The sequence below is a fragment of the Mariniflexile sp. genome (genome assembly GCF_041583155.1).
Taxonomy (GTDB): Bacteria; Bacteroidota; Bacteroidia; order Flavobacteriales; family Flavobacteriaceae; genus Mariniflexile.
The window spans coordinates 1-57671 of the sequence record NZ_JBFHGK010000007.1; the positions used below are offsets into that span (position 1 = coordinate 1).

Below are 57671 nucleotides of genomic sequence, written 5' to 3' on the forward strand. Positions count from 1 at the left end.
GGGTATCGAGGGTTCGAATCCCTTCCTCTCTGCTGTTATTTTTATTTTTTTATTGTATTTTTTTTATATCTTTAACACTTTAATTAACTAATAAAATTAAGATTTAGAACATGAAAAGATTATTTTCTATCCTTGCCATTACAGGAATGATGGCTTTTGGAACTGTTAACGCAACTACAAATGCAAACACAAGTACAGTTGCAACAACTGTAGCAAGTATGACTCAAGACGATACTGCGGAACCAGCAGAGGAACTTGGGTTTCATCAAGAATTAAAAAAGAGATTTATTGAAGGGGGTCCTGGATTTATGGGGATTGTATTGTTATGTTTAATTCTTGGTTTAGCAATTGCTATTGAGAGAATTATCTTTTTAAACCTTTCTACTACAAACACTAAAAAATTAACTCAAGCGGTAGAAGATGCTTTATCTTCTGGAGGTGTTGAAGCTGCAAAAGAAGTTTGTAGAAACACAAAAGGCCCTATCGCTTCTATTTATTACCAAGGTTTAGATAGAACTGATGAAGGTTTAGACGCTGTTGAAAAAGCTGTTGTGGCTTACGGTGGTGTTCAAATGGGACAATTAGAGAAAAACGTATCTTGGATTTCATTATTTATCGCATTAGCGCCGATGTTAGGGTTCATGGGAACGGTAATTGGTATGATTCAAGCATTTGATAAAATTGAAGCTGCTGGAGATATGCAACCATCACTTGTTGCAGGTGGTATTAAAGTGGCACTTTTAACAACGGTATTTGGTCTTGTTGTGGCGATGATTTTACAAGTTTTTTATAACTATATTATTGCTAAAATTGATAGTATTGTTAATGATATGGAAGACGCTTCTATTACGTTAATGGACTTATTAATTAGAAATAAAAAATAATTAAAAAAAAACGAATAAATCATGGATTTACATAAAATACTAAAGTATTTTGCATACGCCTGTGGTATTATTGGTGCCGTATTAGCACTTCTAATAATAACAGGTTCAGAGGGCATGATAGATAACATTTTATATGTTACTTATGTTGTGCTTTTCGTAGTACTTGCATTAATACTTATATATGTTGTAAAAGGCATATTTTCAGGAAACATTAAAAAAACTTTAACCACTGTAGGATTGTTTTTAGGAGTCATCTTGATTTCTTACTTTATATCTTCTGGAACAGATTTGGATTTAAAGCAATTTAATGACAAAGGTTTAGGTATTACTGAAGCAGTTTCTAAAAATGTAGGAGCAGGGTTGTATGCTTTCTACTTCCTTTCGGTTACTGCTATTATAGCAACATTCCTTTCGGGTTTAAAAAAATTATTAAATAAATAGATTATGGCAAAAAGAGCAGCACCAGAAGTAAATGCAGGCTCCATGGCCGATATCGCGTTCTTATTATTGATATTTTTCTTAGTAACAACAACAATTGAAACGGATGCAGGTATTAACCGTAAATTACCTCCAATTGAGGACAGTAATGAAAACGTTATTATTAAGCAGAAAAACATATTTACTGTTTTATTAAATGGTAAAGATCAATTGTTGGTAGAAGATGAGATAATGGAGCTTAAAGATTTGAGAAAAGCGGCTATTGAGTTTTTAGATAATGGCGGCGATGGTACTTGTAACTATTGTAATGGAAAAAGAGATGTTGAGTCTTCAGACAATCCAGACAAGGCCATTATTTCTTTAAAGAACGAACGTGAAACTACCTATAAAACGTACATTGCTGTTCAAAATGAATTAGTAGCGGCGTATAACGATTTGAGAAACATAAGAGCTCAATCTTTATATGGGAAATCGTTCTTGGAAATGGAAGCGAATCTTAATGATGTTAACTGGCGAGGGGATAAGACAAGGTTGAAGGAACAAGTTGAGCAAATAAAACTTGAATATCCTCAAAAACTTTCTGAAGTACAATAATTAAAATTTAACACATTATTATGGCTAAATTTAAAAAGAAACAAGGAGGCGAAATGCCAGCGATATCTACTGCATCATTACCCGATATTGTATTTATGTTATTATTCTTTTTTATGGTTGCAACTGTTATGAGACAGAATACCTTAAAGATTGAGAATAATTTACCATATGCTGATCAGGTTGAGAAGTTGGATAAGAAGGATTTGGTTATGTACATTTACGCAGGTAAGCCTAGTGCAAATTATAAGAATTATGGTACTGAAACTAGAATTCAACTTAATGATGACTTTGCCGATGTAAAAGACATAGCTGCATTCATAGCTGCAGAGCGTGCTTCTAAAAGAGAAGAATTAATTCCTTTTTTAACTACTGCTTTAAAAGTGGACAGTGATGCAAATATGGGATTGATTGGTGATATTAAACAAGAATTACGAAAAGTTAATGCACTTAAAATAAGTTACACCACTAAAAAGGGTAGTGTATTTCAAAATAAATAATTTTTATTTTCTTAATTTTATAAGAAAGACGTTTTGTTTAATCAAAACGTCTTTTTTATTTTTAAAAGCTTTCTTGGTAAAATTATAGTTTATTTAAGCATTTGTGATTATATGAAGTCTCTTTATTTTCGTCTTTTAATTCTTTTATGTGGATACTTAGGGTTTCCCCAGCAGGACAGTCTGTCCTCGATTTATACTTCTTATAAGGAGGACCAATTTTATATTGGAACAACCTATAATTTATTAGGTAATAAGCCAGAAGATTTATCGCAAAAGGGTTTTTCTAGTGGCATTCATTTTGGAATAATTAAAGACATTCCGTTAAATAAAGAAGGAAACATTGCATTAGGTATTGGATTGGGGTATTCTTTAAACTCTTTTAATCAAAACTTATTTATCTCGGTTGATGATAATGATGTTGTTAGTTATGAGATTTTGGAGTCTAGTTACACCAAGAATAAATTTTCTACTCAATTAATTGAATTACCATTCGAGTTTAGGTGGCGTACCTCTACAGCCACTGAATATAAGTTTTGGCGTATTTATACTGGTTTTAGAATAGGGTATATGGTAAATAGTATTGCCAAGCACAATGGGGATTTAGGAGTCTTTAAATTCAAGACTATTGAGGACTTTAATAAGTTTCAGTATGGATTAACCTTAAGTGCTGGATACAACACCTGGAATTTACATTTATATTATGGTTTAAACCCAATATTTTCAAGTAATGCTACTTTGGAAGGTGAACCCATTGATAGTAATGTGTTAAAAGTTGGCTTGATGTTCTATATCTTGTAAATTACTATAACCAGTGATTTACTAAAATAAACTGAGGAATAGCACCAACGAAAAAGCCCATAATTAATTCCATGTAATTATGTGCTTTGGTATGTAATCTAGAAGTAGCAACAGCACCCAATATTATACTCATAAGGGCGAGAGTTCCTGTAATGTTAATACTAAAGTGTATGCTTAAGGCTATAAAGAACATAAATAAACCTGAAATAGATATCATATGTATACTTGCTTTAAATTTGAAAATTGCCAAGAACAAACATGCCATTGTAGAAATTAATATACCAACAAAAAAATAGTATAATTCTACAATTTGAGCTTGCGATAAAATTCTAACAATAACGATTAATATTATGATACAATTAATAGCTAAAGGGTAAATGCGCTCGTTAGTGGTTTTTAAATAAATAGTGTCTACCTTTCCCAAGGTTTTTAATAAATAGTACGTTAGAATGGGTAAAACAATGGTTAGTATGCCTATTGATATCAATTTAGCATACATAACTTCTTCAGGGATAAAGCGGGGCGATTTATGAAAATAGAATATCACCCCAAGTATGGGCATTATAATAGGATGAAAAATAAATGAAATACTTCTTAAAATGCGATCCATTATATTTTTTTGCGTAAACGTGCAACAGGAATATCCAGTTGCTCTCGGTACTTTGCAACCGTTCTTCTAGCAATAGGATAACCTTTATCTTTTAAAATGGAAGCCAAGGTGTCATCTGTGAGTGGCTTTCTTTTGTTTTCTTCTTCGATTACAGTTTCTAATATTTTCTTTATTTCTCTTGTGGAAACATCTTCACCTTGATCATTTTTCATAGATTCCGAGAAGTAATCCTTCACTAATTTTGTACCGTAAGGAGTATCAACATACTTACTATTTGCAACTCTTGAAACGGTAGATACATCCATAGAAATTTCATCAGCTATATCTTTTAAAATCATTGGTTTTAAGTTACGCTCATCTCCGGTTAAAAAATATTCAGATTGATAGTGCATAATTGCACTCATTGTAATAAATAAGGTTTGTTGTCGCTGTTTGATGGCTTCTATAAACCATTTGGCAGCATCGAGTTTTTGTTTTATAAAAAGAACGGCATCTTTTTGTGATTTTGATTTGTCTTTAGAATCTTTATAGCCTTTAAGCATATTATTGTATTCTCTAGACACATGAAGCTCTGGGGCATTTCTTCCATTTAATGTTAATTCTAATTCGCCATCAACAATTTTAATAGCAAAATCAGGTACAACATGTTCTACTATTCTATTGTTTCCAGAATAAGAACCACCTGGTTTTGGGTTTAAATGTTCAATTTCGTGAATGGCATCTTTGAGTTGAATTTCTGTAACATCAAATTTTTGAAGTAATTTATCGTAATGTTTTTTTGTAAATTGCTCAAAGGCATCATCAATAATACTAATTGCCAATTCGGTATCAGGTGTTTTTTCTTTTCGGTGTAATTGAATGCTTAAACATTCTTGCAGGTCCCTAGCGCCAACTCCTGCAGGGTCTAAGTTGTGAACAATTTTTAAGACTTTAGCAATTTTTTCTTCAGTTGTATAAATACTTTGGGTAAATGCCAAGTCGTCCATGATATCAGCTAATGAACGACGTATATAACCACTTTCATCAACACTACCTACCAAGAATTCTGCGATGTCCTTTTCTTCATCATCCAATCTATAGGTGTTTAATTGGGCTAATAGATGTTGGGTAAACGAAGTTCCTGCGGCATAAGGCATGGTTTTTTCCTCATCGTCATTACTGTAGTTATTGGCTTGAGTGCGATAATCGGGAATTTCGTCATCGCTTAAATATTCATCAACATTAATATCATCATTTCCTATTGTTTCAGAATCGTCAAAATCATCATTGGTATTATCAAAATCCAAATCAAAGTCACTTTCAAGTTCTTCTTTTCCGCTTTCAAGAGCTGGATTTTCTTCCAATTCTTGCTTTAAGCGCTGCTCGAAAGCCTGCGTTGGCAACTGTATCAATTTCATTAATTGAATCTGCTGCGGCGAAAGCTTTTGCGATAGTTTAAATTGTAAATGTTGCTTGAGCATATTATGATTAGGTTTCTGTAAAAATATAAAACATTTTTTTAAAAAAGACCCCACGGTTTTAAAAACGGGTGAGGTCTTGTATTATTTAAAAATTGAAAATTATATTATTTAAAAGGAATGTTTTATTTAGGTTAAACTAGAATTCTGCATTTTGAGGGGTTCTAGGAAATGGAATAACATCTCTAATATTACTCATGCCCGTAGCAAACATTACCAAACGCTCAAAACCTAAACCAAAACCAGCATGTATAGCGGTTCCGAATTTACGTAAATCTAAGTACCACCATAAATCCTCTTCTGGTATATTGATAGCGGCCATGCGTTGTTTCAGCACTTCTAAGCGTTCTTCACGCTGCGCTCCACCAACAATTTCGCCTATACCTGGGAATAGAATATCCATGGCGCGTACGGTTTTACCGTCATCATTTAAACGCATGTAAAAAGCTTTGATGTTTGCTGGATAATCAAATAAAATAACTGGACATTTAAAGTGTTTTTCAACTAAAAAACGCTCATGTTCACTTTGTAAATCGGTACCCCAATCTTTTATTGGATATTTGAATTTTTTCTTCTTGTTAGGTGTGCTGTCGCGTAAAATATCAATAGCCTCCGTATAACTTACACGTTTAAAATTGTTGTCGGTTACAAAGTTTAATTTTTCTATTAACGTCATTTCGTTACGTTCAGCTTGAGGTTTCGCTTTGTCTTCGTCCTGCAAACGCTTATCTAAAAATTCTAAATCTTCTCTGTTATTTTTTAGAATATATTTTAGAACGAATTTCATAAAATCTTCGGCTAAATCCATATTTCCAGCCAAATCCATGAATGCCACCTCAGGTTCTATCATCCAAAATTCGGCAAGGTGACGAGATGTATTTGAATTCTCTGCTCTAAATGTTGGTCCAAAGGTGTAAACTTTACCTAAAGACATGGCGTAGGTTTCAGCTTCTAATTGGCCCGAAACTGTTAAATTAGTTTCTTTTCCGAAGAAATCTTTAGAATAATCAACATGCCCAGCTTCATTCAAAGGCGGTTTTTGAGCATCTAAATTTGTAACCCTAAACATCTCTCCGGCACCTTCGGCATCACTTCCTGTAATGATAGGTGTGTGAACGTAGTAAAAACCGTTTTCATTAAAATATTTATGAATGGCATACGACAAAGACGAACGCAAACGCATCACAGCACTAAATGTGTTGGTTCTAGTACGTAAATGCGCATTTTCTCTTAAAAACTCGAATGAGTGTTTTTTTGGCTGAATAGGGTAAGTTTCAGGATCGGAATCTCCCAATACTTTTAATTCTTTTACTTGTATCTCAACGCTTTGCCCTTTTCCTTGACTTTCAACCAATTCACCTTTAATGTGTATAGCTGCGCCTGTAGTTATGCGCTTTAAAAGTGTTTCGTCAAAGTTTTCAAAATCAACAACACATTGAATGTTATTAAGTGTAGAACCATCGTTTAAAGCAATAAATCTATTCGCTCTAAAAGTTCTTACCCATCCTTTTATATCAACTTCAGAACTAACAAAATCTTTTGATAGCAAGTCTGAAATAGTACGTTTTTGCATAAGTTTTAAAATTTATAATGTAAATATAAAGGTTTCAATTCTGAAAATTCACATTCCAAATTCCAAAAGTTGATAATAATTGAAATTTAGAATTTATTAAAATTTGGAGTCCTCTTCTTCTATTTCGTCATCCTCGGGAATGATGTTAATAGTAGGTTCTCTTAATACCTCTTTATTAGCAATACTGCGCTCTAACGATAATAATAAAGAAGGAAGTAGCAGTAAGTTTGATAACATGGCGAACAATAAGGTAGCCGAAACTAAAGCACCTAATGCTACTGTTCCACCAAAACTGGAAATGGTAAATACGGAAAACCCGAAGAATAAAACAATGGAAGTATAGAACATACTTACGCCTGTTTCACGAAGTGCCCCATATACCGAGGTTTTTATTTTCCAGTTATTAGCCTGTAATTCTTGGCGGTATTTTGCTAAGAAATGTATGGTATCATCTACTGAAATACCAAATGCGATACTAAACACTAAGATTGTTGAAGGTTTAATAGGAACGCCTAAATACCCCATTAATCCTGCTGTTACCAAGAGTGGGATTAGGTTAGGAATTAGTGATACAACAATCATTCTTGCCGAACGGAACATGTAAGCCATAAATAGTGCTATTAAAAAAATAGCAAGTGAAAGTGAAATAGCTAAATTTTTAACTAAATAGGTGGTGCCTTTTTGAAACACTAAGGCTTTTCCCGTCATGGTAACTTCGTAACGTTCTTTAGGAAAAACTTTGTCTATTTTAGTTTGAATATCTTCTTCAATACGTTCCATTTTATCGGTACCAATATCTTTCATAAAAGTGGTAATACGTGCGTATTGCCCTGTACTGTCTACGAAGTTTTTAAGCAAATCAACATTGGAAGTTGAGTTTTTTGCATACGATAATATAAAGCTATTTTCCTGAGATGTAGGTAATTGATAAAAATTGGTATTGCCATTATAGTAGGCTTGTTTGGAGTATTTCACTAAATCGACTACCGAAATTGGTTTAGATAATTCAGGAATTTCATTAATTAATTCCTGTAATTCATCCATGCGCTTTAAGGTAGCCAGTTTCATAACCCCTTGTTTGCGCTTGGTATCAATCATAAACTCTAAAGGCATGATACCGTTAAATTCTTCTTCAAAGAATCGGATATCATTCACAAATTCAGAGTCTTGGGGCATGTCTTCAATTAAACTTCCCGAAATTTTTATTTGGTAGATACCAATGATACTCACAATTAATAAAACCAATGCTGTAGAGTATATAGCAATGCGTTCATGTTTAACCATACGTTCCATCCAGTTTACAAAACCACCAATCCAACGTCTATTTAAATGTTCTAAATGGCGGTCTTTTGGATAAGGTAAAAAGGTGTAAATAATAGGAATGATTAACAAGCATAAAATGAAAATAGCCAGGATACTTAATGATGCAACAATGCCAAATTCTTTTAAAAGCGTACTTTCTGTTAGGATGAAAGTCGCAAAACCAGATGCCGTAGTAACATTGGTCATTAAAGTTGCATTTCCAATTTTTGTAATAACACGTTGTAAAGATTTTACTTTATTACCATGTAGTTTTACCTCGTGTTGGAATTTGTTAATAAGGAAAATACAGTTGGGAATACCTATAACGATAATTAAAGGAGGAATTAGGGCTGTTAAAACTGTAATTTCATAATTTAAGCTACCAATGATACCTAAAGTCCACATTACACCAATGCACACAACCACCAATGAAATAAAAGTGGCTCTAAACGACCTGAAAAAGAAAAAGAAAATAAGGGAGGTTACAAATAATGCCGCTAGTACAAACCAAACAATTTCATCAACTATTAATTGGGCATTTAGGGTTCTAATGTAAGGCATTCCTGAAGCACGAACATCTAAATTCGTAGCTGCTTCAAAAGCTTCAATTTTTGGAATGAAATCGTTAAGTACAAAATCCTTTCTAGCCGAAGTATTCACAATGGCTTTGTCAAGATAAATAATAGTTCTTATTGTCTTAGTTTCTTTGTTGAATAAGAAATTGTCGTAAAATGGGTATTGGTTAAAGAGTTCATCCTTCAGTTCGTTTATTTGAGGAATGGAAGCAATAGAATCTTTTATGAATGGTTGTAAGGTGAATTTTTGGTGAAGTGTATCCTTTACTAACTTTTGAAGATCCTTAACCGATATAACAGTTTCAACTTCATCGTATTTTTTAAAACTATCAGCTAATTTATTCCAAGCATTCAGTTTTTCAACGGTAAGTAAGGTGCTGTCTTTTACTCCGATGATAATTAGATTGCCTTCTTCGCCAAAAGTATCTAAAAAATTATTGTAAGTTATATTTACTTCGTTATCGTCTGGCAGTAGGTTAGCTTCAGTATTGGAAAAACGCATATTTTTCCATTGTGTACTAAACAAAACTGTTATAATGAGGATACTTACAAGAATTCCAATTTTATTGCGTAAAATTAACCTTGCGATAACGTCCCAAAAATCTTTGGTAAAAAGTTTTAACATGCCTTAAATAAAAGTTGGGCAAAGGTAGAAAAAATGAGGGTAATACCTCATAAAGTCAAGTTAAATGTAAACTTAAAAGCAACATTATCATCAATATCTGGTAAGTGGTAAGCACCGTAGCGGTAGGTAAAGCTTAATCCAAATCCGAAAAGTAGTTTATTGATTTCAAAACCCGATTCTGTATAGCCTTTATCTAAAGAACCAAAGCTTGTATTTTGATGTCGTTCAGGTTCCTTTACATCACCAAGCGCATAACGGGTAATTAAAACGAGTTGCGGCTTGTATTGTTGGGTAATATTAAATGGTTTTAAATAATGTTTTAATTGAACCGTAGCAAACTTATCAGAAAAAAATTCATTAAAAAACATGGTTTCAAAACTGTTAGTACCAGCCACCGAAAACCGCTGCATTATAGTTTCTTTGGTAATATTGTTAGGGTAAGCGTGGTATAAATGCGTTAGCGGAATATCGCCATTCGCCATTCCTGCAACCAAAGTGATTTCTGATATATTACCGTCACTTTGTCTTATTTGATGAATAGTCCTGAAGTCTAGTTTTGAAAAGCTTAAATCTCCTTGAAACACATCTGTAATACTTTTGGTGTATTGTAGGGTGATTTCTGGAAATTCATTTTTTGAGTTTTTTGATGCTGTTTCTGATAATTTTGATGGTTTTAAGGGTTTCCACTGTAAGGCTAGTTTCGCAATACTCAGGTCGAAAATATTTAGCACGCCATTATCGGTAACAAAACCATACCCATAAGTAGGAATGATATCGCTTACAGAGAATTCGGCTACGGTGTTTAGGTTGTTGGCAATTTGGTGTTCGAGGCCAGCTGTTCTGGTAATGTGATGGTGAAATAAATTAATATTAAGTAATCGCGGTTCAAAAAATTGGAAAACTCTTTGGTCTGTTAAAAATTTAGTGCTTCCGGTTTCCTGCAAATCATCTGTATAAGACAGTGTTAACCAAGTGTTTTTTTCTTTATTTAACTTTAAACTACCAGCAATACTGTATTTGAATCGGTCATCCCGAAACCCATAAACCACATAATTATTTAAACGAATGCGTTTTGAAAAAGCATCACTGGTGGTTCCACCCAAACCAGTTCGTATACCTTCATATTGGTTGTACTTTATTAGGTAGCGTAAATCGAAATTGAAATATTTAGTAGGAATGAAGCCATTGGCAAGCCCTTTAACAAAAGCATTTCTTTTAATAGAATCTTGTGAATGTTCAGGCAAGTTTTCTTCAACAGATTGCCCTTGCAACACAAAATTTGCAAAAAATAGGGCACAAAAAAACATGCGATTTTTGAACATAGCAACAATAAGTGGTTAAAGGTTTATAAAAAAAAGCGACAAACATGTCGCTTTAAATTACACAGTCATAATTTCCTTTTCTTTGACTTCGAAAAGGTCATCAATCTTCTTAACGTATTTATCAGTTAATTGTTGTACATCTACCTCTGCATTCTTTTTTAAATCTTCCGAAACATCTTCGGCCTTTTTAATGTCGTTATTCGCATCTTTTCTGGCAGAACGTACACTAATTTTAGCGTCTTCAGCCTCAGATTTAGCTTGTTTAGCTAAATCACGACGACGTTCTTCCGTTAAAGGTGGTACACTGATGATGATGAAATCGCCATTATTCATTGGGTTGAAGCCAAGATTTGCAATTTGAATGCCTTTTTCAATTTCTTGGATCATCTTTTTCTCCCATGGTTGTACTGTAATGGTTCTACCATCCGGTGTATTAACGTTGGCAACTTGTGAAAGAGGTGTTTGTGCACCATAATAGTTTACCATAACGCTTCCTAACATGGCAGGACTAGCTTTACCTGCACGAATGTTAACAAATGCCTTTTCTAAGTGCTTAATAGCAGCATCCATAGATTCTTTTGCTGTATCTAGGATAAATTGTATCTCTTCGTTCATAAATTCAAACTTTTTTCAATCAATTATTCAAAAATTGCGCCAAGTATTACATGTTTACTTCTGTTCCAACTTTTTCACCGGAAACTACTTTAAGTAAATTTCCTTTTTTATTCATATCAAAAACAATGATTGGCAATTGGTTTTCTTGGCTCAAAGTAAACGCCGTTGTATCCATAACTTTCAAGCCTTTTCGCAATACATCGTCGAAAGAAATAAAGTTGAATTTAATGGCATTCGTGTCTTTTTCCGGGTCGGTATTGTAAATTCCATCAACACGTGTTCCTTTTAAAATCACGTCGGCTTCAATTTCAATAGCACGTAAAACAGCCGCCGAATCTGTAGTAAAATAAGGGTTTCCTGTACCACCACCAAAAATAACAACACGTCCTTTTTCTAAATGACGCATCGCTTTACGTCTAATAAAAGGCTCTGCTACTTGGTTTATGTGTACAGCAGATTGTAAGCGTGTAGGTAAACCAGCGTCTTCTAAAGCGCTTTGAAGTGCTAAACCATTTATAACGGTAGCTAACATACCCATGTGGTCTCCTTGAACACGATCCATACCATTGCTGGCACCTGCAACTCCTCTAAAAATGTTTCCACCGCCAATTACTATGGCAACTTGTACACCTAAATCTGTTATCGATTTTATGTCTTGAGCGTATTCGGATAAACGTTCTGGATCTATACCGTACTGGCGTTCTCCCATTAGAGCCTCACCAGAAAGTTTTAAAAGAATTCTTTTATATTTCATGTCTGTTTTTGAAAGTTTAGCAAAATTACACTTTTTTTTATTGTTTACCGAAAACCAATTTGTCAAAATAAAGGTAACAGAAAAAATATAAATAGTGTTTTAAAAAATTGGAGTTCCTTTTTTTAAACAAAAAAACCACTACGCTTTAAAAGGTAGTGGTTTTATTATTGTTATTCCTGTTCACACAGGGGCTCTGGTTTTACCCTAAAGCAACACGTTTAAATCCAGAAATAGCAACATCTCCGTAAGATGCAACATATTTAGCAACATTTATTTTATCATCTTTAATGAAGTTTTGATCTAATAAACATTGTTCTTGATCTAAAGTTGTGTTATCTGAAATAAAACGTTCAATTTTACCTGGTAAAATTTTGTCCCAAATTTGTTCTGGTTTTCCTTCAGCTTTTAATTGTGCTTTAGCTTCTTCTTCGGCTTTAGCTAATACTTCAGGCGTTAGTTGTGCCATAGAAATGTATTGAGGAACATTTTTAAGCGTTTTTCCTAAACGTCCTAATTCTTCGTTATCTTTTTCAATAACAGCAATTCTAGCTTCTAATTCTGAAGCAATAAAAGCAGGATCGAAATCTTTGTAAGATAATGTAGTTGCTCCCATTGAAGCTACTTGCATTGCAACATCTTTAGCTAAAGTTTCAGCATTTTTCACGTTAGCTGTTAAACCAACTAAAGCAGCAATTTTGTTAATGTGAACATAGCTACCTACGTAAGCTGCTTCTAATTTTTCAAAAGCATTGATATCTAATTTTTCACCAATAACACCTGTTTGTTCAATTAATTTATCAGCAACAGTCATACCACCAAAATCGGCAGCTAATAATTCTTCTTTAGTGTTGTAGTTGAAAGCCAAATCAGCTAATTCGTTTGCTAATGCAACGAAGTTTTCGTTTTTACCAACAAAGTCAGTTTCGCAACCTAAAACAATTGCAACACCTACTGTATTATCTGCATTAACTTTAGCGATTGCAGCACCTTCAGAAGACTCACGGTCTGCTCTGTTAGCAGCTACTTTTTGACCTTTTTTACGTAAAACATCAATAGCTTTATCAAAATCACCACCAGCTTCAACTAAAGCTTTTTTACAATCCATCATTCCTGCACCAGTAGCTTGTCTTAATTTATTTACTTCCGCTGCTGTAATTTTTACTGTAGATTCCATATATTTTTAAAATTTAAAAAAGTCGTTCAATATTCCTAAAAAGAAAATAATTAAACGACTTATTTGTATTGTGAAATTGTTAATTATTCTTCCTCGTCTGTCACAACAGCTTTAGAAGCACGTTTTTTAGTAGGTGCTACTGCTGCGTCATCATCTTGGTCTGTATCTTTGTCTGCTTTTCTATCAGCTAAACCTTCAGCGATAGCAGCTGTAACATAAGATAATACTTTATCGATAGATTTAGAAGCATCATCATTTGCAGGTATCACATAATCAACCTGACGTGGATCAGAGTTGGTATCAACCATCGCAAAAATAGGAATGTTTAATTTTTGAGCTTCTTTAATAGCGATATGCTCACGTTTAATATCAACTACAAATAATGCACCTGGTAAACGTGTCATGTCTACAATAGATCCTAAGTTTTTCTCCAACTTAGCTCTTAAACGATCTACTTGTAAACGTTCTTTTTTAGAAAGCGTCATGAAAGTTCCGTCTTTCTTCATTCTATCAATCATAGCCATTTTTTTAACAGCTTTTCTGATAGTAACGAAGTTTGTTAACATACCACCTGGCCATCTTTCTGTGATGTAAGGCATGTTAATTGCTCCAGATTTTTCAGCAACGATATCTTTTGCTTGTTTTTTTGTAGCAACAAATAAAATTTTACGACCTGATGCTGCAATTTTAGCAAGTGCTGCTCCAGCTTCGTCAATTTTAGCTGCTGTTTTATAAAGGTTTATAATATGGATGCCATTACGCTCCATATAAACGTAAGGAGCCATGTTTGGATCCCACTTACGTGTAAGGTGACCGAAGTGTACACCTGCTTCAAGTAATTCTTTTACTTCTACTGCCATTTTTTTAATAGTTTACGTTCTGTTGAATTAGCAATGTTCCTATAAAGCTTAAAGCTTAAGGCTTCATTTAGATGCTAAACTAAATCCTGTTTTATTAGAACTAGGACAACAATAACTGAGTTATTTTTTTTGTTTGATTTGAAATTTATATTGAAAAGACACTACGTTTATGTTAAGTGTGACCAGCCAATAAAAATATCGAAATCTGGTATTAACGTTTAGAGAACTGGAATTTCTTACGCGCTTTTTTCTGACCGAATTTTTTACGCTCTACCATTCTTGGATCTCTTGTTAATAACCCTTCTGGCTTAAGAGTCAGTCTGTTTTCAGCATCTACCTCGCACATAGCGCGAGAAATTGCTAAACGAACAGCTTCTGCTTGTCCAGTGATACCACCACCTAATACATTTACTGTAATATCAAAGTTGCTATCATTGTTAGTCATAACTAAAGGTTGCTTTACTTTGTACTGTAAAGTTGCAGTAGGGAAGTAAGCAGTTATGTCTTTTTTATTAATCGTGATGGCTCCAGTACCTGAAGCTACATACACACGAGCAACAGCCGTCTTTCTACGGCCAATTTTGTGAATTACATCCATTATTTGAATTCGTTTAAGTTAATTGTTTTTGGTTTTTGCGCTGCATGAGCATGCTCTGTACCAACAACAACTGTTAGGTTACGGAATAAATCTGCACCTAATTTGTTTTTAGGTAACATTCCTTTTACTGATTTTTCTACTACTCTTGATGGGTCTTTCCCAAATAATTCAGTAGCAGTTAAACTTCTTTGACCACCTGGATAACCTGTGTGACGAATGTACGTTTTATCGTTCCACTTGTTTCCTGTTAAGTTGACTTTTTCCGAGTTGATAACAATTACGTTATCACCACAATCAACGTGTGGTGTGAAGCTAGGCTTGTGTTTTCCTCTTAAAAGTTTTGCAACTTTTGAAGCTAAACGGCCCAAAGACTGTCCTTCAGCGTCAACTAAAACCCACTGCTTATCTGCAGTTGCTTTATTGGCTGAAATTGTTTTGTAGCTTAATGTGTCCACGTTATTAATTATTTTTATTAAACATTCCTCTTTCAAAAAGAGTTTGCAAATTTACATGAATTTATTTGATTGACAAATAATAAATTACAATCTTTTTTTTGAATTTTAAAAGCTTTATTAAAAAGCAGTTATGTGAAAATTTATTTTAATTTGAAGATTGATTAAAATAAAGTATACCCAAATATTAAGGATGATGAATTGTAAGATGATGTATAATGGATTAATTGATTAACAATATTTCTTTTTGAATGAAATCTTAATTCAACAATGTATTTATTTTTAAATTTATAACCAACTCCTACAGCTAGGTTTAAGTCGGGTGCTATTACAAGTTCTTCAAGAAGGATGTCGTTCAATTGTTTTAATATGTATGATTTAGATGTGAAATCTAATATTAAAGAGGCATTTAAGAAAATTGAAGATGTAGTATTTATATAGGAATAATGTCTTACCGTTATCGGCATTTCTAGGGAATTATAATTCACATTAAAAGTCTCACTTAGAGATCCTACCGTTTGAGTTGTTATATTAGATTTATATCTTTGATATGTAGGTTCAAGAGAAAGAGTCCATTTGTTGTTAAGGAATGGAAATAATAATTCAGCTTCAATACCTATTCCTATAATGGTTTTATTTCCAAAATCATATGTTTTTAAATATGATTGATTGCCTGTTTCAGTTAAGGTTAAAGAAGTATTATTTATTCTAGGACGTAGGTTAATATTAAAGATTTTTTGTTTTTTTAAATAAATGGTGGTTTCTGAATTTTGACATTCGTTGTACTTTACAAAAAACTTGATTAACTCATTTTTTTCATATTTTAAGTTTATCGCATCATCAAAATTGAGTGATGAGCACTTTAGGTTGTTAAATAATTGCTCTCCGTAAGCTTTGTTTTCCCTTTTTGTTTTAAAATTTTCCGGAATGTATATCTTGTAAATTAGTTGTTGGGGTGCCGAATTATTGGTGGAAAAAAAGAAAGTTTCATGGTCTTTTTCGTTGTGAGAATACAAAACCGCTTCACCTTCAACTAAAACTTTTAATAACACTACCTCACTTTTAAATGTGTAATCTTTATTTCTTTCATTTTGAGGGCTTGGTTTTCCAATTTCAACCGTTGCTTTGATAAATTTGTATGAATTGTATATGCTGAATTCTTTTACCTGGTTAAGATTTAAGGTTTTAATTTCAGAATCTTGATTCAATTTATATTTAATAGTTTCTGTAGAGCCTTGAATACTGTTGTTTTTTAATAAACACTCTACTTTATTCCCTAAATCGTCAATAAAATATCCCTTTTCAAATTTAATTTGTGAAAAAGCATTTAATGTTAAAAATAATGCAATATAAAAAGAGAAAAGTTTTTTCATTCTTTATGTTTTAATCTGTTAAATTGAATTTTCATGGGGTTTTCAAATGTAGGTTATTTTGCGTTAAATTTTCAGAATAGTTTCTTATGTTTAGCAAAGAATTTTATTTTTTGAAAATGAAAATAGTATCTAATTAAGTGTGTCTGAAAAACAAGCAAAAATTAAGGTTTTGAATATTGCTTTTCATTGGAATTTGAAAGTGTTTTGGTTTATTAAGTTTATAATTTAAATTATCTTAATATTATTTATTTAAATAGATTATAGATATGGCCTAGGGTTTCCAAGAATAGATTCTGAATTTATCTGATTACAAGGTTAATAATGTATAAGAAGCGATTTTTGTGTATTTTTGCATCGTGAAACAAGAGTTAAAACTTTCAGATTGGTTACCTACCACTAACAAAGAGGTGAAAATTCGCGGATGGGATGCCATTGATGTGATTTTATTTAGTGGTGATGCCTACGTGGATCATCCATCGTTTGGGCCTGCCGTTATTGGTCGTATTTTAGAAAGTTATGGCCTTCGGGTTGCTATTGTGCCACAACCAAATGTAAACGACAATCTTCAGGACTTTGTAAAAATGGGAGCTCCGAAATTGTTTTTTGCAGTTACAGGTGGTTGCATGGACCCAATGATTAGCAATTATACAGCAAGCAAAAAGAAACGAGATAAAGATGCATACACCCCTAATGGCGATATTGGTTTTAGGCCCGATTATGCTACTACCGTGTATTGCAATATTTTAAAGGATAAATGGCCTGATGTGCCTATTTTAATTGGTGGTATTGAGGCGTCGTTGCGCCGTGTGACGCATTACGATTATTGGAGTGATAAGTTGATGCCTTCTATTTTAGAAAGTTCGAAGGCAGATATGTTAGTGTATGGCATGGGCGAACAGCCTTTGCGTGAAGTGGTGCGATTGTTACAAAAAGGGGTGCCTTTTAAGAATATTAATACGGTGTTGCAAACGGCACTTTTAGTGCATAATGAAGCTGATATACCTAAAAATAGTAATTGGGAGGATGTTGAAATTGCGTCCCACGATAGATGTTTGCAAGATAAGAAAGCCTATGCTTCCAACTTTAAAATAATAGAGCAGGAAAGTAATAAGTTGGCGGCAAGACGTATTTTTCAGAAAATTGGTAATAAAACCTTAATGATTAATCCGCCGTATCCAACGATGACGGAAGATGAAATTGATGCGTCGTTTGAGTTGCCTTACACCAGATTACCACATCCAAAATACAATAAACGTGGGCCTATTCCTGCCTATGAAATGATTAAATTCTCCATCAACATCCATCGTGGGTGTTTTGGTGGCTGTAGTTTTTGTACTATTTCGGCACATCAGGGTAAATTTATTGCTTCTAGAAGTCAGGAGTCTGTTTTACGTGAAGTTGATATTGTAGCAAACATGCCCGATTTTAAAGGGTATTTGAGTGATATTGGTGGCCCAAGTGCGAATATGTATAAAATGAAGGGAAAAGTACAGTCTATATGCGATAAGTGTGTAGCGCCATCATGTATTTCGCCTGTTATTTGTAGTAACCTTGATACATCGCATAAACCTTTAACGGAATTATATCGGGCAGTTGATAGTCATCCGAAAATTAAGAAATCATTTATAGGAAGTGGTATTCGTCATGATATGCTAGTGCCGGAATTCAATAAGAATGCCGACCCAAAAGAGCTTGATGATTACACGGAAGAAGTGATGACGAAGCATATTTCTGGTAGATTGAAAGTAGCACCAGAACATACCAGCGACCCCGTTTTAAAGTTGATGCGAAAACCATCGTTTTCGTATTTCCATAAGTTTAAAGAACGTTTTGATAAGATTAATATTAAGAAAGGGTTGAACTTGCAGTTGATACCTTATTTTATATCAAATCATCCAGCATGTGAAGCTGAAGATATGGCGAATCTTGCTGCCGAAACCAAGGATATGGGTTTCCAGTTAGAGCAAGTTCAAGGATTTACACCAACACCTATGACGGTGGCTACGGTTATTTATTATAGTGGTTACCACCCATACACGCTTAAAAAAGTAAACACGCCTAAAACACAAAAAGAAAAAGATGAGCAACACCGTTTTTTCTTTTGGTATAAAAATGAAAATAAAGATTGGATTCGAAAAACCTTAAATAAATTAGGGCGTCAAGATTTGTTGAAAGTGCTATTACCAGAAAATGATAAATGGCGTAAAAACAAACCAAGCGGAGATGCTAAACATACTTTTGATGATGCCGTTCCGTTTAATAAACGTAAGAATAAGGTTAAATTTCAAGGGGGGAAGAAGAAGCGATAATGAGTATTTCTTCTTTGTTAAACATGTAATATTTCCAAAGTCTCCTTTTAGGAGACTTTCTTATTTAATAGGGGTAGTGGAAAAATAAACTAAAATGCGTTCTAAAAACTAAGTGGATGCAAATTCACGAGAACAAATGTTTTCTCAAGTAAGGTTTTAAAGTGCTGCTTTTAATTCTTCATTTGAAAAGGTTTTTAAGAAAACAACATATGCTTCTTGAAGACTTTGTTTTTTAGTGTCCTAATGAATAATAAAATTTGGTAATTACACATAGTCGTGTGGATATGTTTAGGGTTTTGTTTTATATTATTACTCCGATAGGACTTTGGAGAACTGACTTATCACAATAATTAATACCCCAAAATCTCTTTTTCCAACAAGAAAAGTATTTTTTTATCTTTTTCAGTTAGTTCTTTTGATACCTCTTCTGAATTAAAATGTAGTTTAAACGAATAGATTGCATCTTCAATATTTATTGTGTTATATCCAATGAGTTTGAGAGCTTTTGTAGTATCAAAACCGTCTTTAAGTTCTATTTGGTTCACTTGTGTTTCGTCGTACCAAATTCCATATCCACTTTGCGCTAATATTTTCCATGGGAAAAAGGCGCTCGGATCTACTTTTCTGCCAGGTGCAATATCGGCATGGCCTATAATATTTTTTTTTGGAATGTTGTATTTTTCTGTTAATTTATCTAAAAGTCCAATTAAACTATTTATTTGTGAGTGCGAGAATTCTTCTGCGCCATCATTATCCAACTCAACACCTATAGATACACTATTTATGTCGCTTACATGTCCCCAGTTTCCATTTCCTGCATGCCAACCACGCAATAAATCATTTAGCATTTGGGTGATAGTACCATCATCACATATAACATAATGCGAGCTTACTTGGGTGCGTTTGAGAGCAAATGTCTTATAAGTTTCTTCGCAGCTGTTTTGTTCGGTATGGTGAATAATAATAAAATTAGGCTTTCGTAAATTGAAATTTTGTGATTCAATAACATTTACAATTCTATTATTAATAGTGTCTGTTTGGATATGTTTTAAACTTTTACCAAAGGTTTTAGCCTGCTTTTTGTAAGCTAAAGTAGAGGCTTTATATATGTTTTTAGAACAGCTAGCCAGTAGTAAACAAATAAAAAGTGCTTTTAAATATTTCAAAATCATATAATTTAATGTGCTTCTAACCAATCATTTCCAACACCCAGTTCTACATCTAACGGTACTTCCAGTTTATAGGCGTTTTCCATTTCAGTTTTAACAAGGGTTTTAATGGTTTCCAACTCTGGTTTGTAAACATCGAACACTAGCTCATCATGCACTTGTAAAAGCATTTTGGTTTTGAAATTACCAGCAGTTAGCTTTTCATAGATATTTATCATGGCAATTTTAATAATATCGGCAGCACTACCTTGTATGGGAGCGTTTACTGCATTACGTTCGGCAGCACCGCGAACTACGGCATTTCTGGAATTGATATCATTCAAATAACGGCGACGACCTAAAACGGTTTGTACATAGCCATTTTCACGCGCAAAATCTATTTGTTCACTTATGTATTTTCGGAGTTTTGGGTAAGTTTCATAGTAAGTGTCAATTAATTCTTTAGATTCACTTCGAGATAAATCGGTTTGATTACTTAATCCAAAAGCAGATACCCCATAAATAATTCCGAAATTCACAGTCTTTGCGTTGCTACGTTGTTCGCGAGTAACTTTCTCTAATGGTACATTAAACACTTTCGAGGCGGTACTTGCATGAATATCTTCCCCATTTTTAAAAGCGGAAATCATTGTTTCTTCATTACTCAAAGCAGCAATAATACGGAGTTCTATCTGTGAATAATCTGCAGCAAGTAAAACATACTCTTCGCTTCGCGGAACAAACGCTTTGCGCACTTGGCGTCCACGTTCTGTACGAATTGGAATATTTTGAAGGTTAGGATTGTTACTTGATAAACGTCCCGTAGCCGCAACTGTTTGCATATAATCGGTATGAACACGGCCAGTTGAAGGCTCTACTTGGGTTGGTAATGTATCAACGTACGTACTTTTTAATTTGGATAAGCCTCTGAAATCTAAAATGTACTGAATTATCGCATGATCCTTCGCTAAATAACTTAAAATGTCTTCGGAAGTTGCATATTGTCCTGTTTTGGTTTTTTTAGGTTTATCAACTAGCTTTAATTTATCAAATAATATATCTCCCAATTGTTTTGGAGAAGCTATATTGAATTCCTCGCCAGCTTCGGTATAAATTTTTGTTTCTAAAGATTTTATATCGTTGTTTAACTGTTCTGATAACGAATTTAAAAAAGCTTCATTTAAATTAATACCTTCTAATTCCATAGCTGCTAATACGCGGAGTAATGGAATTTCAATTTCGTCAAATAGTTTTTGGGTATTAGCATGGCCTAATTCCGTTTCAAAATGCTCTTTAAGTTGTAATGTAATATCGGCATCTTCTACAGCGTATTCTGTCTGTTTTTCTAACGGAACATCGCGCATGGATAATTGGTTTTTTCCTTTCTTGCCAATTAAATTTTCAATAGAAATTGGTGTGTAATTTAAGTAGGTTTCTGCCAAAACATCCATATTATGGCGCATGTCTGGGTTTATTAGATAATGCGCTAACATGGTGTCGAACAATTTTCCTTTTACTGAAATGTTGTATTTAGCCAAAACTTTAATATCGTATTTTAAATTCTGACCAACTTTTTCAATAGTTTCACTTTCAAAAAACGGACGCAATTGCTCCATCAGTTCTTGAGCTTCGTCCTTATTTTCTGGAAATGGCATATAAAACCCTTTCCCTATCTCCCAGGAAAAGGCGATACCAACCAATTCTGCAGTAATGGGATTTAATCCGGTAGTTTCAGTATCAAAACATACCGAAGTCTGATTCATTAAATTTTTAATAAACAGCTTGGTAGCCATGCCAGAAGCAACACTTTGATAAAAATGAGAGCTTGTTTCGGCTGTTTTGCGTAAAAATGTAGCTTCTGTTGATGCTTCCGGAGAAGCGCCTGTTGCTCCAAATAAAGAGAATTGTCCGGCACCAGCCGAAGCAACTTCTTTTGGTGTTATTTTTACATCTGAGGCTCCTGAAGCAGTTTCATTTGAATTAGTTGTAGCTTCAACGGAAAATGTTTTTTCAAAATTGGAAAGCAATTGGCGGAATTCCAAATCCATGAAAATTTCGGTAACTTTTGGTAAATCAGGTTGGTCTAATTCAAAATCCTTGGCATTAAAAACAACAGGAACATCCAGCATAATGGTAGCAAGTTTTTTAGAGAGTAAGCCTAACTCTTTAGCGCCTTCAATCTTTTCTTTCATTTTACCTTTTAGCTCGTGGGTGTTGGCTAATAAGTTTTCCATACTGCCATATTGCGCTAACAGTTTTTTTGCTGTTTTTTCGCCAACACCAGGAAGTCCTGGGATGTTATCGCTAGAATCGCCCATCATACCTAAAAAGTCAATTACTTGTAACGGGTCTTGAATTTCAAATTTTTTCAGAACCTCAGGTATTCCCCAAACTTCATAACCGCCTCCAAAAACAGGTCGGTACATGAAGATGTTTTCAGAAACCAATTGAGCAAAATCTTTATCGGGTGTTACCATAAAGGTTTTATAGCCTTCTTTTTCAGCTTGCTTTGATAGGGTACCTATAACATCATCGGCCTCAAAACCTTCCTTCACCATAATGGGAATGTGCATGGCTTTTAGTATTTCTTGAATGTATGGAATGGCAATTTTTATTGCTTCAGGTGTTTCGTCTCTATTGGCTTTGTAAGCTTCAAACATTTCAACCCTATCGGTGCTTCCGCCTTTGTCGAAACACACCGCTAAATGATCCGGTCGCTCACGTTTTATTACATCTAAAAGGGAATTCATAAAACCCATAATGGCAGAAGTATCTACACCTTTGGAATTAATTCTTGGATTTTTTATAAAAGCATAATACCCACGAAATATTAAAGCGTAAGCATCTACTAAAAAAAGACGTTTTTGATTGGACATTGTTATTGAAATATTATAGTGAAACTAACTTGTAATTTGTGCGTTGTTAAAACCTTTAAATTTAAACAAAGTCTTAACTGTGCTCACAAATACAAGAAACCAAAACTACGAAAACTATTTCTGATTTATGGTTTATCCTGCACGATTGCCATTATTTTTAACCAACAGCTAATCCTAAAGCCCACTATCAAAGGTTTAACAGTTTCATAAGAAAAAAGGGCTATCGAAATTACTAACTTTACAAATTAATTTAGAATATATGCTTCGTTGGATTGTTTTTATTATTGTTTTTGTGATTCTCGATCTTTATGCCTATCAGGCATTTAAAACTGTATCAAAAAGCAATTGGTCTCATATAACATATTGGATTATTTCATTTCTAGTAGCAGGTAATTTCATATTTAATTATTACGGTTTAAATAGGCGTGATGGGTTTACGCACGCTCATGCTTATGCTTTCGGTTTTTTGGTTGCCATAGTAATACCTAAAATGGTTCTTTTTGTAGGAATGTTTGCTGAAGATGTTTTTAGAGTGCCTCAGGCAATTTTTAGATACTTTACGGCTAATGAAGCACCTAAAGAAAGTTTTTTTGCATCGCGTAGGCAGTTTGTTAGCCAAATAGCTTTGGGTTTAGCGGCTATTCCTTTTGCATCGGTTTTGTACGGTATCTATAAAGGAAAATATAATTTTAAAGTTTTAAAATATAGTCTAACTTTTGAAGATTTACCAGCATCGTTTGATGGTTATAAAATCACCCAGATAAGTGATATTCATTCGGGTAGTTTTGATGATATTGAAAAAGTAAAATATGCTGTAAACTTAGTAAATGAGCAGGAAAGCGATGTTATTTTATTTACAGGCGATATGGTTAATAATACAGCTGATGAAATGCATCCATATATAGATGTTTTTAGTAAACTTCAAGCTAGGGATGGTAAATATTCGGTATTAGGAAACCATGATTATGGTGATTATGTTAAATGGAATTCGGAAGCTGAAAAGCATCAAAATTTAGAAGATTTAAAATCGATACAAAAACAAATAGGCTTCGATTTATTATTGAATGAACATCGTTATTTAAAAAGAAATGGTGAACGAATAGCCTTATTGGGTGTTGAAAACTGGGGTACAGGCGGTTTTAAACAAGAGGGCGATTTGAAAAAGGCTTCACAACATATAACCAATGAAGATTTTAAGGTTTTAATGAGTCATGACCCGACACATTGGGAGCGTAAAGTGGTGAACGATGACTATCACTATCATTTAACTTTAAGTGGGCATACACATGGTATGCAGTTTGGGATAGAGATACCAGGTTGGTTTAAATGGAGTCCAGCAAAATGGCGCTATAAATATTGGGCAGGTATTTACAAAGAACTTGGTCAATACATAAATGTGAATAGGGGGTTTGGCTATTTGGCTTTTCCTGGTCGTGTTGGGATTTGGCCAGAAATAACCGTTATAGAACTTAAGAAAGGAACGCCTACTGCATAGTTTTTTGCTGTTTTTTATGTTAATTTGGTTGGAGTAAATTCATAATATACATTATAAATTGGGTGTTTATTGATATTTTCGAAAAATTGCGTAGGTTTGTATAAGTACGTTTGACTAATAAACAATATAGTATGTCAAAATTTGGGGAATTAATTGATGTAGAAATTCCTGTTCTGTTAAATTTTTTTACAGATTGGAATGATCAATCCACTGCAATGCATGCCGTTTTAAGAGACGTAGCTGCTGCATTAGGAGATAAGGCAAAAGTTATAAAAATTGATGTTGAGAAAAATGCAGAACTTGCAGAAGCTTTGCGTGTAAAAACGTTACCAACATTAATAATATATAAAGGGGGCGAAATGAAATGGCGCCAAAGTGGTGAACAAGATGCTAATACGTTAATTAGTATCGTTCAAAGATATCTTTAATTTATAATAGAGAGGCCTTAATTAATGGTTTTATAACACGTTGATTAAATTCATAAGGACCTAAAAATAAAACCTTTTTCACTAAAATAGTCTAATACTTTAGGAAGTGTATATTGCATGTTTCTAGATGCTTTTACACTGTCGTGAAATACTACAATACTGCCATTTTTGGTGTTCGATATAACATTTTTTAAGCAGTTTCTTTCGGCTACAGTTTTATCCCAGTCAAAAGACAAAACATCCCACATAATTATTTTGTAATCTAGTTCCAATAATTTTTTGCCTAATTTAGGGGTAATTTGTCCATAGGGAGGTCTAAAAAGATTAACCCTTGGGGATTGATGACTAATAACTAACTTAGGTGTAGAGTGAATTTTGGAAAGAGAAATTTGTTTGTTAATTACTCTTTCTGCTTCAGTTAGATTTTCTAGATAGTCATTGGTTTTAGTTTTCCAACCTTTAAGATGGTTGTTGGTGTGGTTGCCAATAGTATGACCGTCAGCTAATATGTTTTGAAAAATTTCTGGGTATTCTTCTACATTTTTTCCAATACAAAAAAAGGTAGCCTTCGCACTATATGTTTTTAGGGTTTTTAAAGTCCAATTAGTGATTTCTGGCGTTGGGCCATCATCAAATGTAAGATATATAATATTATCATTGGTTGCCACGTCCCAAACGTAGTTTGGGAACAGTTTTTTGGCAACTAATGGTGTTTTTACTGGTGTTAAGGTCATGCCTTATTCGGTTGTGAAATCAACACCACTGTCCGATTCAAGTATATTGATATCGGCTTCAGGCGTATCGTTAGTTTCAGATTGACCGCCGTAAAAATGTTTAAATAACATTAAATGATTGTTGAAAATTTCCCCTTCAGCTTCTGCAAACTTAGGATCGTATTTTATTAACACATTTACCAAGCCTTTATAGCGTTCAATATCCGTATAAATATCTTCAAACAAACGCTCTTGATTTTCAATTTTTAATTTACTGTAATAAGTTAAATTTTCTTGATATTTTTTAGCAACCTCCTTAAATAATTTTTTAGCTTTTTCTTTATTACCAACTTCGTAATAGGCACTTATATAAGGCTCTAATAAGGTGTAGTATCCAAAATATTCTACAGGCATATTTTTCATGGCAATATCTGCAATGGTTTCAGCTTTCTTTAGTTTCTTTTCAGTAAGCAACTGCTCTATTAGTCTAGCTAAATTTCCTCTGTAGGTTATTGAGTTTTTGCGAGTTTCAGGATCGTGATAAATTTTTGGACTGCCACTATTGCCCCAGTCCCATTTTACGACCTTATTGTACATTAATTCGCTATCTACACGGCCCATATCAAAAGGATTTGCTCTATCTACCGGCGTTTTAATTGGTACTAATTTATAGCACATACCATCTAATTGTAAATAGTCTTTCATCCAGATATAGTCGTCGTCTCCAAAACTACCTCCAGTAAAGTAAATAGGGCGTTTCCAATCGTTATTCGCCACAATATCCAGCATTAAAAGTCTGTTTTTGTATAGTGCGCCACCTGTTATTTGTATATCAATATGTGGTACAATTTCATGCGCATCTTTAGGTTTTACTATGCCATATTTTAAAACATTTTCTTTATTTACGGGAATACGTAAAAACTCGGTAGGCAGATAACTGGCCTCTAGATCTTGTTGGCGCACCTGAGATAAATCAATATTCTTTTGTTTTAATATATATTCGTATTTCGTTTTAGGGTTGTCGCTTGCAATAAAATTTAAAAATTGCTTTACGTTAAGAGTGTCTTTAACAACGGGTTCAATAATGATATAATCGTTTGTGCCATACTTGTATAAATCGTGTGTTAATTGTGAAGGAATTGGGTCACTTTCATATGCTTTACGCTTCATTTGGTCTATGTACCAGTCAGTTTGAAACAAACTGGTGTTTACAACTCGAACGTCGGTTCTGTAGCCTTCAATTTCTTGGGCATACCAAAGAGCAAATGTATCGTTGTCTCCAATGGTGAATAAGATACCATTTTCGGCACATGAATCCAAATATTTTCGTGCCATAGCTCTAGCTGTATATTTATCCGATCGGTCGTGGTCATCCCAATTGTTTGCAGCCATAATGCCTGGTACCAATATTAAACATAAAACAGAAACAGCAGGTGCAAGAAGGTTTGGAGCGATGTATTTTTTTAAGGCGTCAAATAGGGCATACACACCAAAGCCAATCCACAATGCGAATACATAAAAAGAACCAACTACCGAGTAGTCACGCTCTCTAGGTTCAAAAGGACGAACGTTTGTGTAAACTTGAATTGCGATACCGGTGAATAGGAAAAACACGAGTAGCGTCCAAAATACATTTTTGTTTTTGTTGAATAAAAAGAAGAATCCTATTAAGCCTAAAATAAATGGTAGTAAGTAATAAGTATTTCTTGCTTTGTTGTTTTTAACATCACTTGGTAAATTGTCTTGTGATAAACCTAATAATTTTTCGTCTAAAGGCTTAATGCCTGTTATCCAATTACCATGGTTATCATATTTTCCTTGGATGTCATCTTGTCTTCCAGAAAAATTCCACATAAAATAACGCCAATACATGTAACCTAATTGATATTCAAACATATATTTAATGTTTTGCATCAGGCTGGGCTTTTCTATATCGATGTAACTTTTAAATCGCTTTAAAAAGTTGTTATAATCTTCATAATCAACAGCGCCTTTTGCAACATCACTTTTAAAATTATTGATGGCAGAACGCAATTCATTTTCCATTTGATGTTCTGGTTTTAGCTTGAAATCTAAATATCCAGAAAACATCATGTAATTTTCAGCGTGTTCTGCACTCCACATACGTGGTAGGATGGAAGCATGCTTGCTGTTGTAGTTCTGCTTCGCTTTTTTGTAATTATTTACAATTACATATTTACCAGTGGTTTCATCTCTTTCATATTTAGGTTTATCATCCACATACGGGTTATTTTCATCTAAATAGGCATATTGATCTGTAAATTGTGGACCATAGAACAAATGTGTTTCCGGATATTGTTCTAGGTTATAGTAAGCTAACAACTCGCGAGCACTAGAAGGATTATTTTCGTTAATTACTACATTGGCATTCGCTCGTATAGGTAACATTAACCATGTTGAAAACCCTACGATTACAAAGGTGATACATAATATTCCGGTGTTTAAATGAATAAACCCTTTTTTGTAAGTATAGGTTAATGCGTAATAAATAAGGGCAACCAGTAAAATGCCTGCAATAATAGAGCCGGAATTGAAAGGAAGTCCAATAGAGTTTACAAAGAAAATTTCGGAAATACTAAATATTTTAAGAATGTTAGGTGCTAATAATTTGAATATGAACAGCAAAACAGCCACAGAAGCGACATTAGCTATAATGAAGTTTTTTATGGTGATGGTTTTATAATTTTTGAAGTAATAAATTAGACCAATAGCAGGAATAGTTAATAATCCCATGAAATGGACGCCAAAAGATAATCCAATAATAAATGAAATTAAAATAAGCCAACGGTTTCCTCTTGGCTTATGCATGTCTTGTTCCCAACGTAATCCAAGCCAAAACATCGCAGCCATGATAAGTGTAGCCATCGCATAAACTTCTGTTTCTACAGCATTGAACCAAAATGAATCAGTAAAAGTAAAGGCTAAACTACCTACAAAAGCACTACCTAGAATAGCGATAGCTTTATCTTTAGTTAATTCTTTTTTGTTGCTAACTAATTTTTTTAGCAAAATTGTAATAGTCCAAAACATAAAAAGAATAGTGAACGCACTAGAAACGGCACTCATCATATTCATCATAAAACCAACTTGCGAAGGCTCTAACGCAAACATAGAAAAAAAGGCTCCAAGCATTTGAAATAAAGGCGCTCCGGGAGGGTGTCCAACTTGTAATTTTGCAGAGGTTAATATGTATTCGCCAGCATCCCAGAAACTTACGGTTGGCTCAACGGTTAATCCGTAAGTTACAAGCGCTATTAAAAAAGTGAACCATCCTAAAATGGTATTCCATTTTTTAAAATTAAAATTGGTCATAAATAGTAGTGTTTTTTAACTGTGGCGAATTTAACAATAATTATGTTATTTGGTAGGTTTTTAAGTAAACGTTAAGTGTTTGAAATTTTTTTTGCAAAAAATGCTTGCAGAAATGAAACTTTGTTTTAAATTTGCAGCCTCAATTACACATTGGCTTATGGTGTAACTGGCAACACGTCTGGTTTTGGTCCAGAAGAGTCTAGGTTCGAGCCCTAGTAAGCCAACTTAATTGTAAATCCTGATCATTTATTGGTCAGGATTTTTTTTTGGAACAGTTTTGGTGAGAAACTGGGTTTTGAGTTAAATTATGATGACATTTTGTGTGGAATATTAAAATAAATGTTAAAACCTTTTTTGGTTTCTAAACGATTGGTTAGTTTTGCCTCGTGATTAAAACCAATGGCTCGTAAAAAAGAATATATTGAAGAAGAAGTGATAGAAAAGGCTATGAATCTTTTCTGGAAGAATGGTTATGAAGCTACTTCTATGCAGATGCTTGAAAATGAAATGGGTATCAATAAGTTTTCTATATATTCTAGTTTTGGTAATAAACATGGTTTGTTTCTTGAAAGTTTAAGACATTACAAAGCTAAAATTCATTCTACATTAGATAAATTTAAGCATGGAACAAACGGTGTTGATGATATCAAACAGTTTTTTTATGATTCAGTCTCTTCTAATTTCAAAAATGAGAATCTAAAAGGATGTTTTTTAACTAATACCTATAATGAGTTTTCGGAGATTGAAGATGCTCTAATTAAAGAGCAAATGATCAGTTTTATGGATAATTTGAAATCCATTATTATAGATAAATTGCGGATGGATACTTCAAAAGATGAAGATACCATTTTAAAACAAGCTAATTACCTATTATTGGCCAAGCATGGATTAGCAGCAGCGGCTAGGGTAAATACGAAACAAGAGATTAAAGATTATATAGAAATGGTTTTTAAAAATATTTAAAACCTTTTTTTTATACAATAACTAAACGATTGTTTAGAAAAAAAACAACAATAATATTAAACTTAAAAATAAAGAATATGACAACTTTAAAAATTCACAACATTGAATCTGCTCCAGAAGGAAGTAAACAATTATTAGAAAATTCTCAAAAAGCTTACGGTATGATTCCTGGTTTGCATGGTGTTTTAGCAGGTGCTCCAAAAATTTTAGAGGCTTACCAAAAATTACACGAGCTGTTTGTAGACTCTTCCTTTAATGAAGAAGAATTAACTGTAGTATGGCAAACTATCAACGTTGAACATGCATGTCATTATTGTGTACCTGCACATACAGGTATTGCTAAAATGATGAAAGTGGATGATGCAATTTCAGAGGCATTGCGAAATGAAACACCTTTAGAAAATTCAAAATTAGAAGCATTACGAACTATGACTTTAACAATTGTTAAAAACCGTGGTAGCGTAACACAAGAAGATCTAACTGCGTTTTATGCTGCCGGATATGGAGAGGCTCAAGTGTTAGAGATTATCCTTGGGTTATCGCAAAAAGTAATAAGTAACTATACAAACCATATTGCAAACACGCCGGTTGATGCTAGCTTTAAAAAGTTTGAATGGACTAAAGAAAATGTGGTTTCTTAAAAAGTAAGATTACATATTAATAGCTGTAGCCTTCTGTGACTATTACAGAGGGCTTAAATAAATTTATATAAATCATGTCTAAAAAGTTAAAAATAGATATTGTTTCCGATGTTGTTTGTCCGTGGTGTACCATTGGTTATAAACGTTTGGAAAAGGCCTTGGCAGAATTAGGAGTTCAAGAACAAATAGAAATTGAATGGCAGCCTTTTGAATTAAATCCGAACATGCCTTTTGAAGGTCAAAATGTTACAGAACACATTGCGGAAAAGTATGGGTCGACGTTAGAGCAGCAAAAAGAAACGCAAAAACGTATGATAGAGATAGGTGAGGAGCTTGGGTTTAAATTCGATTATTTTGATGATATGCGAATGGTTAACACTTTTGAAGCTCATGTATTATTGGACTATGCTAAAGACTTCGGGAAACAAACCGAATTAAAAATGGCATTAACAAAAGCCTTTTTTAGTGAACGCAAAGATGTTTCCGATAGAGATGTTTTAAAGCAAATATTATTAGAAGTAGGTTTAAATGCAGATGAAGCTCTATTGAGATTGTATGATGAATATTCGGTTAATGAAGTAAAAGTTAAACAGGAATATTGGAAAAATCTAGGGGTTAATTCGGTTCCTACAATGGTTTTTAATAGAAAAAATGCACTAACAGGTGCGCAATCGGTAGACACTTTTAAGCAGGTAGTTTTAGAGTTTATGAACAATTAGTAAACTTATTGTAATATCGCCTTGCGATACTTTAAAGAAAATCTGTTTTAAATAAGTTGAAATAGGTTAAAGTATAAGGCAAAATATCCAGTTTAGGGAATATATCTATAACCTCTATAGAGTAATAGAGGTGTTTAAATTGTGTTTAGGTAAATATTTAAAAATGAACAACAATAGAAGAAATTTTATTAAAAATATTGGAATTATGGGAGCAACAGGTGTGTTAATGCCCAATTTAGCAATGGGAAATACTCAATTAAGAAGAGAAGAGACCATAGAGAAAACAAGGCCCAAGGTTTTGTTTTTTGATGTAAATGAAACACTTTTAGATCTTACTGAAATGAAGAAACAAGTTGGAGAAGCTTTGGGGGGGAGAGAAGAATTATTGTCACTTTGGTTTACTACTATGTTGCAATACTCTTTGGTAACAACTGCGAGCGGACAATATGAACATTTTGGAAATATTGGAGCAGCAGCATTACAAATGGTAGCAGCCAATAATGGTATTTCTATTACCGAAGCCAAAGCACGTAATGTAATTATAAATGCATTGCGAGGTTTGCCAGCACATCCAGAAGTAAAAGAGGCTTTAGAGCAATTGAAAAAGGCTGGTTATAAAATGGTTTCGTTCACTAATTCGTCAAATGAAGGCGTTAAAAAACAATTTGAAAGTGCCGGATTAACATCGTATTTTGATGAAAGATTAAGCGTAGAGGATGTTGGTAAGTTTAAACCGTTTATAGATACTTATGCTTGGGGTGCGCGTAAAATGGGTGTAAAACCAGAAGAATGCATGTTGATTGCTGCTCATGGATGGGATGTTGCAGGTGCACTTTGGGCTGGGTGGCGAGCTGCATTTATTGGTCGGCCAGGACAACAAATGTTTCCATTGGCACCACAATCAGAAATTATTGTATCGGATTTAAAAAAGGTAGCCGATATACTCGTGACTTATAAGTAAAAAGCAAACTATATAAGAGGACTTATTTATAATTAAGTATGATATGGATTGTAGCTTCATGTGTTACATTTCACCTTATTTTAGAGTCTGAATTAAATTTTAAATCCCAATCTTTCGGTTGGGATTTAAAATTATAAGACTTAAATCAATATAAGCTTTTATTTTTTTTATGCTATATTTTAATCTTGGATTTTAAAAGTAATAACAGGTCGTTTGGCGTGGTTTACTAAATCTTCACTTAAACTACCGTTAAAGAAGTGTGAAATCCCCTTTCTTCCATGTGTACTCATCCCTATTATGTCTGCTTGAATGGACTGAGAAAAATTCATAATACCTGTTTCTATAGTTACATCGTTGTAAATGTTTATAGTATGGCTTGGCATTTTTACGTCTTTAATAAAGGCTTCAATTCGTTGTTGCGCATCACCGCTGGTAATAAAATGGTTGGGTGTGTTTACCATTAGTAAGTGCATTTTGGAACCAAAGAAATGAGCTATTTCTAAAGCTTTTTTAAATGGACCTTTATTTTCTTTTCCAAAATCTGAAGCAAAAACAAAGTGTTTTGTTTTAAATTTAAGGTGTTCATTTTTAACCACAAGTACCGGGATTTCTGAGGTTCTAACTACTTTTTCAGTATTACTCCCAATAAGTATCTCTTTTAGGCCGTTAGCACCTCTAGATCCTATAATTACAAGATCAATATTGTTCTTTTTACTAACATGGTAAACTCCTTTAAAAATTTCATGAAACTCAACGTGTTCATGAATCGTTAGGCCTTTTAAATAATCTTTTGACTTAAGTGATTCAAATTTTTGATGAGCTAGTTTCATGAAAAAAATGACTTCAGGTAAGTCGTTGTAAGTACTTAAAGCGTCCACAGTATGCACCGAAACGTCAAGGATGTGTAAAAGGTAAATCTCACACCCATGCTTTTTTGCTATTTGCGCTGCCACTTTTAAAGCGTTTTCAGCTTCAATTGAAAAGTCGGTTGGGACAAGTATTTTTTTCATCTGTTAATTATTTTATTTAATTTTGGTCAGATGCAATTTGCTTTAAGAACCTCAAAAAAAATGAAGTTTTGTAAATGCTCATGTCATGATTTGATAAGTAAGACCTACCTAAATTTATGAAATATTACTTTAAAAATCAATAAAATATTATATATTTGCACCGTTGAAAGACAAAATTAAGTTAGAGGGGACGGGAAGTCCCCTCTTTTTATAATAACAAATGTTTAAAAATACTGTAAAAGACTTACTAGAAACTGCGTTGGTAGAACGACCAGATTTGTTTTTAATTGATTTTTCAATTAGTACCGATAATCATATCAATATTGTTATTGATGGTGATAATGGGGTTTTGGTTGAAGACTGCATGTTTGTAAGCAGAGCAATTGAACATAATATTGATAGAGAAGTGCATGATTTTTCTTTAGAAGTGATGTCGGCAGGTGCTACATCGCCTTTGGTAAATAAAAGACAGTATAATAAGAATTTGAAACGCGAGCTAATTGTAAGAACAGCTTCTGAAACAATAGAAGGGATACTTGCAAAAGCAACCGAAACAGATATAACATTAGAATGGAAAGTTAGAGAACCTAAACCAATAGGTAAAGGGAAAGTAACTGTAAAAAAGCAAGCGACAATCGCTTACGGAGATATTGTAGAAGCAAAAGTGATGATTAAATTTTAATTCAATAAGAGTTATGGAGAATATCGCGTTAATTGAATCTTTTTCAGAATTCAAAGACGATAAGTTAATTGACAGAGTAACGTTAATGGCTATTTTAGAAGATGTGTTTAGAAGTGCCCTAAAAAAGAAATATGGCGACGACGATAATTTCGATATTATTGTAAATCCTGACAAAGGAGATTTAGAGATTTGGAGAAATAGAGTAGTTGTGGCAGATGGTGAAGTAGAAGAACCAAATCAAGAAATTACATTAACAGAAGCTCGTAAAATTGAACCAGATTTTGAAGTAGGTGAAGAGGTGTCTGAAGAAGTGAAGCTTATCCATTTAGGAAGACGTGCTATTTTAGCGTTACGCCAAAACCTAATTTCTAAAATACATGAGCACGATAATACCATCGTTTTTAAACAATTTAAAGATTTGGTAGGTGAAATTTATACAGCTGAAGTTCACCACATTCGTCATAGAGCAGTAATTTTATTAGATGATGAAGGAAACGAGATTGTGCTTCCAAAAGAAAAACAAATTCCTTCAGATTTCTTTAGAAAAGGTGATAATGTAAGAGGGGTAATTGATAGTGTTGAGTTAAAAGGTGCAAAACCTACTATTATTATGTCTAGAACATCTCCTGCGTTTTTAGAAAAACTGTTTGAACAAGAAATACCAGAAGTTTTTGATGGTCTAATTACTATTAAAAATGTAGTAAGAATACCAGGTGAAAAAGCTAAAGTAGCAGTAGATTCTTATGATGATAGAATTGATCCGGTAGGAGCTTGTGTTGGTATGAAAGGTTCAAGAATTCACGGTATCGTTCGTGAATTAGGAAATGAAAATATTGATGTAATCAATTATACAAATAATTTACAACTGTATATTACAAGAGCGTTAAGTCCAGCGAGAGTTACTTCAATAAAAATTAATGAAGAAACCAAACGTGCAGAGGCTATTTTGAAACCAGAAGAAGTTAGTAAAGCCATTGGTAGAGGTGGTCATAACATTCGTTTGGCTGGTCAATTAACTGGTTATGAAATAGATGTATTTAGAGAAGGTGCTGAAGAAGATGTTGAGTTAAGAGAGTTCTCTGATGAAATTGAAGGGTGGATTATTGAAGAGTTTAGTAAAGCTGGATTAGATACTGCAAAAAGCATTTTAGAGCAAGATGTGGTAGATTTAGTGAAAAGAACAGATTTAGAAGAAGAAACAATTAAAGACGTTATTAGAATTCTTAGAGAAGAATTCGAAGAATAACATATATTTGAGTATTTTAAAGGCAATTTATGGCTGACACAATTAGATTAAATAAAGTATTACGTGAACTCAATATTTCTATTGACCGTGCTGTTGATTTTTTAGAATCAAAAGGCGTGGAGGTAGAAAAAAGTCCTAATACGAAAATATCAGAAGAAGTACACACAATTCTTTCAAATGAATTTCAAACAGATGCAAACAAAAAAGTAGCATCCAAAGAAGTAGGTGAAGCAAAACAGAAAGAGAAAGAAGTGTTGCGCGAGCAACGCGAGCGTGAGCTTGAAGAAAGACAAAAGGAGGCAGCCAGAAGAGAAGAAATTATTAAAGCCTCTAAAACACTCGCGGGACCAAAACAGGTAGGAAAAATTGATTTAAATCCTAAAAAACCTGAAGAAACCCCGATAACACCAAAACAGGAAGATAAAGTGGTTGAGACGCCTACAGAAAAGGTTGTTGAAAAATTAGCTGAAAAAGAACCTGTTAAAGAAGAAGTTGAAAAAACTAAAGAGGTTGAACCAGTTAAAGAAGAAGTTACTTCTGAACCGGTTAAATCAGTAGAGCCTCCAGTTTCAACACCTACAAAAACGGATGAAGTTAAAGGTAAAACCATAACGACATCTGAAGGTGAGCAGATTATTGAGGAAAAAGTTAAAACCAAATACCAAAAATTAACTGGCCCTAAAATAGCTGGTGATAAAATTGATTTATCTCAATTTAATAAGCCAAAGAAAAAGAAAGAAGATAAAAAGGCGGATGGTAAACCTGGAGAAGCAGGTGCTTCGGCTAATAAGAAGAAACGTCGCCGTATTAGTAAAGTGGGTGGACCACAACAGGGTGGCGATTCTAATACATCAAATAGATCAGGAAACGACCGGTTTAAAGGTAAGCCTGGTCAAGCAAGACGTCCTATTGTAAAAGAGGACCCGAGTGATGAAGATGTAAAAAAACAAGTACGTGAAACTTTAGAAAAGCTTCAGGGGAAATCTTCAAAAGGTAAAGGAGCCAAATATAGAAGAGATAAAAGAGATCAGCATAGAGATCAAACAGAAAGAAACTTAGAGCAAGAAGCAGCTGAAAGCAAAATTCTTAAAGTAACGGAGTTTGTTACGGCGAGTGAAGTAGCAACTATGATGGATGTTCCTGTTACAAAAATTATTTCAGCATGTATGTCACTGGGGATGATGGTAACTATGAACCAGCGTTTAGATGCTGAAACATTATCTATTGTGGCTGATGAATTTGGTTATGAAGTTGAATTTGTAACTGCTGATATCGAAGACTCTATTGAAGTTTTTGAAGATAAAGAAGAAGATTTATTACCTAGAGCACCGATTGTAACCGTAATGGGTCACGTGGATCATGGTAAAACATCACTTCTAGATTATATTCGTAAAGAAAATGTAATTGCTGGAGAGTCTGGTGGTATAACACAGCATATTGGTGCTTACGGTGTAAAATTGGATAACGGACAAAAAATTGCATTTTTAGATACACCAGGTCACGAAGCGTTTACCGCGATGCGTGCTCGTGGTGCTCAAGTAACAGATATCGCTATTATTGTAGCTGCTGCGGATGATGATATCATGCCACAAACTAAAGAAGCTATTGCCCATGCTCAAGCTGCTGGGGTGCCAATAGTATTTGCTATTAATAAAATCGATAAACCTGCTGCAAATCCTGAAAAAATTAAAGAAGGCCTAGCACAAATGAACTTGTTGGTAGAAGATTGGGGTGGAAAAATTCAATCTCATGATATTTCAGCAAAAGTAGGTACAGGAGTAAAAGAGTTATTAGAAAAAGTTTTGCTTGAAGCGGAATTATTAGAGCTAAAAGCAAATCCAAATAAACCTGCATTAGGTACTGTTGTAGAAGCGTTCTTAGATAAAGGTCGTGGTTATGTAGCAACCGTTTTGGTTCAAGCAGGAACACTTAAAGTGGGTGATTATGTACTTGCAGGAAGAAATAGTGGTAAAATTAAAGCAATGCAGGATGAGCGTGGAAATAACGTGACTGCTGCAGGACCTTCAACACCTGTTTCAATTTTAGGTTTAGATGGTGCGCCACAAGCAGGTGACAAATTCAATGTATTTGAAGATGAACGTGAAGCGAAACAGATTGCTTCAAAACGTGCACAATTACAACGTGAACAATCTGTACGTACACAACGTCATATTACTTTAGATGAAATTGGACGTCGTATCGCATTAGGTGATTTCCAAGAATTAAACATTATTCTTAAAGGAGATGTAGATGGTTCTGTAGAGGCGTTAACCGATTCATTCCAAAAATTATCAACGGAAGAAATTCAAATTAATATTTTACATAAAGGTGTTGGTGCTATTACAGAAAGTGATGTGTTATTAGCTTCAGCCTCTGATGCCATTATCATCGGATTTAATGTGCGTCCTGTAGGAAATGCAAGAATGATTGCTGATAAGGAAGAAATCGATATCAGAACGTATTCTATTATCTATGATGCCATTAATGACCTTAAAGATGCTATGGAAGGTATGTTATCTCCGGTATTTAAAGAGGAAATTACGGGTACTGCAGAAATTAGAGAAATTTTTAAAGTTACTAAAATTGGAAGTATTGCTGGTTGTATGGTAACTAATGGTAAAATTCTTAGAAATTCTGGAGTGCGTTTAATTAGAGATGGTGTTGTAGTTTATACTGGTGAATTAGCTTCTTTAAAACGTTTTAAAGACGATGTTAAGGAAGTTAGTAAAGGCTACGATTGTGGAATGCAAATTAAGAACTATAATGATATCCAAGAAGGCGATATTATTGAGGCATTCCATGAAGTAGAAGTTAAAAAGAAACTTAAATAAGTTGAATTATATTAAATAAAAAAGCGACCATTTGGTCGCTTTTTTATTTTTATAAACATCTAAACTATTTCTTTGGTTTAAATATAAATGCGGCAGGAAATTTAGCCTTTATTTTTTTCAATGCTCTGTCGGCTTCTAAACGGGTTCTGAAATTTCCCGCCCAGATCTTAAAATTGGGTGTTTCATACTGTAAAGTAGCTTTCCAATCAGTGAAATTGGTATTAAAATCGCGTTGTGTGCTTTCAGCAACAGCTCTATTTCCAGAATAAATTTGAATTGTATATCGATCCGATGCAATTTCATTTTTATTCATTTCTTTTTTGGTTTCCAACAATGTGGTTATTTTTTTGTCCTGATTTATGGCCACGGTACCTTGTTGTGCAAGACAGACGTTTGCATAAAAGACAAGACAAAAAAGACTTAAAGTGTTGATTTTTAATTTCAATGGTTTCATTTTCAAAAATATTTGTACAAATGTATACGTTATAAACTTATTTTTGGTTCTTTTTATTATTTAGAATCTCTCTAAATTAACAATTAACACTTATCTAACATTTCCAAAATCGACTTTTAATATTACTTTTGCGAGAGATTTTTTTAACTGTATTTTTTTCATTTATAAAATGACAAAAGTCATACCATAGTTTAGAAGTTAATTTTACCAACAATATGAGAAAGGTGATTCACCGTAAATTAGGCATTAATATTCTTCGTATAAGCCTTATTTTATTTTTATCGTTAACAGCCTCGCTTTCTGCTCAAGGAGATCCGGCAAAGGGGAAATCATTATTTAACGCCAATTGTGCAGCTTGTCATCAATTAGATAAGAAAATGACAGGGCCTGCGCTACGTAATGTAGAGGCGAGATTGTCTGAGGAACAAGGTTTGGATAAGGAATGGATTTATTCTTGGATAAAGAATAGTGCAGGGGTAATTAAATCGGGCGATGCTTACGCTAATAAAGTGTACAATGAGTATGGAGGTGCTGCTATGACGGCCTTCCCACAATTGTCAAATGAAGATATTGATCATATTTTATCTTATACGGCGGAAGTTAAAGCTGAAGCGCCTGCTGCAGAAACTGGTGCGGTAGCTGTTCAAACCACGTCTGCTTCAAGTGGTATTTCAAATGAAATTATTTTAGGCGCCCTGGCAATATTATTTATTTTATTAGCTATTGGTTTGTTTTTGGTAAATAAAACACTTCGTCGTTTTGCTGAAGTACAAAATATAGAATTGCCAGAAGAAACTAAAAGAACGCCACTTTGGAAAGCTTTTGTTCAGAACCAATTTTTGATGTTGGTTGTTGCGATCTTCTTTTTGTTATCAAGTGCCTATTTTGTTTATGGTTATTTTATGCAAGTTGGTATAGACCAAGGGTACCAACCAGTACAACCTATTCACTATTCACATAAGATTCATGCGGGTGATAATGGTATTGATTGTAAATACTGTCATTCCTCTGCTAGAACGAGTAAACATTCTGGTATTCCATCTTTGAATGTGTGTATGAATTGTCATAAATCAATTTATGAATATAACGGAGAAACAACGGCTGAGTATACTAAGGAATTCTATGATGGAGAAATTAAGAAATTATACAAAGCTGCCGGATGGGATGATGCAGAGCAAAAATATACTGGAAAAACACAACCTGTAAAATGGGTTCGTATTCATAACTTGCCTGATTTCGTTTATTTTAATCACTCACAACACGTAAGCGTTGCTGGGGTAGAGTGTCAAACATGTCATGGACCAGTTGAAGAAATGGAAGTAATGTACCAGCATGCGCCTTTAACAATGGGCTGGTGTGTGGATTGTCACAGAACTACCGATGTTAACGTAAAAGATAATGCTTACTATACTAAAATTCATGAAGAATTGGCTAAAAAGTATGGGAAAGATAAGTTAACTGCGGCTGAAATGGGTGGTTTAGAATGTGGAAAATGCCACTATTAATTAGTTTAATAAGAAGTAATTCAATTATATAATATGTCATCAAACAAGAAATACTGGAAAAGTGTTGAAGAGCTAAACGATAATAGCTCTATTGTTGAGACGCTAAAACAAAACGAGTTTGTTTCAGAAATTCCTACCGATGCGTTTTTAGGGAATAAAAACACATTAGAGGCAACTTCTACAACCCGTCGCGATTTCTTAAAATATGTAGGATTTAGTACAGCTGCAGCATCATTAGCAGCTTGTGAGGGTCCTGTAACTAAGTCAATTCCATATGTAGTTCAGCCTCAAGAAATTATTCCTGGTGTTGCTAATTATTATGCGACTACTATTGCTGATGGTTTTGATTTTGCTAGTGTTTTAGTAAAAACGCGTGAAGGTCGTCCAATTAAAATTGAGAATAATTCATTAGCTGTTACAAATGGTCATGCAAATGCTAGAGTTAATGCTTCTGTATTAGGCCTGTATGATAGTTTAAGGGTTCAAGGTCCTAAAAAGGGAGGTTCTTCTATTTCTTGGAGTACATTTGATTTAGAAACTAATCAGAAATTAACAGACTTAAAAGTTGCAGGTAAAGAGATTGTGTTGTTAACTCAAACTTTTGCAAGTCCTTCTACTAGTAAGTTGATTGCTGAATTTAAAGAAAAGTATGGTAATGTTCGTCACGTTGTTTATGATGCTGTTTCAGAATCTGCTGCGTTAGATGCTTATCAAGCTAAATATGGTGAACGTGCTTTAGCAAATTACGATTTTTCTAAAGCGATGACAATTGTATCTGTTGGTGCCGATTTCTTAGGTGACTGGCAAGGTGGTGGTTTTGATTCTGGATATTCTAAGAACAAAATTCCACAAAATGGTAAAATGTCTCGTCATATCCAATTTGAGTCTAATATGTCTCTTACTGGAGCGAATGCAGATAAACGTGTGCCATTAACACCAAGTGAACAAAAAATAGCTTTAGCAAAATTATATAGCTATGTTGTTGGCGGATCCGTTTCAGGAAGTTTGCCAGCACATATAGAAGATGCCGTTAAAAAGGCAGCTTCACAGTTAAAGAAGGCCGGTAGTGAAGGTGTAGTTGTTACTGGTATTCAAGATGTGAATGCTCAAACGGTAGTTTTAGAATTAAATGCATTCTTAGGAAGTAAAGCATTTGATCCAAAAACAGCTATAAAAACAAGACAAGGTAGTAATAGTGCTGTTTTAAAATTAGTTGCTGACATGAAAGCAGGTAATGTAGGTGCTATTATTATGAGTGGAGTAAATCCAATATATACTTTACCGAATGCTTCGGATTTCGCAGCTGGATTAAAGAAAACTGAATTGTCGATTGTGTTCTCAATGAAAGAGGATGAAACCTCTTCAGAAGCGCAATATATCGCAGCAGCGCCTCATTATTTAGAGTCTTGGGGTGATGTTGAAATTAAGAAAGGGCATTATGCTTTAACACAGCCAGCTATTCGCCCTTTATTTAGTACTAGACAGTTCCAAGAAGCTTTATTAAAATGGACAGGAAGTAATCTTTCTTATCATGATTATATTAAGGAGGCTTGGGGCTCAACAATTTTAGGTGGTAGTTCATTTAATCAAGCATTACACGATGGTGTTTATGTAGGAAGTATTGCTACTGAAACTGCCACAACAACCGATGCTGAAACTACTGAAATACCTTCAGGAAGTGCTGCGAGTGCCTTAGCAGCGTCAGCAAAAAAGTCGAAATTAGAATTAACATTATATACTAAAGTAGGTATGGGTGATGGGCAACAAGCCAACAACCCATGGTTACAAGAGTTTCCTGATCCTATTACAAGAACATCTTGGGATAATTATCTTACAATCTCTCAGGCAGATGCCGATGCGTTAGGTTTAATGAATAAGCACGTTGCAAATGGTGCTTTAAATGGTAGTTATGCTAAAGTTACTGTAAATGGCAACTCAGTAGTTGCGCCAGTTATGGTACAACCAGGACAGGCAAAAGGTTCTGTAGGTTTAGCATTAGGTTACGGAAAAACAAAAGGTTTAAAAGAGGAAATGCAAACGGGCGTTAATGCTTATGCATTATACCAAGGATTTAATACAACACAAGCCGTAACTATTGAGGCTGTAGCAGGAGAACACGAATTTGCTTCTGTTCAGTTACATAATACTTTGATGGGGCGTGGTGATATTATTAAAGAAACCTCTTTAGAGGTATTCAATACTAAAGATAAGAAATATTGGAATGCTGTTCCAGTAGTATCTTTAGATCATAAAGAAACTCCGGTTACTTCACCAGACGTAGACTTATGGGATGAATTTGATCGTTCTGTTGGGCATCACTTCAACTTATCCATTGATTTAAATGCTTGTACTGGATGTGGAGCTTGCGTTATTGCTTGTCATGCTGAAAACAATGTGCCTGTAGTTGGTAAAACAGAGGTGCGTCGTAGTAGAGATATGCATTGGTTACGTATTGATAGATATTATTCATCTGAAGAATCATTTGATGGTGATAATGATAAAAAAGAAAATATCTCTGGTTTAGGTAGTTCATTGAGTGAATTTGGAGAGATGGAAAATGCTTCTGCTAATCCACAAGTGGCGTTCCAACCAGTAATGTGTCAACATTGTAATCATGCACCTTGTGAAACTGTATGTCCTGTTGCAGCAACCTCTCATGGTCGTCAGGGTCAAAATCAAATGGCATATAACCGTTGCGTAGGTACAAGATACTGTGCTAACAACTGTCCTTATAAAGTACGTCGATTCAACTGGTTCTTGTATAATGGAAACGATGAGTTTGATTATCACATGAATGATGATTTGGGTCGAATGGTATTAAATCCTGATGTTGTAGTTCGTTCTCGTGGTGTTATGGAAAAATGTTCTATGTGTATTCAGAAAACACAGAAAACAATTCTTGATGCTAAACGTGATGGACGTGAAATTAAAGATGGTGAATTCCAAACAGCTTGTTCTGCTGCTTGTAGTAATGGTGCCATGGTTTTTGGAGACATTAACGATAAAGAAAGTCAAGTTGCAAAACTTAAAGAAGATAAACGTATGTATCACTTGTTAGAGCACATTGGTATTAAACCAAATGTGATGTATCAAACGAAAGTGAGAAATACAACTGAAGCATAAATCTAATTAAAGAATCAATTATATAATTATGGCGTCTCATTACGAAGCACCTATTAGAAGACCCTTAGTTACAGGAGAGAAATCATATCACGACGTTACTGTTGATGTGGCTAAACCAGTAGAAGGCAGAGCAAATAATCAATGGTGGATAGTTTTTTCTATTGCACTAGCGGCTTTCCTTTGGGGAATAGGGTGTATAATTTATACCATATCAACAGGTATTGGAACATGGGGATTAAATAAAACCGTGGGTTGGGCCTGGGATATTACTAACTTTGTTTGGTGGGTTGGTATTGGTCACGCAGGAACACTTATTTCTGCGGTATTACTACTTTTCCGTCAAAAATGGAGGATGGCTATCAACCGTTCTGCGGAAGCGATGACTATTTTCTCGGTTGTTCAAGCTGGTTTGTTCCCAATTATTCACATGGGTCGTCCTTGGTTAGCATATTGGGTATTACCAATCCCAAACCAATTTGGATCGTTGTGGGTTAACTTTAATTCACCATTACTTTGGGACGTATTTGCAATTTCAACCTATTTATCTGTATCATTAGTATTCTGGTGGACAGGTTTATTACCAGATTTCGCCATGTTACGTGATCGAGCTATAAAACCTTTTCAAAAGAAAATTTATTCTTTATTAAGTTTCGGTTGGTCTGGTCGTGCTAAAGATTGGCAACGTTTTGAAGAAGTATCATTGGTACTTGCAGGTTTAGCAACGCCTTTAGTACTTTCTGTACATACAATTGTATCCTTTGACTTTGCTACTTCGGTTATTCCGGGCTGGCATACAACTATCTTCCCGCCGTATTTCGTTGCTGGAGCAGTATTCTCAGGTTTTGCAATGGTAAATACGCTTCTTATTATTATGAGAAAAGTGTGTAATCTTGAAGATTATATCACAGTACAGCACATAGAATTAATGAATATTGTAATCATGATTACAGGTTCTATAGTTGGTGTGGCTTATATAACTGAGTTATTTATTGCATGGTATTCTGGTGTTGAATACGAGCAATACGCCTTTTTAAATAGAGCAACTGGTCCTTACTGGTGGGCATATTGGGCGATGATGACTTGTAACGTGTTTTCTCCACAGTTTATGTGGTTTAAAAAGCTAAGAACAAGTATCATGTTCTCATTTTTTATCTCGATTGTAGTTAATATAGGAATGTGGTTCGAGCGTTTCGTTATTATTGTAACATCATTACACCGTGATTATTTACCATCATCATGGACGATGTTCTCACCAACCTTTGTTGATATAGGTATTTTTATAGGTACTATCGGATTCTTCTTTGTATTATTCTTATTATACTCTAGAACGTTTCCAGTAATAGCACAAGCCGAGGTGAAAACAATTTTGAAATCATCTGGTGAGCGTTATAAAAAAATTAGAGAAAGAGGCGAAAGTTTGTCAGGAACTGGAGCTGATGCAAGAACCTCAGGTGATAAAGTTATTAATAAAAAAAACGAAGCGTAGGCAATGGAAGCATCTAAAGTAATTCACGCTATTTATACAGATGATGATGTATTAATGTCTGCTGTTAAAAAAGTAAAGGCAGAAAGATATCACATTGAAGAAATATACACACCATTTCCGGTGCACGGCTTAGACAAAGCAATGGGTTTAGCTCCAACTCGTATAGCTATTACAGCATTTTTGTATGGTTTAGTAGGTTTATCTGTAGCAATCACTATGATGAATTTTATAATGATTGAAGATTGGCCTCAAGACATTGGTGGAAAACCAAGTTTTAGTTATATAGAAAATATGCCTGCTTTTGTTCCAATTATGTTTGAGTTAACTGTGTTCTTTGCAGCGCATTTAATGGTAATCACTTTTTATTTACGTAGTAGGATGTGGCCTTTCAAGAAGGCTGAAAACCCAGATCCAAGAACAACGGATGATCATTTTTTAATGGAAATATCTGTTAATGGGAATGAAGAAGCTCTTACATCTTTGCTTAAAGATACTGGAGCAGTTGAAATTAATTTAATTGATAAAGCGCATTAATAATGATGAAGAGCTTAATTAAAATAGTAGTAATAGCAGTTGTTTTAGTAACTGTATCTTGTAAAAATGATACGGCACCTAATTATCAGTACATGCCTAATATGTATGAATCTGTAGGTTATGAAACTTATAGCGAATCATCTGCTTTTAAAAATGGTGTAGAGGCCCAATTACCGGCTGAAGGGTCTGTAGCTAGAGGTTATGTGCCTTTTGATATTGAAAATTCTATAGAAGGCTATATGCTTGCCAAAGAAACCGTAAAAAGTCCTTTAGATTCATTACAAGTAGATTTAGAAAGAGGTAAGGTATTATATGATATTTACTGTGGTATTTGTCATGGTACAAAAGGAGATGGCCAAGGGAATTTAGTAAAGCGTGAAAAAATACTTGGTATTCCAAGTTATGATGATGCAGGTAGAGCTATTAATGAAGGAAGTATTTATCATACCATTTACTATGGAAAAAATGCAATGGGTTCATATGCTAACCAACTTAATGAAGAAGAACGTTGGCAAGTGGTTTCGTATGTATTAGAGTTAAAGGCTAATTTAGAGAAGTAAGAAAGACAAGATTATTAAAGATATGTACACATTTTCAAATAAATTAAAGACATTTTCTTTCATACTAATGATTTTAGGAGCATTAGGTGTAGGGTATGGTTTTATGACATCTCATAAATCTTTTGAAGAAGTTGAAACCTTGCTTGCGGAAGAAGCTCACCATGGTGGCGGACATGCAGTAGAAAATACGCATACAAATACCAGTCATGATACTCATGCTTCTGAAAATTCACACGCAGCTGATGCTCATGGAGACGTAGACGAACATAAAGAACATATTGAGCATGTTCAGCATCAAATTGCTAACAGACCTTGGTCTGCATTATATGTAGCTGCATTTTTCTTCATGATGATAGGTTTAGGAATTTTGGCTTTTTATGCTATTCAAATAGCCTCTCAGGCAGGTTGGTCTCCGGTATTATTTAGAGTTATGGAGGCTATGTCGGCTTATGTTTTACCTGGAGCTCTAATTGTTTTGGCTATTGCTGTAGCCTCTGGTACTATTGGGCATTACAATTTATTTGTATGGATGGATCCTGAAGTAGTTGCACATGATAAATTAATCCAGGGCAAATCTGGCTGGTTAAATATAGGATGGTTTACAGTTAGAGGTTTAATCTTTATAGCAGGATGGAGCATTTATCGTCATTTTGCTCGTAAATTTTCTATTGCTCAAGACACAGCAGAAGATAATTCTAATTTTAAGAAATCATTTCGTATAGCTGCCGCATTTTTAGTATTCTTTATTTACACAGAATCTATGATGTCATGGGATTGGATTATGAGTGTAGATCCTCACTGGTTTTCTACATTATTTGGATGGTATGTATTTGCTAGTATGTTTGTAAGTGCTATAACTGTTTTAGCTTTAATTACTATCTACCTAAAATCTAGAAACTATTTAGAGTTTGTAAATGAAAATCACCTACATGATGTTGCTAAATTCATGTTTGCTTTTAGTATTTTCTGGACATACTTGTGGTTCTCGCAATTCATGTTAATTTGGTACTCAAATATACCAGAAGAGGTAACTTACTTTATTACACGTTTTAAAAGTTATCAATTACCATTCCTTGGTATGGTAGTAATGAACTTTGTATTCCCAATTTTAATGTTGATGAATGCAGATTACAAACGTATTCCTTGGTTTGTTGTTATGGCAGGTCTTGTAATATTAGGTGGTCATTATATTGATATTTTCAATATGATTATGCCTGCAACTGTTGGTGACAGATGGTTTATTGGTATTCCTGAAATTAGTGCTTTATTGTTTTTTGCAGGATTATTTATTTTAGTTGTATTTACAGCTTTAACAAAAGCACCATTACTTGTAAAAGGATATCCTTTTAGAAAAGAAAGTGAAGATTTTCATTATTAATTAAGATATAAATAACGACGGACGATAACGATGACTGCTTTATTAACAATTATAATTCTAGTATTTATTTCAGTTGCCATTTGGCAAATGGTAAAAATTTTCGATTTGGCTCAGGCTAAAAGCGATAATTCTCAGGTTGCTACCGATAAGGACAATACTTTAAATGCATATTTAATGATGGGCTTTTTAGCTTTTATTTACATCATTACAATCGTTTGTTTTGTTAAGTGGGGTGATTTACCATTAATGTCAAATTCTGCTTCAGAGCATGGACCTACCATCGATAATTTGATGATTATCTCTATGATTATCATTTTTATTACACAGACAATTACGCAATTCTTATTACATTATTTTGCCTTCAAATACAAAGGTGAAAAGGGTAAAAAGGCATTGTTTTTTGCAGATAATAATAAGTTAGAAGCTATTTGGACTATTATTCCAGTTATTGTTTTGGCTGGATTAATAATTTATGGTCTTAACACTTGGATTAACATCATGGGTGTAGATGAGAGTGATGACCCATTAGTGGTAGAATTGTATGCTCAACAGTTTAACTGGAAAGCTAGGTATGCTGGTGCAGATAATACATTAGGTAAAGCTAATGTTCGTTTAATTGACATTGATAGGGCTAATATTTTAGGTTTAGATGAAGCTGACCCTAATGCACAAGATGATATCATTACAACCGAATTACACTTACCTGTAGGTAAACCTGTGTTATTTAAAATGCGTTCGCAAGATGTTTTGCATTCGGCTTACATGCCACACTTTAGGGCTCAAATGAACTGTGTTCCAGGTATGATTACTCAATTTGGTTTTACGCCTACAAAGACGACTGCTGAAATGAGACAAACACCAGAAATAGTAGAGAAAGTAGCAAATATCAACAATATTAGAATTGAAAAATCTAAAAAGCTAATTGCGGAAGGCGGAGAAGCTTTAGATAGATATGAATTTGATTATTTGTTGTTATGTAATAAAATTTGTGGAAAATCTCATTACAACATGCAAATGAAAATTATTGTTGAAACACAGGAAGAATATGATGCTTGGTTAAAAGAGCAAAAAGAATTCAAGAACTCTCTAGTTAATTAATTATAAAAAAGATAAATACGCTATAAGATTATGTCAGCACACGAAGATACGCACGCTCACGACGCTCATGACGACCACGGACATCATCATAAAGAGACCTTTGTAACTAAATACATATTTAGTCAAGACCATAAAATGATTGCCAAACAGTATTTAATTACTGGTACAATCATGGGGGTTATTGGGGTTTTAATGTCTATGATGTTTCGTATGCAAATTGCATGGCCTGAAGAACCTAATGTGCTATTTGAAGCATTATTAGGGAAATGGGCACCTGAAGGTGTTATGGATGCAGATATTTATTTGGCATTAGTTACAATCCATGGTACTATCATGGTGTTTTTCGTATTAACTGCAGGTTTGAGTGGTACATTTAGTAACTTATTAATTCCATTACAAATTGGAGCAAGAGATATGGCTTCAGGTTTCTTGAATATGGTATCTTATTGGTTATTCTTTTTATCAAGTGTTATCATGATAATCTCTTTATTTGTTGAAGCAGGACCAGCAGCAGCAGGTTGGACAATATACCCGCCTTTAAGTGCGTTACCTATGGCACAAGGTGGTTCAGGTATGGGGATGACTTTATGGTTAGTAGCCATGGCGATATTCATTGCCTCTTCATTATTAGGTTCACTTAATTATGTTGTTACTGTTATTAACTTGCGTACTAAAGGAATGTCTATGACCAGATTACCATTAACAATTTGGGCATTCTTTGTAACTGCTATCATTGGTATTATTTCTTTCCCAGTATTATTATCTGCGGCGTTATTATTAATAATGGATAGAAGTTTTGGAACCTCTTTCTTTTTATCAGATATATTTATCCAAGGTGAAGTACTACATTATCAAGGAGGATCACCGGTGTTATTTGAGCATTTATTTTGGTTCCTAGGACACCCAGAAGTGTATATCGTTATTTTACCTGCAATGGGATTAGTTTCTGAAATTATGGCTTCTAATTCTCGTAAGCCAATTTTTGGTTATCGAGCTATGATTGCCTCTATTTTAGCTATTGCATTTTTATCCACAATAGTGTGGGGTCACCATATGTTTATTTCAGGTATGAACCCTTTCTTAGGTTCTGTATTTACCTTTACTACATTATTAATTGCAATTCCGTCGGCGGTAAAAGCATTCAACTGGATTACCACACTTTGGAAAGGTAATTTGCAAATGAATCCTGCTATGTTATTCTCAATCGGTTTTGTTTCAACATTCATAACTGGTGGGTTAACTGGTATTATTCTTGGAGATAGTGCTTTAGATATTAATGTTCATGATACATATTTTGTGGTTGCTCACTTCCATTTAGTAATGGGTATATCTGCTCTATATGGTATGTTTGCAGGTATTTACCATTGGTATCCAAAAATGTTTGGTCGTATGTTAAATAAAAACTTAGGCTATATTCACTTTTGGATTACTGCTGTTTGTGCTTATGGTGTGTTTTTCCCAATGCATTTTATAGGTATGGCAGGTTTACCACGTCGTTATTATACTAACAGTAACTTTCCATTATTTGATGATTTAGCAAACGTTAATGTTATTATTACCATTTTCGCTTTGATTGGTGGAGTGGTTCAAATAATTTATCTATACAATTTCTTTAGTAGTATTTTTTATGGAAAGAAAGCCACCCAAAATCCATGGGAGTCTACTACTCTTGAATGGACTACACCTGTAGAACATATTCATGGTAATTGGCCAGGAGAAATTCCTCATGTATATCGTTGGGCTTATGATTATAGCAAACCAGGACATGATGTGGATTTTGTTCCTCAAAACATTCCATTGAAAGAAGGCGAAGAGGAACTACAGCACTAAAATTAATTTTTAATTTACTTTAAAACCCATCTATTTAGATGGGTTTTTTCGTTATAGTGCTTTTTTTTACGACAAAATGTAAAATATTTGTTTAAAATCCGTTGAAATACAAAAAAATCAGTTAAATTGCACTGTTTTATAAAACGTAGGATTAATTTTGTTAATACGAATTAAGCTTAATAAGTTTTATATCAAGCTGTTAATAACCTGAATCTAATATTTCAATTATGATAACAAAACCTATGCTTAGGAAGTCGATTAATTTTGCCTCCTATATTTTTGTTTTTTTGTGGACATCATTTTCTGTTTTTGGTCAATGTCCTACTATTGCAGTTTCTAATCCACCTCCTATTTGTGATGCTTCAGGATTTACTTTTGCTGATTTAAATGCCTTTGCCACAAATAATGGTAATGGCATTGTATGGTATAGTAGTAGCACGGGTGGTTCTGCTTATCAACCATCTCAATTAGTAAAGGAAGGTACTTATTATGTTGATGATAGTTCAGGTAGCTGTGGTAGTAGATCATCCATAGTAATTAGTTTTGAAATTAAACCTTCTGGAAAAAACTTAACAGGAATTTATTGCTCCAAGGATAATGCTACAATACAGACGTATATTGATGACGTATTACAATCGGGAATACCTACAGGAGGTTATGTAAAGGTGTATTATGATTATAACTTAACAAATCAAGCCTCACCTAGTGATGCTATTGCATCTGGTGGTACCAATTATTATGTTGTTTTTGGTAATAGTGCTGGGTGTGAGAGTCAGCAAGAGAACGGCCCTGTTGGGGTTTTTATCTCTCCAGCAGATCCAACACCTGCAAGTGTGCAGGAGTTTTGTTCTAGCATAAATCCAGTTGTTGGGAATTTAGATCCAGGAACGACATCCTCGAGTTACAATTGGTATGCTAATGTAGATGCTTTGGGAAATCCCATACCTCCAGCTTTATCTGCATTAACATCCTTGGTCAATGGTAAAACGTATTATGTTCAAGTGGATGATATATTTTGCGAGAGTAATACGATACCAGTAACAGTAACTATTGATACGCCTGTTAATGCAGGAACACCCACAGTTTTACAATATTGTAGTGATAATTTACCTGCTGTCGATTTTAATTTATTTGATGAATTAGGAGGAGTTAAGGATATATCAGGAACCTGGTCAGGACCATTGGCAACTTATAATGGCTACCAAGGAACGGTAAATGTTTCTTCATTGACTGTAGCCGACGATTATGTTTTTACCTATACCGTACCAAGTACGGGAATTTGTCCCGATGGCGTTGCCACAGTAACTATTAGAGTTAATGAATCGTTAAGTTCTGGTACAGCTTTGGGGGCTGTTACGTTCTGTGATTCTACTGCTCCAACAGCATTTGATTTGTTCAGTTTATTGGAAAACGAAGACCCAAATGGACAATGGACTCAAGGACCCTCAAGTTCGGGAACAATTATAACCAGTCCAGTAGATTTATTTAGTTTAAGTGCGGGAACTTATAATTTTACCTATTCACAAAATGTAGCGCCTAATGCGTGTCCTTTACAAACTACAACGGTTCAGATAATTATATTGGAAGATCCTAATGCAGGTGAAGGAACTACTCGCGTGTTTTGTGAAAATGATTTGGTATCAAACTCTCCATTTGACTTAATTACTTCTTTAGATGGCTCTCAAGATAATGATAATGGTATCTGGACAGACGCTAATAACACAACGTTATCTAACCCTATAGATATTACTACTTTAACTGTTGAAGGAAGTCCTTATATATTTAATTATACTATAGATAATGGTACGTGTACAGATACAACTTCAAGTACTATAATAGTTGAACCTTCTCCGGAATCAGGAACAGTAAATGCTCCTGCAGTATTTTGTGAAGGTTCAGCACCTACAACTTATGACTTGTTTGAATTACTATCGGATGAAGATCAAACAGGGGTATGGTACTTAGGTAACGATAATTTAGGGTCAAGTGTTTCAAACCCGATAGATGTATCAGGATTAACTCCAGGAGATTATTATTATACATATGAAGTAAATGCCATCGGAAATTGTGAAGATGAATTAGTAACCGTAACAATAACCATCAACCCATTACCCAATACAGGTGTTGCTAATAATCCGCCACCATTTTGTGAAAATGATGCCGCTTTAAATAATTCGTCATTCGATTTATTTACCTTATTAACAGGAACCGTAGATTCAGGAGGACAATGGTATGAGGGCACAAATACATCTGGAGCCATGATTTCGAATGTTTTAGATTTAAATACGCTTACAAATATTCAAGTTTATAATTATACCTATAGTGTTACAGATTCTAATGGTTGTGAAAATAGTACAACCGTAAGTATTACGATTGAAGAAGCACCAAACGCAGGAACAACAACCAATCCAAATGCGTTTTGTATGTCTGATATAACACCAGGACAAACGCTAAATTTATTAGATTATTTAAGTGTAGATGCAGACGCTGGAGTATGGTTAGATAGTACACCTTCAAATCAATTATCTGGTAGTATTGTTACTTTAGATGGTTTAGCAGCTGGGAATTATACGTTTACATTTGATGTAAATGCCATAGGAAGTTGTGATGCGCCAGAACTGCCAACAGTTCAAATAACCATCAACCCATTACCCAATACAGGTGTTGCTAATAATCCGCCACCATTTTGTGAAAATGATGCCGCTTTAAATAATTCGTCATTCGATTTATTTACCTTATTAACAGGAACCGTAGATTCGGGAGGACAATGGTATGAGGGCATAAATACATCTGGAACCATGATTTCGAATATTATAGATTTAAATACGCTTACAAATATTCAAATTTATAATTATACCTATAGTGTTACAGATTCTAATGGTTGTGAAAATAGTACAACCGTAAGTATTACGATCGAAGAAGCACCAAACGCAGGAACAACAACCAATCCAAATGCGTTTTGTATGTCTGATATAACACCAGGACAAACGCTAAATTTATTAGATTATTTAAGTGCAGATGCAGACGCTGGAGTATGGTTAGATAGTACACCTTCAAATCAATTATCTGGTAGTATTGTTACTTTAGATGGTTTAGCAGCTGGGAATTATACCTTTACATTTGATGTAAATGCCATAGGAAATTGTGATGCGCCAGAACTGCCAACAGTTGAAATAACTATTAACCCGTTACCAAATACAGGAACTGCAACACCAGCTACATTTTGTGAAAATGAATTGGCAGCAAATTCTCCATTGATTTTGTCTGGTCTACTTACTGGTGCAGATTTAGGAGGTGTTTGGTCGGATGATAATTCAACAGGCGCTTTAAGTGGTGAAGAATTGACTTTAACTAATTTGGTGATTGGAACCTATAATTTCACTTACACTATTACCGATGCGAATGGCTGTATAAACAGTTCTACGGTAGTAGTAACCATTGAAGATGCTCCTGAATCAGGAACAGCAGTTTCACCTATGGAAGTATGTCTTGCTACAATTTCACCTGCACAAACTGTTGATTTATTTGATTTATTAGAAGGAGAAGATCAATTGGGTACTTGGAATGATGACGATGCTACAGGTGTATTGTCTGGAAATTTGGTAACTATTTCGGGTCTTTCTGTAGGTACATATAATTTCACCTATAATGTTGATGAAATAGGAAGTTGTGATGATGAATTGGTAACCGTAACTATCGTCATTAATGATACAGCTGCACCATTAGCTACTGCAATTCAAGAATTTTGCGATTCAGCAAACATTTCAAATTTAATAGCATCAGGAAACGATATTAAGTGGTACGACGAAGCTACAGGAGGTTCTGCATTAGCTGCAGAAGTAGCTTTGGTTGACGGTGAAACTTATTATGCAACACAAACTGATGCAACAACAGGCTGTGAGTCTTCAGTTAGAACATTGGTAACTGCTGTAATTTATAAATCACCAGTTTCCGGTGTTGCAAGTCCGATATCAGTTTGTAATTCAAATATGGCTGTAGATTTATTTACTGCACTAGATGGTTCACAAGATACAGGAGGAGTGTGGCAAGATACAGATAGTACGGGAGCGCTAACGGGAAGTAATTTTGATGCTACAGCAGTAGCTACAGGAATTTATCAATTTACCTATGTGGTAACAGCTTCCGCTCCTTGTATTGATGCAAGTACTTTAATAACAGTTACGGTAGAGCCACCTTTAAGTGCTGGTACAGGAACTATTTTAGAGGTGTGTAGTAATAGTGGAACAACAGACTTATTTGCATTATTAGTTGGTGCTGATGCGGGAGGAACCTGGTTGCCAGCTTTGGCTAGTGGTACTGGTGTTTTTGATCCATTAGTGGATGCTTCTACAAAATATGTTTATACTGTAATTAACGCCTGTGGGATTGATGCAAGCGAAGTTGATGTTACAGTAACCTTAGCACCAAATGCAGGAGTAGATAACGCAATTAGCATTTGTAGAATTGATGGACAAATAGATTTGTTTGAATTATTGGGAACTTCTGCTCAAAGCGGTGGTACTTGGTCACCATTATTAACAAGTGGTACAAATATTTTCGATCCGAATTCTGATGCTTCAGGAGTTTATAGATATACAGTTGCGGCAACAGCACCTTGTTCACCAGATGCTTTTGCTGATATCACAGTTACTATAAATGATTCACCTCAAATAGTTGTACTTGATGATAATCCGGAATTTTGTAAAGTTGATGAACCAACGGTTGCCGATTTATCAATTAGCATTCGTCCAACAGGAACGGTAATATGGTATGCTGATGCCGATTTAACAACACCAGTAAACCTAACAGATGATTTAGTAAGCGGAGCCGATTATTTTGCAACGCAAACAACAAGTTCTGGATGTGAATCTTCACAAAGTGTAAAAATTACCCCGACCGTAAATGATACTTCCACACCTACCTTGGTAGATTCGTTCCAGGAGTATTGCATAAACGATCATCCAACAATAGCAACTCTAACCGATAATATCGCAGAGAAAAACACGACATCTAGTAATATTAAATGGTATGATGATGCTGCGAATGGAAGTGAAATAAGTAGTTCAACCGAGCTTACAAATTTAACCACGTATTACGCTGCAATAATAGATGAAACAACGGGGTGTGAAAGCAGTGTACGTTTAGCCGTAACACCAGATTTAACATCGTGTGGATTATTAGTGATTCCGGACGGCTTTTCACCTAACGGCGATGGCGTTAACGATACCTTTTATGTGGATAATTTAAATATACTTTATCCAAATTTCGAAATGGAAATTTACAATCGCTATGGAAATATTGTGTATAAAGGCAACGCATCATCACCACAATTTGATGGTAAATCAAATCAATCAAGATCCGTTGGAAGTGGCGACCTGCCTGTTGGAGTCTATTTTTATATTTTCAATTTTAACGATGGTTCAACGAAACCAAAACAAGGACGATTATACTTAAGCAGATAGTTTTATAGAACTCAAAATTTAAAAAATCATGAAACATTTAAATAGATATCATAAAATAGCTGCTTTAGTAAGTATCATACTAATGTCGCTACAAAGTTTCGCGCAGCAAGACCCTCAATTTACACAGTATATGTATAATATGAGTGTTATAAACCCGGCATATGCTACCTCCGAGCAGGCGATTTTAAACCTAGGAGGTTTGTATAGAACGCAGTGGGTAGGAATGGAGGGCGCACCCAAAACAGGGACCTTTTTTGCGCATACACCAATTAATGAAAAAATAGAAGTTGGTATTTCGTTTACTAACGATAATATTGGGGATATTGTTCAGGAAAACAATATTTATGCCGATTTTGCATACGTGTTACCAATGGGATTAGATCGCGGTAAATTATCATTAGGTATTAAAGCTGGATTCACACTTTTCGATACCAATTTTGATGGCTTTGTTTTACAGTCACAAAATGAAGATGTAGCTTTTAACGAAAATATAAACAAAGCGTTTCCAAATTTAGGTATTGGAGCGTTTTACTTTACCGATACGTATTACATCGGTTTATCGGCACCAAATATGTTAAACACAAAGCATCTGGAGACCGAAAACGGTGTAAAAGCTACAGGAGTTCAAAGCATTCATTATTATTTAACTGGTGGCTATGTGTTTGATATTAACCAAAATCTGAAACTGAAACCTGCATTTATGGCAAAATCTGTTAGTGGCGCACCGCTTGCTCTTGATATTACTGCCAATGTATTAATTAATGAAAAATTAGAAGCTGGTTTAGGTTACCGTTTAGACGACGCCATAAGTGGATTGGTAGGTTTTCAAATTTCACCAGAACTTAAAATTGGCTATGCGTACGATTTCACAACGAATAACTTAGGAAGTTACAATTCGGGCTCGCATGAACTATTTGTATTATTCAATGTAGATTTATTCAGATTTAAGGGTGGTTACGATCGTTCACCTAGATTCTTCTAACCAAAAATGATTCCAATTATGAAAAAACATACATACATACTTGCAAGCCTTTTATTAGTTGGTGGAATAGCACTAGCTCAAAAAAGTAATTTAAAACGCGCCAACAAACTTTTTGAAATGCGAGCTTATATTGAAGCAGCCGAATTATACGAAACCAAAGAACGTAACCAAGAAGTGCTTCAAAATTTAGCTGATAGTTATTATTACAATGCAAATCTTCAAAAAGCCATTAAGGCGTATCGGGAGCTTTTTGTTAGCTATGGCGATTCAATCGACATTGAGTTTCATTTCAGATTTGCACAAGCTTTAAAAGGTGTTAAAGATTATAAGGAAGCTGATGTGCATTTAAGTAGATATTACAATCAACGCATCAATACACCAGCTTTTATTGAGTTAACGGAAAAAACAACACCTCATACATTTAAGTTAAAACAAATAGCGAATGAAATTGGAACAAACAGTGATTTTGGATTGTCTTTTTATGGCGATGATAAAGTAGCTTTTGCTTCAACCAGAAATACCGATAATCCATCATATTCTTGGAATAATTTACCGTATTTAGATTTGTATTCAGGAACTCTTTCTGCAGAGGGTAAATTGGAAAATGTAACACCTTTTTCAGATGAAATCAATACAGATTCTCATGAAAGTAATGCCGTTTTCAGTAAAGATGGTAAAACAATGTATTTTAACAGAACGAATAACACACGTGCAAAAACAGAAGAAGAACGTATTGCACATGTGCAAATATTTAAAGCAGATTTGGTTGATGGTAATTGGACTAATGTTACAGAATTGCCGTTTAATTCTACAAAATATAGTTGTGAACACCCGTCAATAAGTAAAGATGGGAAAACCCTCTATTTTGCTAGTGATATGCCTGGTACTATTGGAAGTTTTGATATTTACAAAGTGGCAATTAATGAAGATGGTACTTATGGAACACCAGAGAATTTAGGTGCCAATGTAAATACGAAACACCGAGAGCAGTTTCCTTACATTAGTGATTTGGATGTGTTGTATTTTGCATCCGACGGTCATTTGGGATTCGGAGGTTTGGATGTTTTTAGAAGTAATTTAGTAAATGGAATCTTTGATAAACCTGTAAATCTTGGAAGCTCAATTAATAGCAGCTTGGATGATTTTGCTTACACTATAAGAGAAAAAGATAATCAAGGATTTGTGTCTTCAAATCGTGGAGGATTCGATAGATTGTTTGGGTTTGGTAGAGAAGAAAATATTTTAACTAAATATTTGGTAGAAGGTGTTGTGCAAGATAAAAATAGTAAAGACTTACTTGCAGGATCTTTAGTTACCTTGTTTGATGAAGCAGGAAACGTACTTCAAGATTCTATTGTAGGAGCAAAGGCAGATTATTTATTCAAAATAGAACCAAATAAAAA

General features: G+C 34.2%; 43 protein-coding genes, 1 tRNA gene and 1 pseudogene (1 of these 45 running past the window's edge). 27 read left to right on the plus strand and 18 right to left on the minus strand.

Annotated features, from left to right (window positions below; all coding sequences use genetic code 11):
* Positions 1 to 110 precede the first annotated feature (110 nt).
* The 5 genes from ABYI63_RS03805 (at position 111) to ABYI63_RS03825 (ending at position 3211) form a co-directional block, all read left to right on the plus strand.
* Entirely contained in the window at positions 111 to 884 is a 774-nt protein-coding gene (locus tag ABYI63_RS03805; protein WP_372753610.1) for a MotA/TolQ/ExbB proton channel family protein, read from the plus strand.
* 21 nt (positions 885 to 905) lie between these two features.
* Positions 906 to 1325 (plus strand): hypothetical protein, encoded by a 420-nt coding sequence (locus ABYI63_RS03810; RefSeq protein ID WP_372753612.1) that lies wholly within the window; start codon positions 906 to 908, stop codon positions 1323 to 1325.
* A 3-nt stretch (positions 1326 to 1328) separates the two neighbouring features.
* Complete coding sequence (locus ABYI63_RS03815) at positions 1329 to 1916, plus strand: ExbD/TolR family protein (RefSeq protein WP_372753614.1); 588 nt, start codon at positions 1329 to 1331, stop codon at positions 1914 to 1916.
* Between the two features lie 20 nt (positions 1917 to 1936).
* Positions 1937 to 2413, plus strand: coding sequence for an ExbD/TolR family protein (locus ABYI63_RS03820; protein ID WP_372753616.1), 477 nt, complete (start codon positions 1937 to 1939; stop codon positions 2411 to 2413).
* A 111-nt stretch (positions 2414 to 2524) separates the two neighbouring features.
* Positions 2525 to 3211: a porin family protein gene (locus tag ABYI63_RS03825; RefSeq protein WP_372753618.1), complete on the plus strand. Its 687-nt coding sequence runs from the start codon at positions 2525 to 2527 to the stop codon at positions 3209 to 3211.
* A 4-nt stretch (positions 3212 to 3215) separates the two neighbouring features.
* On the opposite strand, the gene ABYI63_RS03830 is transcribed toward ABYI63_RS03825, so the two are convergent.
* From ABYI63_RS03830 to ABYI63_RS03885, 12 genes are all read right to left on the minus strand, one after another.
* Positions 3216 to 3821, minus strand: coding sequence for a hypothetical protein (locus tag ABYI63_RS03830; protein WP_372753620.1), 606 nt, complete (start codon positions 3819 to 3821; stop codon positions 3216 to 3218).
* Complete coding sequence (gene rpoN / locus ABYI63_RS03835) at positions 3821 to 5281, minus strand: RNA polymerase factor sigma-54 (protein WP_372753622.1); 1461 nt, start codon at positions 5279 to 5281, stop codon at positions 3821 to 3823. Before rpoN ends, ABYI63_RS03830 begins: the two co-directional genes overlap by 1 nt.
* Before the next feature lie 136 nt (positions 5282 to 5417).
* Positions 5418 to 6851 carry an asparagine--tRNA ligase gene (asnS, locus tag ABYI63_RS03840; protein ID WP_372753624.1) on the minus strand — a complete coding sequence of 478 codons (1434 nt, stop codon included), beginning with the start codon at positions 6849 to 6851 and terminating at the stop codon, positions 5418 to 5420.
* 96 nt (positions 6852 to 6947) lie between these two features.
* Complete coding sequence (locus ABYI63_RS03845; protein WP_372753626.1) at positions 6948 to 9353, minus strand: RND family transporter; 2406 nt, start codon at positions 9351 to 9353, stop codon at positions 6948 to 6950.
* Between the two features lie 47 nt (positions 9354 to 9400).
* Positions 9401 to 10660 carry a hypothetical protein gene (locus ABYI63_RS03850; RefSeq protein ID WP_372753628.1) on the minus strand — a complete coding sequence of 420 codons (1260 nt, stop codon included), beginning with the start codon at positions 10658 to 10660 and terminating at the stop codon, positions 9401 to 9403.
* 72 nt (positions 10661 to 10732) lie between these two features.
* Complete coding sequence (frr, locus tag ABYI63_RS03855) at positions 10733 to 11290, minus strand: ribosome recycling factor (protein WP_372753630.1); 558 nt, start codon at positions 11288 to 11290, stop codon at positions 10733 to 10735.
* Positions 11291 to 11336: 46 nt separating this feature from the next.
* On the minus strand, positions 11337 to 12044 hold the full coding sequence (pyrH, locus tag ABYI63_RS03860) for a UMP kinase (RefSeq protein WP_372753632.1): 708 nt from the start codon (positions 12042 to 12044) through the stop codon (positions 11337 to 11339).
* A gap of 199 nt (positions 12045 to 12243) precedes the next feature.
* On the minus strand, positions 12244 to 13218 hold the full coding sequence (gene tsf, locus ABYI63_RS03865) for a translation elongation factor Ts (RefSeq protein ID WP_372753634.1): 975 nt from the start codon (positions 13216 to 13218) through the stop codon (positions 12244 to 12246).
* An 83-nt stretch (positions 13219 to 13301) separates the two neighbouring features.
* Positions 13302 to 14078 (minus strand): 30S ribosomal protein S2, encoded by a 777-nt coding sequence (rpsB, locus tag ABYI63_RS03870; RefSeq protein WP_372753637.1) that lies wholly within the window; start codon positions 14076 to 14078, stop codon positions 13302 to 13304.
* Between the two features lie 211 nt (positions 14079 to 14289).
* Entirely contained in the window at positions 14290 to 14676 is a 387-nt protein-coding gene (rpsI, locus tag ABYI63_RS03875; RefSeq protein ID WP_372753639.1) for a 30S ribosomal protein S9, read from the minus strand.
* Entirely contained in the window at positions 14676 to 15131 is a 456-nt protein-coding gene (rplM, locus tag ABYI63_RS03880) for a 50S ribosomal protein L13 (RefSeq protein ID WP_372753641.1), read from the minus strand. The genes rpsI and rplM overlap by 1 nt, the downstream gene beginning before the upstream one ends.
* Positions 15132 to 15292: 161 nt before the next feature.
* A complete protein-coding gene (locus ABYI63_RS03885; RefSeq protein WP_372753643.1) occupies positions 15293 to 16501 on the minus strand; it encodes a hypothetical protein in 1209 nt (402 codons plus the stop codon).
* 356 nt (positions 16502 to 16857) lie between these two features.
* Between ABYI63_RS03885 and ABYI63_RS03890 the strand changes: the two genes are divergently transcribed.
* Complete coding sequence (locus ABYI63_RS03890; protein WP_372753645.1) at positions 16858 to 18810, plus strand: YgiQ family radical SAM protein; 1953 nt, start codon at positions 16858 to 16860, stop codon at positions 18808 to 18810.
* 350 nt (positions 18811 to 19160) lie between these two features.
* On the opposite strand, the gene ABYI63_RS03895 is transcribed toward ABYI63_RS03890, so the two are convergent.
* Together ABYI63_RS03895 and polA are read right to left on the minus strand one after the other, a co-directional pair.
* A complete protein-coding gene (locus tag ABYI63_RS03895; protein ID WP_372753647.1) occupies positions 19161 to 19982 on the minus strand; it encodes an N-acetylmuramoyl-L-alanine amidase in 822 nt (273 codons plus the stop codon).
* Between the two features lie 5 nt (positions 19983 to 19987).
* Positions 19988 to 22834, minus strand: coding sequence for a DNA polymerase I (gene polA / locus ABYI63_RS03900; protein WP_372753649.1), 2847 nt, complete (start codon positions 22832 to 22834; stop codon positions 19988 to 19990).
* Between the two features lie 259 nt (positions 22835 to 23093).
* Between polA and ABYI63_RS03905 the strand changes: the two genes are divergently transcribed.
* Together ABYI63_RS03905 and ABYI63_RS03910 are read left to right on the plus strand one after the other, a co-directional pair.
* The gene (locus ABYI63_RS03905) at positions 23094 to 24329 is read left to right on the plus strand and encodes a metallophosphoesterase (protein WP_372753651.1); all 1236 of its coding nucleotides are present in this window, start codon (positions 23094 to 23096) and stop codon (positions 24327 to 24329) included.
* Positions 24330 to 24460: 131 nt separating this feature from the next.
* Positions 24461 to 24757, plus strand: a complete 297-nt coding sequence (locus ABYI63_RS03910; RefSeq protein ID WP_372753654.1) for a thioredoxin family protein — start codon at positions 24461 to 24463, stop codon at positions 24755 to 24757.
* Between the two features lie 50 nt (positions 24758 to 24807).
* Here the strand turns inward: ABYI63_RS03910 and ABYI63_RS03915 are convergent, their stop codons facing one another.
* Together ABYI63_RS03915 and ABYI63_RS03920 are read right to left on the minus strand one after the other, a co-directional pair.
* On the minus strand, positions 24808 to 25491 hold the full coding sequence (locus ABYI63_RS03915) for a polysaccharide deacetylase family protein (RefSeq protein WP_372753656.1): 684 nt from the start codon (positions 25489 to 25491) through the stop codon (positions 24808 to 24810).
* A gap of 3 nt (positions 25492 to 25494) precedes the next feature.
* Positions 25495 to 28803 (minus strand): protein O-mannosyl-transferase family, encoded by a 3309-nt coding sequence (locus ABYI63_RS03920; RefSeq protein WP_372753658.1) that lies wholly within the window; start codon positions 28801 to 28803, stop codon positions 25495 to 25497.
* Positions 28804 to 28954: 151 nt separating this feature from the next.
* On the opposite strand from ABYI63_RS03920, the gene ABYI63_RS03925 reads away from it, so the two are divergent.
* The 5 genes from ABYI63_RS03925 (at position 28955) to ABYI63_RS03945 (ending at position 32087) form a co-directional block, all read left to right on the plus strand.
* A tRNA-Gln gene (locus ABYI63_RS03925) sits at positions 28955 to 29027 on the plus strand.
* A gap of 175 nt (positions 29028 to 29202) precedes the next feature.
* Complete coding sequence (locus ABYI63_RS03930) at positions 29203 to 29766, plus strand: TetR/AcrR family transcriptional regulator (protein ID WP_372753660.1); 564 nt, start codon at positions 29203 to 29205, stop codon at positions 29764 to 29766.
* Positions 29767 to 29843: 77 nt separating this feature from the next.
* A complete protein-coding gene (locus ABYI63_RS03935) occupies positions 29844 to 30407 on the plus strand; it encodes a carboxymuconolactone decarboxylase family protein (protein WP_372753662.1) in 564 nt (187 codons plus the stop codon).
* A 74-nt stretch (positions 30408 to 30481) separates the two neighbouring features.
* The gene (locus ABYI63_RS03940; protein WP_372753664.1) at positions 30482 to 31126 is read left to right on the plus strand and encodes a DsbA family oxidoreductase; all 645 of its coding nucleotides are present in this window, start codon (positions 30482 to 30484) and stop codon (positions 31124 to 31126) included.
* A gap of 163 nt (positions 31127 to 31289) precedes the next feature.
* Positions 31290 to 32087 (plus strand): haloacid dehalogenase type II, encoded by a 798-nt coding sequence (locus ABYI63_RS03945; RefSeq protein ID WP_372753666.1) that lies wholly within the window; start codon positions 31290 to 31292, stop codon positions 32085 to 32087.
* A 179-nt stretch (positions 32088 to 32266) separates the two neighbouring features.
* On the opposite strand, the gene ABYI63_RS03950 is transcribed toward ABYI63_RS03945, so the two are convergent.
* Positions 32267 to 33097 carry a universal stress protein gene (locus ABYI63_RS03950; RefSeq protein ID WP_372753668.1) on the minus strand — a complete coding sequence of 277 codons (831 nt, stop codon included), beginning with the start codon at positions 33095 to 33097 and terminating at the stop codon, positions 32267 to 32269.
* Positions 33098 to 33317: 220 nt separating this feature from the next.
* Here ABYI63_RS03950 and rimP point away from each other — a divergent pair, with 220 nt between their 5' ends.
* Genes rimP through infB form a run of 3 tightly spaced genes read left to right on the plus strand, consistent with a single transcriptional unit; the run spans position 33318 to position 37856 of the window.
* Positions 33318 to 33779, plus strand: coding sequence for a ribosome assembly cofactor RimP (rimP, locus tag ABYI63_RS03955; RefSeq protein ID WP_372753670.1), 462 nt, complete (start codon positions 33318 to 33320; stop codon positions 33777 to 33779).
* A 13-nt stretch (positions 33780 to 33792) separates the two neighbouring features.
* Entirely contained in the window at positions 33793 to 35025 is a 1233-nt protein-coding gene (gene nusA, locus ABYI63_RS03960; protein WP_372753672.1) for a transcription termination factor NusA, read from the plus strand.
* 29 nt (positions 35026 to 35054) lie between these two features.
* The gene (gene infB, locus ABYI63_RS03965) at positions 35055 to 37856 is read left to right on the plus strand and encodes a translation initiation factor IF-2 (protein WP_372753674.1); all 2802 of its coding nucleotides are present in this window, start codon (positions 35055 to 35057) and stop codon (positions 37854 to 37856) included.
* Positions 37857 to 37920: 64 nt separating this feature from the next.
* Here infB and ABYI63_RS03970 read toward each other — a convergent pair whose 3' ends face one another.
* On the minus strand, positions 37921 to 38310 hold the full coding sequence (locus tag ABYI63_RS03970) for an SPOR domain-containing protein (RefSeq protein ID WP_372753676.1): 390 nt from the start codon (positions 38308 to 38310) through the stop codon (positions 37921 to 37923).
* Positions 38311 to 38525: 215 nt separating this feature from the next.
* Here ABYI63_RS03970 and ABYI63_RS03975 point away from each other — a divergent pair, with 215 nt between their 5' ends.
* The 11 genes and pseudogenes from ABYI63_RS03975 to ABYI63_RS04025 form a co-directional block, all read left to right on the plus strand.
* A complete protein-coding gene (locus ABYI63_RS03975) occupies positions 38526 to 39815 on the plus strand; it encodes a c-type cytochrome (RefSeq protein ID WP_372753678.1) in 1290 nt (429 codons plus the stop codon).
* Positions 39816 to 39848: 33 nt separating this feature from the next.
* A complete protein-coding gene (locus ABYI63_RS03980) occupies positions 39849 to 42938 on the plus strand; it encodes a TAT-variant-translocated molybdopterin oxidoreductase (protein ID WP_372753680.1) in 3090 nt (1029 codons plus the stop codon).
* Between the two features lie 28 nt (positions 42939 to 42966).
* Positions 42967 to 44388: pseudogene (gene nrfD / locus ABYI63_RS03985) on the plus strand (NrfD/PsrC family molybdoenzyme membrane anchor subunit); the annotation flags it as partial.
* A gap of 39 nt (positions 44389 to 44427) precedes the next feature.
* On the plus strand, positions 44428 to 44958 hold the full coding sequence (locus ABYI63_RS03990) for a DUF3341 domain-containing protein (protein WP_372753682.1): 531 nt from the start codon (positions 44428 to 44430) through the stop codon (positions 44956 to 44958).
* 5 nt (positions 44959 to 44963) lie between these two features.
* Positions 44964 to 45518 (plus strand): cytochrome c, encoded by a 555-nt coding sequence (locus tag ABYI63_RS03995; protein ID WP_372753815.1) that lies wholly within the window; start codon positions 44964 to 44966, stop codon positions 45516 to 45518.
* 22 nt (positions 45519 to 45540) lie between these two features.
* Positions 45541 to 46896 (plus strand): quinol:cytochrome C oxidoreductase, encoded by a 1356-nt coding sequence (locus ABYI63_RS04000; RefSeq protein ID WP_372753684.1) that lies wholly within the window; start codon positions 45541 to 45543, stop codon positions 46894 to 46896.
* Between the two features lie 30 nt (positions 46897 to 46926).
* Entirely contained in the window at positions 46927 to 47994 is a 1068-nt protein-coding gene (locus ABYI63_RS04005; protein WP_372753686.1) for a cytochrome c oxidase subunit II, read from the plus strand.
* Between the two features lie 30 nt (positions 47995 to 48024).
* Complete coding sequence (locus tag ABYI63_RS04010; protein WP_372753688.1) at positions 48025 to 49824, plus strand: cbb3-type cytochrome c oxidase subunit I; 1800 nt, start codon at positions 48025 to 48027, stop codon at positions 49822 to 49824.
* A gap of 227 nt (positions 49825 to 50051) precedes the next feature.
* Positions 50052 to 55286 carry a gliding motility-associated C-terminal domain-containing protein gene (locus ABYI63_RS04015; RefSeq protein WP_372753690.1) on the plus strand — a complete coding sequence of 1745 codons (5235 nt, stop codon included), beginning with the start codon at positions 50052 to 50054 and terminating at the stop codon, positions 55284 to 55286.
* A gap of 28 nt (positions 55287 to 55314) precedes the next feature.
* Positions 55315 to 56268 carry a type IX secretion system membrane protein PorP/SprF gene (locus tag ABYI63_RS04020; RefSeq protein ID WP_372753692.1) on the plus strand — a complete coding sequence of 318 codons (954 nt, stop codon included), beginning with the start codon at positions 55315 to 55317 and terminating at the stop codon, positions 56266 to 56268.
* 18 nt (positions 56269 to 56286) lie between these two features.
* A protein-coding gene (locus tag ABYI63_RS04025) for an OmpA family protein (RefSeq protein WP_372753694.1) crosses the window boundary here: on the plus strand, positions 56287 to 57671 show its 5' portion. 505 nt of this gene lie beyond the right edge of the window; only the first 1385 of its 1890 coding nucleotides appear in the window; the start codon lies at positions 56287 to 56289; the stop codon falls past the right edge of the window.

What these genes read in the sequence shown, in the direction of transcription:
- ABYI63_RS03805 (WP_372753610.1), top strand. Translation starts at nt 111, where the DNA reads ATGAAAAGATTATTTTCTATCCTTGCCATTACAGGAATGATGGCTTTT.
- ABYI63_RS03810 (WP_372753612.1), top strand. Translation starts at nt 906, where the DNA reads ATGGATTTACATAAAATACTAAAGTATTTTGCATACGCCTGTGGTATT.
- ABYI63_RS03815 (WP_372753614.1), top strand. Translation starts at nt 1,329, where the DNA reads ATGGCAAAAAGAGCAGCACCAGAAGTAAATGCAGGCTCCATGGCCGAT.
- ABYI63_RS03820 (WP_372753616.1), top strand. Translation starts at nt 1,937, where the DNA reads ATGGCTAAATTTAAAAAGAAACAAGGAGGCGAAATGCCAGCGATATCT.
- ABYI63_RS03825 (WP_372753618.1), top strand. Translation starts at nt 2,525, where the DNA reads ATGAAGTCTCTTTATTTTCGTCTTTTAATTCTTTTATGTGGATACTTA.
- ABYI63_RS03830 (WP_372753620.1), bottom strand. Translation starts at nt 3,821, where the DNA reads ATGGATCGCATTTTAAGAAGTATTTCATTTATTTTTCATCCTATTATA.
- rpoN (WP_372753622.1), bottom strand. Translation starts at nt 5,281, where the DNA reads ATGCTCAAGCAACATTTACAATTTAAACTATCGCAAAAGCTTTCGCCG.
- asnS (WP_372753624.1), bottom strand. Translation starts at nt 6,851, where the DNA reads ATGCAAAAACGTACTATTTCAGACTTGCTATCAAAAGATTTTGTTAGT.
- ABYI63_RS03845 (WP_372753626.1), bottom strand. Translation starts at nt 9,353, where the DNA reads ATGTTAAAACTTTTTACCAAAGATTTTTGGGACGTTATCGCAAGGTTA.
- ABYI63_RS03850 (WP_372753628.1), bottom strand. Translation starts at nt 10,660, where the DNA reads ATGTTTTTTTGTGCCCTATTTTTTGCAAATTTTGTGTTGCAAGGGCAA.
- frr (WP_372753630.1), bottom strand. Translation starts at nt 11,290, where the DNA reads ATGAACGAAGAGATACAATTTATCCTAGATACAGCAAAAGAATCTATG.
- pyrH (WP_372753632.1), bottom strand. Translation starts at nt 12,044, where the DNA reads ATGAAATATAAAAGAATTCTTTTAAAACTTTCTGGTGAGGCTCTAATG.
- tsf (WP_372753634.1), bottom strand. Translation starts at nt 13,218, where the DNA reads ATGGAATCTACAGTAAAAATTACAGCAGCGGAAGTAAATAAATTAAGA.
- rpsB (WP_372753637.1), bottom strand. Translation starts at nt 14,078, where the DNA reads ATGGCAGTAGAAGTAAAAGAATTACTTGAAGCAGGTGTACACTTCGGT.
- rpsI (WP_372753639.1), bottom strand. Translation starts at nt 14,676, where the DNA reads ATGGATGTAATTCACAAAATTGGCCGTAGAAAGACGGCTGTTGCTCGT.
- ABYI63_RS03885 (WP_372753643.1), bottom strand. Translation starts at nt 16,501, where the DNA reads ATGAAAAAACTTTTCTCTTTTTATATTGCATTATTTTTAACATTAAAT.
- ABYI63_RS03895 (WP_372753647.1), bottom strand. Translation starts at nt 19,982, where the DNA reads ATGATTTTGAAATATTTAAAAGCACTTTTTATTTGTTTACTACTGGCT.
- polA (WP_372753649.1), bottom strand. Translation starts at nt 22,834, where the DNA reads ATGTCCAATCAAAAACGTCTTTTTTTAGTAGATGCTTACGCTTTAATA.
- ABYI63_RS03905 (WP_372753651.1), top strand. Translation starts at nt 23,094, where the DNA reads ATGCTTCGTTGGATTGTTTTTATTATTGTTTTTGTGATTCTCGATCTT.
- ABYI63_RS03910 (WP_372753654.1), top strand. Translation starts at nt 24,461, where the DNA reads ATGTCAAAATTTGGGGAATTAATTGATGTAGAAATTCCTGTTCTGTTA.
- ABYI63_RS03915 (WP_372753656.1), bottom strand. Translation starts at nt 25,491, where the DNA reads ATGACCTTAACACCAGTAAAAACACCATTAGTTGCCAAAAAACTGTTC.
- ABYI63_RS03920 (WP_372753658.1), bottom strand. Translation starts at nt 28,803, where the DNA reads ATGACCAATTTTAATTTTAAAAAATGGAATACCATTTTAGGATGGTTC.
- ABYI63_RS03930 (WP_372753660.1), top strand. Translation starts at nt 29,203, where the DNA reads ATGGCTCGTAAAAAAGAATATATTGAAGAAGAAGTGATAGAAAAGGCT.
- ABYI63_RS03935 (WP_372753662.1), top strand. Translation starts at nt 29,844, where the DNA reads ATGACAACTTTAAAAATTCACAACATTGAATCTGCTCCAGAAGGAAGT.
- ABYI63_RS03940 (WP_372753664.1), top strand. Translation starts at nt 30,482, where the DNA reads ATGTCTAAAAAGTTAAAAATAGATATTGTTTCCGATGTTGTTTGTCCG.
- ABYI63_RS03945 (WP_372753666.1), top strand. Translation starts at nt 31,290, where the DNA reads ATGAACAACAATAGAAGAAATTTTATTAAAAATATTGGAATTATGGGA.
- ABYI63_RS03950 (WP_372753668.1), bottom strand. Translation starts at nt 33,097, where the DNA reads ATGAAAAAAATACTTGTCCCAACCGACTTTTCAATTGAAGCTGAAAAC.
- rimP (WP_372753670.1), top strand. Translation starts at nt 33,318, where the DNA reads ATGTTTAAAAATACTGTAAAAGACTTACTAGAAACTGCGTTGGTAGAA.
- nusA (WP_372753672.1), top strand. Translation starts at nt 33,793, where the DNA reads ATGGAGAATATCGCGTTAATTGAATCTTTTTCAGAATTCAAAGACGAT.
- infB (WP_372753674.1), top strand. Translation starts at nt 35,055, where the DNA reads ATGGCTGACACAATTAGATTAAATAAAGTATTACGTGAACTCAATATT.
- ABYI63_RS03970 (WP_372753676.1), bottom strand. Translation starts at nt 38,310, where the DNA reads ATGAAACCATTGAAATTAAAAATCAACACTTTAAGTCTTTTTTGTCTT.
- ABYI63_RS03975 (WP_372753678.1), top strand. Translation starts at nt 38,526, where the DNA reads ATGAGAAAGGTGATTCACCGTAAATTAGGCATTAATATTCTTCGTATA.
- ABYI63_RS03980 (WP_372753680.1), top strand. Translation starts at nt 39,849, where the DNA reads ATGTCATCAAACAAGAAATACTGGAAAAGTGTTGAAGAGCTAAACGAT.
- ABYI63_RS03990 (WP_372753682.1), top strand. Translation starts at nt 44,428, where the DNA reads ATGGAAGCATCTAAAGTAATTCACGCTATTTATACAGATGATGATGTA.
- ABYI63_RS03995 (WP_372753815.1), top strand. Translation starts at nt 44,964, where the DNA reads ATGAAGAGCTTAATTAAAATAGTAGTAATAGCAGTTGTTTTAGTAACT.
- ABYI63_RS04000 (WP_372753684.1), top strand. Translation starts at nt 45,541, where the DNA reads ATGTACACATTTTCAAATAAATTAAAGACATTTTCTTTCATACTAATG.
- ABYI63_RS04005 (WP_372753686.1), top strand. Translation starts at nt 46,927, where the DNA reads ATGACTGCTTTATTAACAATTATAATTCTAGTATTTATTTCAGTTGCC.
- ABYI63_RS04010 (WP_372753688.1), top strand. Translation starts at nt 48,025, where the DNA reads ATGTCAGCACACGAAGATACGCACGCTCACGACGCTCATGACGACCAC.
- ABYI63_RS04015 (WP_372753690.1), top strand. Translation starts at nt 50,052, where the DNA reads ATGATAACAAAACCTATGCTTAGGAAGTCGATTAATTTTGCCTCCTAT.
- ABYI63_RS04020 (WP_372753692.1), top strand. Translation starts at nt 55,315, where the DNA reads ATGAAACATTTAAATAGATATCATAAAATAGCTGCTTTAGTAAGTATC.